The 54,987-nt window shown below is 66.9% G+C and carries 54 protein-coding genes and 1 tRNA gene (2 of these 55 cut by a window edge); 28 read left to right on the top strand and 27 right to left on the bottom strand.

The window, feature by feature from the left end; all coding sequences use genetic code 11:
• From AC3QLZ_RS17030 to AC3QLZ_RS17020, 3 genes are all read left to right on the top strand, one after another.
• Positions 1-151: the end of a CoA-binding protein gene (locus AC3QLZ_RS17030; protein WP_014237107.1), read on the top strand. 308 nt of this gene lie to the left of the window's left edge; the window shows 151 of its 459 coding nt (coding positions 309-459); its start codon lies off the left edge, out of view; the stop codon is at positions 149-151.
• Between the two features lie 26 nt (positions 152-177).
• On the top strand, positions 178-1,464 hold the full coding sequence (locus AC3QLZ_RS17025) for an O-acetylhomoserine aminocarboxypropyltransferase/cysteine synthase family protein (protein WP_014237106.1): 1,287 nt from the start codon (positions 178-180) through the stop codon (positions 1,462-1,464).
• Between the two features lie 227 nt (positions 1,465-1,691).
• On the top strand, positions 1,692-1,925 hold the full coding sequence (locus tag AC3QLZ_RS17020) for an FmdB family zinc ribbon protein (RefSeq protein ID WP_014237105.1): 234 nt from the start codon (positions 1,692-1,694) through the stop codon (positions 1,923-1,925).
• A 4-nt stretch (positions 1,926-1,929) separates the two neighbouring features.
• Here AC3QLZ_RS17020 and AC3QLZ_RS17015 read toward each other — a convergent pair whose 3' ends face one another.
• Positions 1,930-2,877 (bottom strand): alpha/beta hydrolase family protein, encoded by a 948-nt coding sequence (locus tag AC3QLZ_RS17015; protein WP_014237104.1) that lies wholly within the window; start codon positions 2,875-2,877, stop codon positions 1,930-1,932.
• A 65-nt stretch (positions 2,878-2,942) separates the two neighbouring features.
• On the bottom strand, positions 2,943-3,299 hold the full coding sequence (locus tag AC3QLZ_RS17010; RefSeq protein WP_014237103.1) for a DUF2917 domain-containing protein: 357 nt from the start codon (positions 3,297-3,299) through the stop codon (positions 2,943-2,945).
• Between the two features lie 146 nt (positions 3,300-3,445).
• Between AC3QLZ_RS17010 and AC3QLZ_RS17005 the strand changes: the two genes are divergently transcribed.
• The gene (locus AC3QLZ_RS17005; protein ID WP_014237102.1) at positions 3,446-4,408 is read left to right on the top strand and encodes a LysR substrate-binding domain-containing protein; all 963 of its coding nucleotides are present in this window, start codon (positions 3,446-3,448) and stop codon (positions 4,406-4,408) included.
• Positions 4,409-4,435: 27 nt separating this feature from the next.
• Here AC3QLZ_RS17005 and AC3QLZ_RS17000 read toward each other — a convergent pair whose 3' ends face one another.
• Positions 4,436-5,302, bottom strand: coding sequence for an AraC family transcriptional regulator (locus AC3QLZ_RS17000; protein ID WP_014237101.1), 867 nt, complete (start codon positions 5,300-5,302; stop codon positions 4,436-4,438).
• A gap of 112 nt (positions 5,303-5,414) precedes the next feature.
• Between AC3QLZ_RS17000 and AC3QLZ_RS16995 the strand changes: the two genes are divergently transcribed.
• On the top strand, positions 5,415-6,311 hold the full coding sequence (locus tag AC3QLZ_RS16995) for a LysR substrate-binding domain-containing protein (RefSeq protein ID WP_238526298.1): 897 nt from the start codon (positions 5,415-5,417) through the stop codon (positions 6,309-6,311).
• 84 nt (positions 6,312-6,395) lie between these two features.
• On the opposite strand, the gene AC3QLZ_RS16990 is transcribed toward AC3QLZ_RS16995, so the two are convergent.
• Positions 6,396-9,026, bottom strand: coding sequence for a bifunctional diguanylate cyclase/phosphodiesterase (locus tag AC3QLZ_RS16990; RefSeq protein ID WP_014237099.1), 2,631 nt, complete (start codon positions 9,024-9,026; stop codon positions 6,396-6,398).
• 143 nt (positions 9,027-9,169) lie between these two features.
• On the opposite strand from AC3QLZ_RS16990, the gene AC3QLZ_RS16985 reads away from it, so the two are divergent.
• From AC3QLZ_RS16985 to AC3QLZ_RS16970, 4 genes are all read left to right on the top strand, one after another.
• Positions 9,170-9,598: an acyl-CoA thioesterase gene (locus AC3QLZ_RS16985; protein ID WP_014237098.1), complete on the top strand. Its 429-nt coding sequence runs from the start codon at positions 9,170-9,172 to the stop codon at positions 9,596-9,598.
• Between the two features lie 423 nt (positions 9,599-10,021).
• Positions 10,022-10,948, top strand: coding sequence for a branched-chain amino acid transaminase (locus tag AC3QLZ_RS16980; RefSeq protein WP_014237097.1), 927 nt, complete (start codon positions 10,022-10,024; stop codon positions 10,946-10,948).
• Between the two features lie 79 nt (positions 10,949-11,027).
• Positions 11,028-11,948 carry an alpha/beta fold hydrolase gene (locus AC3QLZ_RS16975; protein WP_014237096.1) on the top strand — a complete coding sequence of 307 codons (921 nt, stop codon included), beginning with the start codon at positions 11,028-11,030 and terminating at the stop codon, positions 11,946-11,948.
• Between the two features lie 170 nt (positions 11,949-12,118).
• Complete coding sequence (locus tag AC3QLZ_RS16970) at positions 12,119-12,427, top strand: GIY-YIG nuclease family protein (RefSeq protein ID WP_287874088.1); 309 nt, start codon at positions 12,119-12,121, stop codon at positions 12,425-12,427.
• A 100-nt stretch (positions 12,428-12,527) separates the two neighbouring features.
• Here AC3QLZ_RS16970 and AC3QLZ_RS16965 read toward each other — a convergent pair whose 3' ends face one another.
• Genes AC3QLZ_RS16965 through AC3QLZ_RS16950 form a run of 4 tightly spaced genes read right to left on the bottom strand, consistent with a single transcriptional unit; the run spans position 12,528 to position 19,357 of the window.
• A complete protein-coding gene (locus tag AC3QLZ_RS16965; RefSeq protein WP_014237094.1) occupies positions 12,528-14,093 on the bottom strand; it encodes an efflux transporter outer membrane subunit in 1,566 nt (521 codons plus the stop codon).
• Between the two features lie 17 nt (positions 14,094-14,110).
• Positions 14,111-17,308 carry an efflux RND transporter permease subunit gene (locus tag AC3QLZ_RS16960; RefSeq protein ID WP_014237093.1) on the bottom strand — a complete coding sequence of 1,066 codons (3,198 nt, stop codon included), beginning with the start codon at positions 17,306-17,308 and terminating at the stop codon, positions 14,111-14,113.
• Positions 17,309-17,317: 9 nt separating this feature from the next.
• Positions 17,318-18,505: an efflux RND transporter periplasmic adaptor subunit gene (locus AC3QLZ_RS16955; protein ID WP_014237092.1), complete on the bottom strand. Its 1,188-nt coding sequence runs from the start codon at positions 18,503-18,505 to the stop codon at positions 17,318-17,320.
• Positions 18,506-18,532: 27 nt separating this feature from the next.
• Positions 18,533-19,357 (bottom strand): alpha/beta hydrolase fold domain-containing protein, encoded by an 825-nt coding sequence (locus AC3QLZ_RS16950; RefSeq protein WP_014237091.1) that lies wholly within the window; start codon positions 19,355-19,357, stop codon positions 18,533-18,535.
• A gap of 127 nt (positions 19,358-19,484) precedes the next feature.
• On the opposite strand from AC3QLZ_RS16950, the gene AC3QLZ_RS16945 reads away from it, so the two are divergent.
• Entirely contained in the window at positions 19,485-20,492 is a 1,008-nt protein-coding gene (locus AC3QLZ_RS16945) for a LysR family transcriptional regulator (RefSeq protein ID WP_014237090.1), read from the top strand.
• A gap of 72 nt (positions 20,493-20,564) precedes the next feature.
• Here the strand turns inward: AC3QLZ_RS16945 and AC3QLZ_RS16940 are convergent.
• Together AC3QLZ_RS16940 and AC3QLZ_RS16935 are read right to left on the bottom strand one after the other, a co-directional pair.
• Positions 20,565-20,655, bottom strand: a tRNA-Ser gene (locus AC3QLZ_RS16940).
• Positions 20,656-20,715: 60 nt separating this feature from the next.
• The gene (locus AC3QLZ_RS16935) at positions 20,716-21,009 is read right to left on the bottom strand and encodes a hypothetical protein (protein ID WP_043798035.1); all 294 of its coding nucleotides are present in this window, start codon (positions 21,007-21,009) and stop codon (positions 20,716-20,718) included.
• A 92-nt stretch (positions 21,010-21,101) separates the two neighbouring features.
• On the opposite strand from AC3QLZ_RS16935, the gene AC3QLZ_RS16930 reads away from it, so the two are divergent.
• Positions 21,102-21,698: a tetratricopeptide repeat protein gene (locus AC3QLZ_RS16930; RefSeq protein ID WP_157870612.1), complete on the top strand. Its 597-nt coding sequence runs from the start codon at positions 21,102-21,104 to the stop codon at positions 21,696-21,698.
• Between the two features lie 21 nt (positions 21,699-21,719).
• On the opposite strand, the gene AC3QLZ_RS16925 is transcribed toward AC3QLZ_RS16930, so the two are convergent.
• The 5 genes from AC3QLZ_RS16925 to acs form a co-directional block, all read right to left on the bottom strand.
• Complete coding sequence (locus tag AC3QLZ_RS16925; protein ID WP_014237077.1) at positions 21,720-21,986, bottom strand: DUF4212 domain-containing protein; 267 nt, start codon at positions 21,984-21,986, stop codon at positions 21,720-21,722.
• 43 nt (positions 21,987-22,029) lie between these two features.
• Positions 22,030-24,072, bottom strand: a complete 2,043-nt coding sequence (locus AC3QLZ_RS16920; RefSeq protein WP_014237076.1) for a sodium:solute symporter family protein — start codon at positions 24,070-24,072, stop codon at positions 22,030-22,032.
• A gap of 13 nt (positions 24,073-24,085) precedes the next feature.
• Positions 24,086-24,799, bottom strand: coding sequence for a 3'-5' exonuclease (locus AC3QLZ_RS16915; protein ID WP_014237075.1), 714 nt, complete (start codon positions 24,797-24,799; stop codon positions 24,086-24,088).
• Positions 24,796-26,706: a DUF294 nucleotidyltransferase-like domain-containing protein gene (locus AC3QLZ_RS16910; protein WP_014237074.1), complete on the bottom strand. Its 1,911-nt coding sequence runs from the start codon at positions 26,704-26,706 to the stop codon at positions 24,796-24,798. The genes AC3QLZ_RS16915 and AC3QLZ_RS16910 overlap by 4 nt, the downstream gene beginning before the upstream one ends.
• 211 nt (positions 26,707-26,917) lie before the next feature.
• Positions 26,918-28,894, bottom strand: a complete 1,977-nt coding sequence (gene acs, locus AC3QLZ_RS16905) for an acetate--CoA ligase (protein ID WP_014237073.1) — start codon at positions 28,892-28,894, stop codon at positions 26,918-26,920.
• Positions 28,895-29,196: 302 nt separating this feature from the next.
• Between acs and AC3QLZ_RS16900 the strand changes: the two genes are divergently transcribed.
• From AC3QLZ_RS16900 to AC3QLZ_RS16865, 8 genes are all read left to right on the top strand, one after another.
• The gene (locus AC3QLZ_RS16900; protein WP_014237072.1) at positions 29,197-29,721 is read left to right on the top strand and encodes a TIGR00645 family protein; all 525 of its coding nucleotides are present in this window, start codon (positions 29,197-29,199) and stop codon (positions 29,719-29,721) included.
• Between the two features lie 11 nt (positions 29,722-29,732).
• Positions 29,733-31,265 (top strand): fumarate hydratase, encoded by a 1,533-nt coding sequence (locus AC3QLZ_RS16895; RefSeq protein WP_014237071.1) that lies wholly within the window; start codon positions 29,733-29,735, stop codon positions 31,263-31,265.
• Between the two features lie 27 nt (positions 31,266-31,292).
• The gene (locus AC3QLZ_RS16890) at positions 31,293-32,060 is read left to right on the top strand and encodes a hypothetical protein (protein ID WP_014237070.1); all 768 of its coding nucleotides are present in this window, start codon (positions 31,293-31,295) and stop codon (positions 32,058-32,060) included.
• 26 nt (positions 32,061-32,086) lie between these two features.
• Positions 32,087-32,431: a RidA family protein gene (locus tag AC3QLZ_RS16885; protein ID WP_014237069.1), complete on the top strand. Its 345-nt coding sequence runs from the start codon at positions 32,087-32,089 to the stop codon at positions 32,429-32,431.
• Between the two features lie 11 nt (positions 32,432-32,442).
• On the top strand, positions 32,443-33,228 hold the full coding sequence (murI, locus tag AC3QLZ_RS16880) for a glutamate racemase (protein WP_014237068.1): 786 nt from the start codon (positions 32,443-32,445) through the stop codon (positions 33,226-33,228).
• Between the two features lie 77 nt (positions 33,229-33,305).
• Positions 33,306-33,779, top strand: coding sequence for a peroxiredoxin (locus AC3QLZ_RS16875; protein WP_014237067.1), 474 nt, complete (start codon positions 33,306-33,308; stop codon positions 33,777-33,779).
• 22 nt (positions 33,780-33,801) lie between these two features.
• Complete coding sequence (locus AC3QLZ_RS16870) at positions 33,802-35,244, top strand: PhoH family protein (protein ID WP_014237066.1); 1,443 nt, start codon at positions 33,802-33,804, stop codon at positions 35,242-35,244.
• A 67-nt stretch (positions 35,245-35,311) separates the two neighbouring features.
• Entirely contained in the window at positions 35,312-36,523 is a 1,212-nt protein-coding gene (locus tag AC3QLZ_RS16865) for a transglutaminase-like domain-containing protein (protein ID WP_014237065.1), read from the top strand.
• Between the two features lie 186 nt (positions 36,524-36,709).
• Here AC3QLZ_RS16865 and AC3QLZ_RS16860 read toward each other — a convergent pair whose 3' ends face one another.
• From AC3QLZ_RS16860 to cysB, 7 genes are all read right to left on the bottom strand, one after another.
• Positions 36,710-37,201, bottom strand: a complete 492-nt coding sequence (locus AC3QLZ_RS16860; protein WP_014237064.1) for a flavodoxin family protein — start codon at positions 37,199-37,201, stop codon at positions 36,710-36,712.
• Between the two features lie 19 nt (positions 37,202-37,220).
• Positions 37,221-38,654 (bottom strand): replicative DNA helicase, encoded by a 1,434-nt coding sequence (gene dnaB / locus AC3QLZ_RS16855; protein ID WP_043799125.1) that lies wholly within the window; start codon positions 38,652-38,654, stop codon positions 37,221-37,223.
• Between the two features lie 142 nt (positions 38,655-38,796).
• On the bottom strand, positions 38,797-39,246 hold the full coding sequence (gene rplI, locus AC3QLZ_RS16850; protein WP_014237062.1) for a 50S ribosomal protein L9: 450 nt from the start codon (positions 39,244-39,246) through the stop codon (positions 38,797-38,799).
• Positions 39,247-39,261: 15 nt separating this feature from the next.
• The gene (gene rpsR / locus AC3QLZ_RS16845; protein WP_014237061.1) at positions 39,262-39,540 is read right to left on the bottom strand and encodes a 30S ribosomal protein S18; all 279 of its coding nucleotides are present in this window, start codon (positions 39,538-39,540) and stop codon (positions 39,262-39,264) included.
• Entirely contained in the window at positions 39,506-39,862 is a 357-nt protein-coding gene (priB, locus tag AC3QLZ_RS16840; RefSeq protein ID WP_232058863.1) for a primosomal replication protein N, read from the bottom strand. Before priB ends, rpsR begins: the two co-directional genes overlap by 35 nt.
• A 7-nt stretch (positions 39,863-39,869) precedes the next feature.
• Entirely contained in the window at positions 39,870-40,253 is a 384-nt protein-coding gene (gene rpsF, locus AC3QLZ_RS16835; RefSeq protein WP_014237059.1) for a 30S ribosomal protein S6, read from the bottom strand.
• A gap of 135 nt (positions 40,254-40,388) precedes the next feature.
• The gene (gene cysB / locus AC3QLZ_RS16830; RefSeq protein ID WP_014237058.1) at positions 40,389-41,363 is read right to left on the bottom strand and encodes an HTH-type transcriptional regulator CysB; all 975 of its coding nucleotides are present in this window, start codon (positions 41,361-41,363) and stop codon (positions 40,389-40,391) included.
• A 105-nt stretch (positions 41,364-41,468) separates the two neighbouring features.
• Here cysB and AC3QLZ_RS16825 point away from each other — a divergent pair, with 105 nt between their 5' ends.
• From AC3QLZ_RS16825 to cysN, 6 genes are all read left to right on the top strand, one after another.
• Positions 41,469-42,242 (top strand): sulfite exporter TauE/SafE family protein, encoded by a 774-nt coding sequence (locus AC3QLZ_RS16825; protein WP_014237057.1) that lies wholly within the window; start codon positions 41,469-41,471, stop codon positions 42,240-42,242.
• A 24-nt stretch (positions 42,243-42,266) separates the two neighbouring features.
• Positions 42,267-43,943, top strand: a complete 1,677-nt coding sequence (locus tag AC3QLZ_RS16820) for a nitrite/sulfite reductase (RefSeq protein WP_014237056.1) — start codon at positions 42,267-42,269, stop codon at positions 43,941-43,943.
• Between the two features lie 28 nt (positions 43,944-43,971).
• Positions 43,972-44,490, top strand: a complete 519-nt coding sequence (locus AC3QLZ_RS16815; protein ID WP_014237055.1) for a DUF934 domain-containing protein — start codon at positions 43,972-43,974, stop codon at positions 44,488-44,490.
• Positions 44,487-45,209, top strand: coding sequence for a phosphoadenylyl-sulfate reductase (locus AC3QLZ_RS16810; RefSeq protein WP_014237054.1), 723 nt, complete (start codon positions 44,487-44,489; stop codon positions 45,207-45,209). The genes AC3QLZ_RS16815 and AC3QLZ_RS16810 overlap by 4 nt, the downstream gene beginning before the upstream one ends.
• Positions 45,210-45,369: 160 nt before the next feature.
• Complete coding sequence (gene cysD, locus AC3QLZ_RS16805; RefSeq protein ID WP_014237053.1) at positions 45,370-46,305, top strand: sulfate adenylyltransferase subunit CysD; 936 nt, start codon at positions 45,370-45,372, stop codon at positions 46,303-46,305.
• The gene (gene cysN, locus AC3QLZ_RS16800; RefSeq protein ID WP_014237052.1) at positions 46,305-47,579 is read left to right on the top strand and encodes a sulfate adenylyltransferase subunit CysN; all 1,275 of its coding nucleotides are present in this window, start codon (positions 46,305-46,307) and stop codon (positions 47,577-47,579) included. Before cysD ends, cysN begins: the two co-directional genes overlap by 1 nt.
• A 170-nt stretch (positions 47,580-47,749) precedes the next feature.
• On the opposite strand, the gene rlmD is transcribed toward cysN, so the two are convergent.
• Positions 47,750-49,045 (bottom strand): 23S rRNA (uracil(1939)-C(5))-methyltransferase RlmD, encoded by a 1,296-nt coding sequence (gene rlmD / locus AC3QLZ_RS16795; protein ID WP_014237051.1) that lies wholly within the window; start codon positions 49,043-49,045, stop codon positions 47,750-47,752.
• A 123-nt stretch (positions 49,046-49,168) separates the two neighbouring features.
• Here rlmD and AC3QLZ_RS16790 point away from each other — a divergent pair, with 123 nt between their 5' ends.
• Entirely contained in the window at positions 49,169-49,642 is a 474-nt protein-coding gene (locus AC3QLZ_RS16790) for a DUF7931 domain-containing protein (RefSeq protein ID WP_014237050.1), read from the top strand.
• Positions 49,643-49,790: 148 nt separating this feature from the next.
• Positions 49,791-50,039, top strand: coding sequence for a hypothetical protein (locus AC3QLZ_RS16785; protein ID WP_083833950.1), 249 nt, complete (start codon positions 49,791-49,793; stop codon positions 50,037-50,039).
• 94 nt (positions 50,040-50,133) lie between these two features.
• Here AC3QLZ_RS16785 and AC3QLZ_RS16780 read toward each other — a convergent pair whose 3' ends face one another.
• The 4 genes from AC3QLZ_RS16780 to AC3QLZ_RS16765 form a co-directional block, all read right to left on the bottom strand.
• The gene (locus AC3QLZ_RS16780; RefSeq protein ID WP_014237049.1) at positions 50,134-50,901 is read right to left on the bottom strand and encodes an MBL fold metallo-hydrolase; all 768 of its coding nucleotides are present in this window, start codon (positions 50,899-50,901) and stop codon (positions 50,134-50,136) included.
• A gap of 12 nt (positions 50,902-50,913) precedes the next feature.
• Positions 50,914-52,047 (bottom strand): NlpB/DapX family lipoprotein, encoded by a 1,134-nt coding sequence (gene bamC / locus AC3QLZ_RS16775; protein WP_014237048.1) that lies wholly within the window; start codon positions 52,045-52,047, stop codon positions 50,914-50,916.
• 13 nt (positions 52,048-52,060) lie between these two features.
• Entirely contained in the window at positions 52,061-52,939 is an 879-nt protein-coding gene (gene dapA, locus AC3QLZ_RS16770; RefSeq protein ID WP_014237047.1) for a 4-hydroxy-tetrahydrodipicolinate synthase, read from the bottom strand.
• 109 nt (positions 52,940-53,048) lie between these two features.
• On the bottom strand, positions 53,049-53,975 hold the full coding sequence (locus AC3QLZ_RS16765; protein WP_014237046.1) for a histone deacetylase family protein: 927 nt from the start codon (positions 53,973-53,975) through the stop codon (positions 53,049-53,051).
• A 152-nt stretch (positions 53,976-54,127) separates the two neighbouring features.
• On the opposite strand from AC3QLZ_RS16765, the gene AC3QLZ_RS16760 reads away from it, so the two are divergent.
• A protein-coding gene (locus AC3QLZ_RS16760; RefSeq protein ID WP_014237045.1) for an AAA family ATPase crosses the window boundary here: on the top strand, positions 54,128-54,987 show its 5' portion. Its footprint extends 82 nt past the window's final position; 860 of the gene's 942 nt are visible here — the first part of the coding sequence; the start codon lies at positions 54,128-54,130; the stop codon falls past the right edge of the window.

The raw sequence follows: 54,987 nt of genomic DNA, 5'->3' as shown, positions 1-54,987 counted from the left end.
AATCAATGAGGAAGCCCGCCACATCGCCGAAGCCGCCGGCCTCACGGTGGTCGAGGACCGCTGCGTCAAGATCGAATACGCCCGCCTCTTCGGCGGCCTCAATTTCATGGGCGTGAATACGGGCATCGTCTCCTCCCGTAGACCCACCTGATCCGTCCGATTTCCCGAAAGCACACCATGGCCGACCACCAGTTCGGGTTCGACACCCTTTCCCTCCACGCCGGGCAGGTGCCCGACGCCGCCACCGGCAGCCGGGCCACGCCCATCTACCAGACCGCCGCCTACGTCTTCGATTCGCCTGAGCACGCCGCCAGCCTGTTCAACCTGCAGACCTTCGGCAACGTCTATTCCCGCCTCTCCAACCCCACCGTGGCCGTGCTGGAAGAGCGCATCGCCGCCCTGGAAGGGGGCAAGGCCGCGGTCGCAGTAGCCTCCGGCATGGCCGCCCAGATGGTGGCCCTGCTCAACCTGTGCGAGGCCGGGGACGAGATCGTCGCCGCCCGCACCCTCTACGGCGGCACCCACACCCAGCTGGACGTGAACTTCCGCAAGCTGGGCATCAACACCATTTTTGTGGACAGCGACGATCCGGAGAATTTCGCCAAGGCCATCACCCCCAGGACCAAGGTGATCTACGCCGAGACCATGGGCAACCCGGGCCTCAACGTGCTGGACATCGAGGCCGTGGCCAGGATCGCCAACGCCGCCGGCCTGCCCCTCTTCGTGGACAACACCTTCGCCAGCCCCTACCTGTGCCGGCCCTTCGAATGGGGCGCCGCCATCGTGGTGCACTCGGCCACCAAGTTCATCGGCGGCCACGGCACCACCCTGGGGGGCATCATCGTCGAATCGGGCAAGTTCCCCTGGGACAACGGCAAGTTCGCCACCATGACCGAGCCCAGCCCGGGCTACCACGGCGTCAAGTTCTACGAGACTTTCGGCAACTTCGGTTTCACCGCCAAGTGCCGCATGGAAGGCCTGCGCACCTTCGGCCCGGCCCTCTCACCCTTCAATGCCTTCCTGCTGCTGCAAGGGGTGGAAACCCTCTCCCTGCGCATGGATCGCCATTGCAGCAACGCCCTGGCCATCGCCCGGCATCTGGAAGCCCACCCCCAGGTGGAATGGGTCAATTACCCGGGCCTGCCCTCCAGCAAGTACCATGATCTGGCGCAAAAATACCTGCCCAAGGGCGCCGGCGCCGTGCTCACTTTCGGCATCAAGGGCGGGGCGGCCGCCGGGCAGGAGTTCATCGACAGCGTGGAATTCCTTTCCCACCTGGCCAATATCGGCGACGCCAAGACCCTGGTGATCCACCCGGCCTCCACCACCCACCGCCAGATGACCCCGGAACAGCAGACCGCCGCCGGCGTGCCGCCGGACCTGATCCGTCTCTCCGTGGGCCTGGAGACCCTGGACGACATCCTCTGGGACATCGACCAGGCGTTGGCCAAGGCGACAACCTGAAAAACTGCATGGCCACAGAGGACACAGAGGGCACAGAGTTGTGAACCCCGGGGGTGCAACGTCCCCGGGAAGAAGTTGCTTGTATCGCTGACCGAAGGCCATTGACTGGGGGGACGTTCTCCCTCTGTGATCTCTGTGCCCTCTGTGGCCAATGCTTTTCCCCGGCACCCTTCTTGCATTTCTCGGGCATTCCCCTTCGATTGTCGTCATTGCGACAGGAGTGCCCCATGCCCCTCTACGACTACCAGTGCCAGGCCTGCCAGCACACCTTTGAACTGCTGGTGCGGGCCAGCACCGTGCCGGCCTGCCCGAAATGCGGCAGCGGGCAGCTGGAAAAACTGGTCTCCCTGCCCGCCCCCCAGGGCAAGACCGCCGGCCTGGTGGCCGCCGGCCGGGCCCAGGCGGCCAAGGAGGGGCACTTCAGCAACTACTCGGCCAAGGAGCGCCCCAAGATCGGCTGATTCCCTAAGCACCGGCACCAGTTTCGGGCGCCAGGGTCTCCCGGGGTGGGCGGGTCAGGCTGCCGTCCTCAAGCCAGGCCAGGGAGTCCTGCCACAGGGTGGGGCGGAAACGTTCGTGGAACCAGGCGAAGTGGCCGATGGCTTCCACCCCCGCCGCGGCCGGCGACAGGTGCACATGATGGCGCCGGGCGCCCCGGTAGTAGCCCAGCAGGCGGCGGATGGCCGCCGGGGTGCCGAAAGGGTCGTCCGTAATGCTCACCGCCAGCATCTCCCCGCGGAAGCCGTCGAAATGGGCCAGGGGATCGGCCCCGCCCCGCACATGGCGTCGATAGGACTTCTCCAGGGAGGCCGGGCGGAAGGCCCATTCGTAGGCGGCTGCGGCGGGCAGGTCCTCGTGCCAGCCCAGGCGCCGGGCCGGGAAGTAGCCGAGCACGGCGGTCAGCAGCGGCATCAGCACATGCCAGCGCAGCCACATGAGGGGCTTGCCCGGGCCGTAGTCGGGCCAGTAGGCGTACTGGCTGCCCACGGTGAAGGCCCGCTGCACCGCTGCTCCGGAGGGGGCCAGGCCCAGCAGCAGGCCGCCGATGCTGTGGGCCACCAGATGCAGGGGCAAATCGGGATAGGTCTGCCGCGCCCAGGCCAGGGCCGCCTCGCAGTCGTAGCGGCCCCAGTCCAGCTTGGAGACGTGACGCCAGCGGCGCAGGCTGCCCTGGCGGGAATCGCCGATACCCCGGTAATCGTAGGTCAGCACCGCATAGCCGTTTTCCGCCAGGAAGCGGGCGTAGCGGTGGTAGTAGGCCGCCTTCACTGCGGTGGCCGGGTTGATCACCACCACCGCCCGGGGCACGCCCTCAGGCTGCCAATGGTGGGCGGCCAGGAGATAGCCGTCGGCAGCGGTGAGGCTCAAGGGGCTGGCGCTGACGGTCGGGGGCGGCGGCGTGAAACGATCCATAAGAACACTCGACGGTAGGTCTGGTTGGAGAATGGGACAGACGGTGGGTCTTTTGATTCCCGGCCTCAGGCCAGGCCGCGGCCGCCCAGGCCGGACAGCTCGTGGGGCAGCAGGCTGGCGAGAAAGCCCCGCACCGGCTGCAGGGAAACCGTGGCCGGATCGTGCCCCCCACCGCCGAGGACAAAGCGGGCATCCTGGCAGGCCGAAACCACCAGACAGCCGTTGCCGGCCACCACGTGGGCTTCGCCGGGCCGGAGCACGGTATCGCCGCCCCCTGCCTCCGTCAGCCACAGCTCGCCACTGCGGCACTCCAGGGTCTGGCCCCGGGCATCGGCCAGCACCAGCATTTCCCGCCGTTCCAGTTCCAGATGCAGCCACTGCGTTGTCTGGCCCGCTGCCTGGCCTTGCCGGATCGCTTCCATTTTCCTATCCTCCATTCATGCGCTTTTGATATGACCATATCAGTACAGCCACGCCATGAATTAAGTATGGGAAGCCAATGCACAACACACAAACGGGAAATCTGCATTCAATTAATGCAATAAGCGCATAACTATTCAACCCCGCCATGAGCCTGCCCCTGCACCGCCTGCCGTCCCTGGACCCCCTCAAGGGTTTCGTCGCCGCCGCCCGCCACCTCTCCTTCACCAAGGCGGGGGAGGAACTGCACCTGAGCCAGTCGGCCATCAGCCGCCAGGTCCAGACCCTGGAGGAACAACTGGGCGTGGCCCTGTTCCAGCGCAGCACCCGGGCCCTGCACCTGACGCCGGAAGGCGAACGCCTGTTCCGCACCGCCAGCGAAGTGCTGGCCCGCCTGGGCAGCACGGTGGAGGACATCACCGCATCCCGACGCCAACCCCGGGTCACCGTCTCCGCCTCCATCGGCGTCGCCGCCCTGTGGCTGGTGCCCCGGCTTTCAGGCTTCCAGGCCCGCCATCCTGATATCGGCATCCGGGTCTCCGCCGACAACCGGGCGGTGGATCTGGAGGCGGAGGAAGTGGACGTGGCCCTGCGCTACGGCACCCCGGAAGCGGCCCCCGTCGGCAGTCTCAAGCTCTTCGACGAAACCCTGGCCCCCGTCGTGGCGCCACCCCTGGCTGCGAGCCTGCCGGACGGCCCCCGGCTTTCCGCCGCCAACCTGCCCCACCTCACCCTGCTCTCCTTCGAGGACGGCCGGGACTATCCCTGGCTGCGCTGGGAAGGCTGGCTCAGCCAACTGGCCCCGCCCCCGCCCGCCGCCAAGGCCCTGTTGCAGTTCAACCACTACGACCAGTGCATCTACGCCGCCCTGGCCGGCCAGGGCGCAGCCCTGGGCCGTCTGCCCCTGATCCGGGACCACCTGGAAGCCGGCCGCCTGATCCCCCTGGCCCCGCCCCAACCCACCCCGGGCCGACGCGCCTACTACCTGCTGCGCAGCCCCTCGTCCAAGCGCCCGGAGGTGGATGCCTTTGCCGAGTGGCTGATTGAACTCGGCAAAGGCGACGGTACTGCCAATGCGCAAACGGGCAGTCAGTCGCCTTCCGGCAACTGACCGCCCGTTCCTGTCCGACCGGACGACTTACTTCAGCGGCAAATAGATATCCGTCACCAACTCATTCTCCGGCGTATCCGGCAGCAGGTTGAGGTAGTGGAAGAACAGGGGGAAGTCCCGCAGTTCCTCGCCGCTGCCCGGCAGCCAGTTGCGGTAGAGGGGATAGATGCTCTCGCCGATGCGCATGTGGGAGCCCAGGTGGCGCACCCGGGCGCAGCGGCCGCAGGGGATTTCCTTGGTGACGACGCCCTGGGCATTGGGCGGCACCTGGGCCTGGACTTCGCCGGCGATGTCGAAGCGGAAACGGGACGGCTCGGTGGTGTCCGGGTTGTCGTAGGCGATGCCGAAGGTGCGGCTGCTGTCCTTGGGCGAGAGGCCGGTGGACTTGCGCCAGTCGATGAAGCGGGCAACCGAGTCGTTGACCTTCTCGGCGGGGCCCAGGTGTTCCAGGGCGGCAATCAGGGTGCTTTCAATTTCTACAATTTCAACCTGCACGGTGGCATTCCTTTCGGGTAGCCGGAACCGGTAGCGCTCGCTCCAGCCTTGCCAGTCGGGCTGCCGCCGGAACTGGCTGGGCGACTGGCCGAAGATGTGGCGGAAGGCGCGGGAAAAGGATTCCGGGTTTTCAAAGCCGGCCTCCAGGGCGATGTCGATGATCCGGATCCGGGGCTGGAAGGCGAGCTTGAAGGAAGCCCGTCGCAGCCGCAGCAGCAGGAGATAGCGGGTCGCACTGGTGCCGAGAAAATCGGCGAATTGCCGATCGAAGTGGAAACGGGAGAAATGGGCGACCCGGCTCAGGCGCTCCGCCGTCAACGGCTCGTCCAGGTGGGCCTCGATATAGGCCAGCACCTTGTCGAAGCGCGCCGCGTAGCGGCTGATTCGGTCGTCGTTCATCAGTTTCTCCTGTTCGCAGCACGCACTATGGGCGAAGGGGCGCAACAAATCCTGACCGTAATTGCTCAATGTATCCCGGCAAGCTGGCTTCACCGCCGGCTGCCGGGTCACAATGCAGGCTGGATTCCGACCCGCCGCCGCCATGCACGACCTGCCGCCCCTGCACACCCTGCCCGCCTTCGAGGCTGCCGCCCGCCTGGGCAGTTTCCTCGCCGCCGCCGAAGCCCTGCACCTGACGCCCTCGGCGGTAAGCCACCGCATCCGCCTGCTGGAAGAACACCTGGGCCAGAGTCTGTTCGAGCGGCGGCACCGGGCCATCGCCCTCACCGCCGCCGGCCGCCGCTACCTGGCCGTGGTGCGGGACACCCTGCTGCGCCTGGACGAGGCCAGCGCCGAACTGCGGGCACCGGAGAAAACCCGCCTGCGCATTTCCGCCGCCCCGGCCCTGGGCAGCAAGTGGCTGGTGAGCCGGGTGGCGGCCTGGCAGCAGCAGCACCCGGAAACGGAATTCAGCCTGGGCACCGCCACCAGCCTGGCTCCCCTGCTGGCCGGCGAGGCCGACATCGGCCTGCGCTACGGCGAGGAGGAATGGCCCGGGCTGCTGGCCTGGAAGCTGTTCGAGGAGCGGGTCTTCCCCGTCTGCAGCCCGGCCCTGGCGGCCCAGCTGCAGACTCCATCGGATCTGGACAGGGTGCGCCTGCTGCGTCACCCCCTGCTCTCCTGGCAGCGCTGGTTTGCCGCCGCCGGGGTCAAGCATGCCGAGCCCAAGGAGGGCCCGCTCTACGAGGACGCCCTGCTGATGCTGGAAGCGGCGGTGGCAGGCCACGGCGTGGCCCTCATGGCGGAGACCCTGGCTGCCCCCTACCTGGCCGAGGGCCGCCTCAGCCGCCCCTTCGCGGCAGACTGCCCGGACCGCAGCTTCTACGTGGTGGCGCCGCCGGCAGTGCAGGAGAAGCGGGGCGCCATGGACTTCATCCGCTGGCTGGTGCGCTCCGCCAAGGCCACCTAGGGCATCTCGCCGGAGGGCAGCGGGCGGCCGTCCGCCGTGCCCCAACAGTAAGGTCGACTCGCCGACGGCGAACTCCCGCCCGGCTCAGTAGGCCATGCGCCCCGGCAGCAGCCCCGGCCAGCTGGCCAGGAAGCGCTCGAACTCATCCACCGGCAGGGGCCGGGCGAAGTAGTAGCCCTGGGCCTCGTCGCAGGCGAAGCGGCGGAGGCTCTGCAGCACCTCCACCGTTTCCACCCCTTCGGCCACGGTGCGCAGGTTGAGGCGGTGGGCCATTTCGATGATGGCGCGAACGATGGCAGCATCCTCCGCATCGCCGTCCAGGTTGCGCACGAAGGACTGGTCGATCTTCAGCTTGTTCACCGCCAGGCGCTTCAGGTAGGCCAGACTGGAATAGCCGGTGCCGAAGTCGTCGATGGACAGGCGCACCCCCTGGTCCCGCAGGGTGCGCAGGGTGGACAGCACGGATTCGGTCTGGTTGAGCAGGGTGCTCTCGGTCAGCTCCAGCTCCAGCAGATGGGGCGGCAGGCCGCTCTCGGCCAGGGCCTCGGCCACGGTGCGCTCCAGGTCGCCGCGCTTGAACTGGATGGCGGAAATGTTCACGGCGATGGTCACCTCCCGTCCCAGCTCCCGCTGCCAGCGGGCCGCCAGGCGACAGGATTCCCGCAGCACCCACTGGCCCAGGGGCACGATGAAGCCGCTGCTCTCGGCCACCGGGATGAAATGGGCCGGGGCAATCAGCCGGCTGCCGTCCTGCCAGCGCACCAGGGCCTCGGCCCCCACCACCTGGGGTTGCAGGTGCAGCACGAACTCGTCACCGTCCAGGCCGCGCTGGAAGTTGTTGCGCAGGCGCAGGGTCTCCTGGGCGTGCAGGTTCATGGCCTCGTCGAAGAGGCGGTAGGTGTTCCGGCCCGCGTCCTTGGCGTGGTACATGGCCGTGTCGGCCTTCTGCATCAGGGTGGTGAAGTCCCGTCCGTCGTGGGGGAAGACGGCAACACCGATGGAAACGGAAGTGGACAGCTGGTAGTGCTCCAGGGCCAGGGGTTGTTCCAGACAGGCCAGCAGCTTGCCGATCACCGGGTAGATCACTTCCACCTGCTGCAGCCCGGGCATGATCACCAGGAACTCGTCGCCGCCGAAGCGGCTCACCGTGTCGCTCTCCCGCAGGTGGCTGCGCAGGCGGTCGGCCACGGCCCGCAGCACCTTGTCCCCCACCTCGTGGCCGAGGGAGTCGTTGATGGTCTTGAAGCCGTCCAGGTCGAGGAAGAGCAGGGCCACCTGTTCGCCGCGGCGGCTGGCGGCGGCAAGGGCCTGGTTGAAGCGGTCCTCGGCCAGGAGCCGGTTGGGCAGGCCGGTGAGGGCGTCGTGGTGGGCCAGGTATTCGATCTGGTCGGCGTGGCGTTTGCGCTCGGCGATGTCGGCAAAGAGCAGCACCGCGCCCTGGGCCACGCCCGCCTCCTGGGCCAGGGGATAGAGGTCGTACTGCACCGGGAAACGGCTGCCGTCGGCCCGGGCGAACAGCGCGTCGTCGCTGTGCACCGAGCGGTCCTCCTCCAGGCAGGTGCGCAGGGCGGCACCCGCATCGTCGGCGTGCACCTGCTGCAGGAAATCGCCCCGGGGCAGTTCCTCCCCGAAGCCCAGCAGGCGCCGGGCTGCCGGGTTGGCGAAGGTCAGCCGGCCTTGCCGGTCCAGGCCGCAGATGCCCTCGCCGGCGGAATCGAGCAGTTGCTGGAAACGCCGCTCACTGCTGGCCAGGGCCTGGCTGGCCGCGGCCCGGCGCCGCTCCGCCCGGTCCAGGCGCCACAGCAGCAGCCCCAGGCCGGCGAGGAAAATCAGCTCGACGCCACTGGTAATGCCCAGGGTCAGGTACCAGGGCGCCAGGAAATCCTTGGCGGCGATGCCCACCGCCACGTAGAAGGGAAAGTCGCCGATGCGCTTGAAGGCGTATACCCGCTCCATCTGGTCGAGGGCGGCCCGGTAGCTGATGACGCCCTCCCGCTCGCCGGCCTCCACCCGCAGGTGCATGGGATTGTTGCTCAGGGTCTGGTTTACCGTGCCCGGCCGCTCGGGCCGGCGCAGCACCAGGCGGCCGTCGTCGGAGCGGCGGAAGGTGATCACCCCCCGGGGCCCCAGGTCGATGGCGTCGAAGAGTTGCTGGAAATAGCGCATGTCCAGGGGCGCCATCGCCACCCCGGCGAAGCTGCCGTCGGCCCGGCGGATGGGCATGGCGACCACCAGCTGGGTACGGCCGGAAATGCGCCCCACCGCCACTTCGGAGAAAAACAGGCGGGTCTGGGGCTCCCGGCGCAGGGCCTGGAAGTAGCTGCGGTCCGCCACATTCACCCGGGGCCGGGTGACATCCGAGGCATAGAGCACATTGCCTTCCGCATCGATGATGCGCAGGCCGACGATCTCCGGAAAATGGCTGGCCCGCATGGCCAACTGCCGCTGCATGGCTTCGCCGTAGCGGGAAAAGGCCTTGGGATGCAGGGCCTGGCGCGGCAGGTCGGCCACCAGTTCCCCCAGGTTGGACTCGATGCGGCGCAGGGTGGCCTCGAGACGGGCCTCCAGCACGCCGGAGACATTGCGCGCATCCTGGGCGGCCTGGCGGTGTTCGCTGTAATAGGCCGAGCCGAGCAGGAAGGCGGCTGGCACCACCGTGCCGAGGACGGCCAGGATGAAGAAGACGAGGTAAAGCTTGGGCCGTTTGGCTGACATGCGTACGCCATGCAGATGATCACGTACGGGATGTTAGCAAACAAATGGCGCGGGCTTGGCAGCCATCCGGACCTGCGGCGATTTGTCCCGCCGCCGCCTTGGGTTAGCATCCGGCAGTCAGCCACTCACTCCCGACCCCGACCATGGCCCGCATCCAGATCGAACTGCCCGAACGCTTTGCCTTTGCCACCGAGATTCCCCTCTACATCGGCCACATCAATTACGGCGGCCACCTGGACAACGCCCTGCTGCTGACCCTGGTGTCGGAAGCCCGGGTGCGCTTCTTCAAGTCCCTCGGCTACACCGAGCTGGACGTGGAAGGCGTGGGCATCGTGGTGGTGGACGCGGCCCTGCAGTACAAGGCCGAAGCCTTCCACGGCGAGACCATGGTGGTGGAAATGGCGCCGGCGGATTTCAACAAGTACGGCTGCGACCTGCTGTGGCGCATGAGCGACAAGGAAAGCGGCCGGGAAGTGGCCCGGGGCAAGACCGGCATCGTCTTCTTCGACTACGGCCCGCGCAAGGTGACCCGGGTGCCCCAAGGCTTCCTGGAGCGGGTCGGCGCCGCCTGAGGCCCAGGGTGTAGCCACGGGCGCCGCCCTCTCCGCCTCTCCTTTCGCGCCCGGCATTGCCATGACCAGCGCTGCGGCCAGGCCAGCGCCGGCGCCACGGTCGGCCGTGGTGCCGCGCCATGCCGGCCCTCACCCGGCCCACGGAAGTCGCCGCCCCCGGCACTCAATCCAGGTGAAATAAATTCATCCCAACCCGCCTCGTTTCGTTTGAGCCGGGTCCGGCCCTCCCCCATCCTTGTCCTACCGCTGTATCCGCTGTGCCACCGTCGCCCCACCGGGCGGCGGCGGGCAAGCGCCCCGCCGTTCCATCCACGTCCGGACACTCGCGCCGCCCCCACCCCCGGGCGGGCTTTGCCGCCCCTGCCGCCGGCAGGGGCGGCATTTACCCACGCTCTGCCCACACGACGTATTGGAGGAACTCCCATGTCCATGGAAAACCGCGACGGTTTCATCTGGCTCGACGGCCACTGGCTGCCCTGGCGCGACGCCAAAGTGCACGTCCTCAGTCACACCCTGCACTACGGCTACGGCTGCTTCGAAGGCATCCGGGCCTACGCCACGCCCCGGGGGCCGGCCATCTTCCGCCTGGAAGAACACCTGCGCCGCCTCGCCGATTCGGCCCACATCCTGGCCATCGACCTGCCCTGGTCGCGGGCAGAGCTGGCCCAGGTCTGCCGCGAGGCGGTGAGCCGCAACGGCCTCGACAGCGCCTACATCCGCCCCCTGGTCTTTCTCGGACCGGAGAAGGTGGGGGTGGACCCGGCCGGGGCCCAAACCCACGTCATGGTGGCGGCCTGGCCCTGGGGTGCCTACCTGGGCGGCGACGCCCTGGAGCAGGGCATCCGGGTGCGCATCTCCTCCTACGCCCGGCACCACCCCAATGTGCAGATGTGCCGGGCCAAGGCCATCTCCACCTACAGCAACTCCATCCTGGCGGTGCGGGAAGCCCGCCGCGACGGCTACGACGAGGCCCTGCTGCTGGACACGGAAGGCTACGTGGCCGAAGGCTCGGGGGAAAACCTGTTCCTGGTGCGGGACGGTGAACTGCTGGAGCCGGAAACCACCTCGGCCCTGGACGGCATCACCCGCCGCAGCATCCACGTCCTGGCCCGGGAAGCGGGCCTCACCCTGCGGGCCAAGCGCATCACCCGGGACGAGGTCTATTGCGCCGACGAGGTCTTCCTCACCGGCACTGCCGCCGAGGTGACACCGGTGGTGGAGGTGGACCGCCGCAGCATCGGCACAGGCCAGCCCGGCCCGGTAACGCGCCTGCTGCAGCAGCGCTACTTCGCCTGTGTCCGGGGCGAAGACGAGGCCCACGCCGATTGGCTGACGCCGGCCGCCGCCTGACCCGGCGCGGCGTGCTCGCCGGCAAGCACGCCAGAAGCCGCACCTGGAGCGGACTGCGGCGGGGCATATCTGCTAAGGTATGCCCCGTCCCGATCCCCAGCCCCTGCCCGCCATGCCCCGTCTCGCCGTCAATGGAATCGAACTGGAAGTGCTGCTCGAAGGCCCGGCCGAGGCGCCGCCCCTGCTGCTCATCATGGGCCTGGGCGTGCCCCTCACCCGCTGGCCCCGGGCCCTGTGCGAGGCCCTGCTGCAACGGGGCTTCCGCCTGATCCGCTTCGACAACCGGGATGCGGGGCTGTCCACCCACCTGGACCATACCCCGGTGCCCAATCTGGGCGCGGCGCTCCGGGGCATGCCCCTGGAACCCGCGTATACGCTGGATGACATGGCAGCCGACTGCGTCGGCCTGCTCGACGCCCTGGCCATTCCCCGGGCCCACATCGCCGGCGCCTCCATGGGCGGCGCCATCGCCCAGATCGTCGCCGCCCGTTATCCGCAGCGGGTGCTGTCCCTCACCAGCATCATGTCCAGCAGCGGCCACCCTTCCCTGCCGCCGCCCACGCCCGCCGCAGCCGCTGCCCTGTTCGCCCCCCTGCCCCGGGAACGGCAGCGGGACACCATCGTCGCCGACGCCCTGCAGCGCTACCAGGCCATCGCCAGCCCGGCCTACCCGGAAGACCCGCAACAGCTGCAGGCCATGTTCGCCGCCGAATACGAGCGCAGCTTCGACCCCAGGGGCGTGGCCCGGCAGATGGCCGCCATCCTCGCCCACGGCGACCGGCGCCCCCTGCTGGCCGGCATCCGGGCGCCCACGGTGGTGCTGCACGGCGCCGCCGACCCCCTCATTCCGCCGGCCTGCGGCGAAGACGTGGCGGCCCACATTCCCGGCGCCGAACTGCGCCTGGTGCCGGGCATGGGCCACGACTTCCCCGCCGCCCTGGCCCCCGTCATCGCCGACGCCATCGCCGCCGCCGCGGCCCGGGCGACGCTTCAGCCGTGAACGCCGCTCGAAAAATCGTGGTGGAAATGGTCAAGGCAGCGGCGGCAGCAGCAGTGAAAAAGCCGCGTAAAAAGGCGGCGCAGGCAGCGGGCAAGGAAAGGGCGAAACGGCCGCCGACGGCATTGCCGGCAGCGTTGCCGGATACGTTGACTGATTCTTTGCCTGATTCCTTGCCTGATGCGTTGCCGGAAGAACCCGCAGAGGCACCGGCTGCCGGCCGGCCCTGGTTCCTCTATCTCATCGAATGCGCCGACGGCAGCATCTACACCGGCATCACCACCGACGTGGCGGCCCGTTACGCCGCCCACGCCGGGGGCAAGGGCGCCCGCTACACCCGGGCCCATCCGCCGGCCCGGCTGCTGGGCTGGGAAGCCCACCCGGACCGCTCCACGGCCTCCAAGGCCGAATACCGCATCAAGCGCCTGACGGCGGCGGCCAAACGGGCCTACGCCGCCGCCCTGCCCGCCACGCGGGACTGAGCGGGCATTACCACGGCCCCTCTGCCAGGAGCCGCACCCCATCTGACTCCCAGACATTGGCATCCGGAGACCCGCCACCGGCGGGCCTCCCGGCCATGCCTCAACGCGCCGGCGCCATCCCTTCCACACGGGCCAGGGGCGCCTCCGCCGGCGCCGGGAGTGCCGGGGCCAGCGCGGCCTCGCCCCCTTTCCCGGCATCCTGTACGCCGTCTTTCCCGCCCTCGCCCCAACTGCCGCCGATGGCCCGGATCAGGGCCACCGTGGCCCGGGCCCGGTCCCCGTCCAGCTGCACCGCCGCCCGCCGCTGCTGCAGCACGCTGCGGTCCGCATCGAGAACACCGAGGTAGCTCAGGGCCCCCTCCCGGTATTGCAGCTGGGACAGCCGGGCGGCCCGGGCGGCGGACTGCACCGCCTGGTCCTGGGAGGCGGACTGCCGGTCCAGCAGGCGCAGGTGGGCCAGGTTGTCCTCCACCTCCTTGAAGGCCTGCAGCACGCTCTGGCGATACTTGGCCGCCTCCTCGTCGAACACCGCGGTGGCCTGGTCCACCCCGGCCTGGCGGGCGCCGCCGTCGAAAATGGGCAGGGACAGCATGGTGCCCACCAGGGGGCCGAGGACGAAGGCGCGGCTGGACCACTTGAAGAGGTCCCCCAGCTCCGACGATTCGTAGCCCAGGGCGCCGGTCAGGCTGAGGCGTGGGAAGAAAGCGGCCCGGGCGCTGCCGATGCGGGCGTTGGCCGCCACCATGGCCTGCTCGGCGGCGGCGATGTCGGGCCGCCGCTCCAGCAGGGCCGACGGCAGGCCGGCGGGCACCCGCACCGTTATCCGCCCCAGGGGCGCCGGCGGCAGGCTGAAGGCAGCCGGGGCCTGGCCCAGCAGCACCGCCAGGGCATGTTCGGCCACGGCCCGCTGGCGTTCCACGCCAACCGCTTCGGCCTCGGCCCCGGCCAGCTCGGTGCGGGCCCGGGCCAGTTCCAGCTCGCCCACGTCGCCGGCATCGAAGCGGCGCTGGAACAGTTGCAGGGTCTGCTGGCGCAGGGCCACGGTATCGGCGTAGAGGGCCGCCAGGGCGTCCAGCTCCCGCAGGGAGAAATAGGCCTGGGCCACGTCAGCCTGGATGGCCAGCTGCAGGGAATGGAACAGGGCCTGGCGCTGGGCCGCATCGGCGCCGGCCGCCGCCACCCCGCTGCTGACCCGGCCGAACAGGTCGGCCTCGTAGGAAACGCTGGCCTGGGCCCGCCACAGAGTGGCAGGGCTGGTCTCGGCCTCCGCCGGCAGGCCCTGGGAAGCCGGCGAGGGACGCTGGCGGGTGGGGCCGAAGCCGACCCCGACCTGGGGAAAGAGGGCCGAGCGGGCGTTCTGCTGCAGGGCCCGGGCCTGGGCCAGGCGGGCCAGGCCGGCCTTGAGGTCCTGGTTGGCGACGGCAGCCTGGGCTTCCAGGGTGTCCAGCACCGGATCGGCGAAGACCTTCCACCACTCGCCCCGGGGCCGGGCCTCCGCCGGCTCGGCGGTTTTCCACTGGCCCTCTGCCGGGGCTTCCTTGAAGGCGGAGGGCGTTTCCACCGCCGGGCGCTGATAGGGAGGCGTCACGGCGCAGCCGGCCAGGGCCAGCAGCAGGAGCGGCAACGCCGGCTTGAAGCTGGGGATTCGGATTGTGTTTGGGATCATGGTTCTCTCCTGCCGTCTCAACGGGGCTGTTCCAGGGACGGCACGGCGGTGATGGGGGCCTCGTGGTGGGCCGCGGAATGGAGCTTGTGGCGCTTGTCCAGGGTGCGCAGCAGGACGTAGAAGGCCGGCGTCAGGAAGAGGCCGAAGAAGGTGACGCCGAGCATGCCGAAGAACACGGCGATGCCCATGGCGTGGCGCATTTCGGAACCGGCACCGCTGGACAGCACCAGGGGCACCACGCCCATGACGAAGGCGATGGAGGTCATGAGGATGGGCCGCAGCCGCAGCCGGCTGGCGTCGATGGCCGCCCGCAGGGGCGTGCTGCCCTGCAGCTCCAGCTCCCGGGCGAACTCGACAATGAGGATGGCGTTCTTGCAGGCCAGCCCCACCAGCACCATCAGGCCGATCTGGGTGAAGATGTTGTTGTCGCCACCGGTGAGCCAGACGCCGGTGAGAGCCGCCAGGATGCTCATGGGCACGATCAGGATCACCGCCAGGGGCAGGGTCAGGCTTTCGTACTGGGCCGCCAGCACCAGGAACACCAGCAGGAGGCTGATGGGGAAGACCCAGATGCCGGCGTTGCCCGCCAGGATCTTCTGGTAGGTGAGGTCGGTCCATTCGAACTTGACGCCCCGGGGCAGGGTCTCGGCGGCCACCCGCTCCACCGCCGCCTCGGCCTGGGCCGAGGAGAAGCCGGGAGCCGGGCCGCCGTTGATGTCGGCCGCGGTGAAGCCGTTGTAGCGCACCACCATTTCCGGACCGAAGCCGGTGCTCACTTTAACCAGGGAGGAAAGGGGCACCATCTCGCCCTGGTTGTTGCGCGTCTTCAGCTGCAGGATGTCCTCCGGCCGGGAGCGGAACGGCGCGTCGGCCTGGGCCCGCACCTGATACACACGGCCGAAGCGGTTGAAGTCGTTCACGTAGAGGGAGCCCAGGTAGATCTGCATGGTGTCGAAGACGTCGGTGACGGAGACGCCCTGCTGCTTGGCCTTGGTGCGGTCCAGGTCCACGTCCAGCTGGGGCACGTTGATCTGGTAGCTGGAGAACATGGGGCCCAGCTCCGGCGCCTTGGACGCGGCCGCCATGAAGGCCTTGGCCGCCCGGTCCAGCTCGGCGTAGCCGAGGGCGCCCCGGTCTTCGATCTGCAGCTTGAAGCCGCCCAGGGTGCCCAGGCCCATCACCGGCGGCGGCGGGAAGACGGCGATGAAGGCTTCCTGGATGGCGGCGTACTTCTGGTTGAGGGCGCCGGCGATGGCTTCCGCCGACAGCTCCTTGCCGCGCCGCTCGTCGAAGGGCTTCAGGGTGGCGAAGACGATGCCGGCGCTGGAGCTGTTGGTGAAGCCGTTGATGGAAAGGCCGGGAAAGGCGATGGCGCTCTGCACCCCGGGCTGGGCCAGGGCGATCTCCCCCATCTGGCGGATCACCGCCTCGGTGCGGTCGAGGGAGGCGCCGTTGGGCAGCTGGGCGAAGCCGATCAGGTACTGCTTGTCCTGGGCCGGCACGAAGCCTCCGGGCACCAGATAGGAGAGGCCCACGGTGAGGCCCAGCAGCACCGCATAGACGCCCATGGCCGAGGCCTTGCGCGCCAGCACGCCGGTGACGCCGCGGCCGTAGTTGTCCGAAGCGCGGCGGAAGAAGCGGTTGAAGCCGGCGAAGAAGCCCCCCAGGTAGCGGTTCATCTGCCGCGTCAGCCAGTCCGGTTCGCTGCCGTGGCCCTTGAGCAGCATGGCCGCCAGGGCCGGCGACAGGGTCAGGGAGTTGAAGGCCGAGATCACCGTGGAGATGGCGATGGTCATGGCGAACTGCTTGTAGAACTGGCCGGTGAGGCCGGTCATGAAGGCCAGGGGCACGAACACCGCCACCAGGGTCAGGGCGATGGCGATGATGGGGCCGCTGACCTCGCGCATGGCCCGGTAGGTGGCCTCCCGCGGCGTCAGCCCGGCCTCGATGTTGCGCTCCACGTTCTCCACCACGACGATGGCGTCGTCCACCACGATGCCGATGGCCAGCACCATGCCGAACAGGGACAGGGCGTTGATGGAATAGCCGAAGCCCAGCATCAGGGAGAAGGTGCCGACGATGGACACCGGCACCGCCAGCAAGGGGATGATGGAGGCGCGCCAGGTCTGCAGGAAGACGATGACCACCAGCACCACCAGGGCGATGGCTTCCAGCAGGGTATGCACCACGGCCTTGATGCTGGCGCGGACGAACTGGGTGGGGTCGTATTCGATGCGGTATTCCACCGAGGCGGGGAAATCCTTGGCCAGTTCGGCCATGGCCTCGCGTACCTGGGAGGAGACTTCCAGGGCGTTGGCGCCGGGGGACTGCATGATGCCCATGCCGATGGCCGGCTTGTTGTCGAGCAGGGAGCGCAGGCCGTATTCGGCCGCGTCCAGCTCAACCCGGGCCACGTCGCCGAGGCGGGTGACGCCGCCCTCGCCGCTGCTCTTGAGCACGATGTCGCGGAATTCCTCCTCCGTCTGCAGGCGGCCCTGGGCGTTCACGGAAAACTGCAGGGGCACGTTCCCCGCATTGGGCGAGGCGCCGATGACGCCGGCCGCAACCTGCACGTTCTGCTCGCGGATGGCGCGCACCACGTCGCCGGCGGTGAGGCCGCGCTGGGCCACCTTCTGGGGATCGAGCCAGACCCGCATGGCGTAGTTGCCGGCGCCCCAGATGGAAACCTCGCCGACGCCGTTGAGCCGGGCCAGCCGGTCCTTGACGTTGAGCACGGCGTAGTTGCGCAGGTAGGTGGCGTCGTAGCGGTCGTCCGGGGAGAGCAGGTGCACCACCAGGGTCAGGGTCGGCGAACTCTTCACCGTGGTCACGCCCAGGCGCTGCACGTCCTCCGGCAGCCGCGGCAGGGCCTGGGAGACCCGGTTCTGCACCAGCTGCTGGGCCTTGTCCGGATCGATGCCGAGCTTGAAATACACCGTCACCGCCAGGTTGCCGTCGCTATTGGCCTGGGACTGCATGTACAGCATGTTCTCGACGCCGTTGATGGATTCCTCCAGGGGCGCCGCCACCGTCTCGGCGATCACCTTGGGGTTGGCGCCCGGATACTGGGCCCGCACCACCACCGAGGGCGGCACCACTTCCGGGTATTCGGAAATGGGCAGCTGGAAGACGGACAGCACCCCGGCCAGGAGGATGAGGATGGACAGCACCCCGGCGAAGATGGGGCGGTCGATGAAAAACTTGGAAATATTCATGGCGCCGCCTCAACCCTTGTCCGCCGGGCTCGCCGCCCGGGCCACGCCGGCCGTCTCGCGACCGCCCATGGAGACCATCTGGGGCGCCACTTCGTCGCCCGGACGGACCCGCTGCAAGCCATTCACGACGATGCGCTCGCCGGCCTTGAGGCCGCTCTCCACCACCCGCAGGCCTTCCTGCACCGCTCCCAGGCGCACCTCCCGATAGGCGGTGCGGTTCTTGCCGTCCACCACCAGCACGAAGCGCTTGTCCTGGTCGGTGCCGACGGCCTTCTCGTCCACCAGCACCGCTTCCCGCGGCGCCTCGCTGCCCAGGCGCACCCGGGCGTAGAGGCCGGGCACCAGCCGCCCGTCCGGATTGTCGAAGACGGCCCGCAGGCGGATGGTGCCGGAGGTGCTGTCGAGGCGGTTGTCCACGGAACTCAGGCGCCCTTCCCGGCCATGGCCGCTCTCGTCGGCCAGGCCCATGCGGATGGGCAGGCCCTTGCCCTGGCTGCCGCTGACGTATTTCAGATAGCTCTGCTCGTCCACGTCGAAGGCGGCGTAGATGCTGTCGGCGGAGACCAGGGTGGTGAGGGGCGCCGCATTGCCCGGCGCCACCAGGTTGCCCACCGTCACCTCGGCCCGGGACATGCGGCCGCTGATGGGGGCGGTGATGCGGGTGTATTCCAGGTTCAGCTCGGCCACCTTGAGGGCCGCCTGGGCCGCCTTGAGGGTCGCCGCGGCTTCCCGGGCGGCGTTCTGCTTTTCCTCGAAATCGCGGCGGGAGACGGCGTTCTCGGCCAGGAGGCGTTCGCCCCGGGCCAGGTCGGCGCCGGTGTAGGCGGCCCGCGCCTCGGCACCGGCCAGCTGGGCCTGGGCCCGGGCCACCTCGGCGGCGAAGGGCCGGGGGTCGATGCTGAAGAGCAGGTCGCCCTTTTTCACCAGGCTGCCGTCCTTGAAGTGCACCGCCGTCAGCACGCCGGACACCTGGGGCCGCAGTTCCACCCTTTCCACCGCCTCCAGGCGGCCCGAATAGGACTGCCAGTCGGTGACGGGGCGGCTGGCCACCTCCGCCACCTCGACGCTGGCGGCGGCCGGGGCCGCCATGGCCGGGGCGCCACCGGCATGGGCATAGAAGACGGCGGCAGTGCCGCCGAGGCCCGCCAGCCCGGCCAGGGCGGCGGCGATGATGAGACGCTTCTTGAGTTGGGGCATGACAGTTCCTCTCGAAAAGGGATGGTTTTATTGGTTGGGGGCGACCGCCATCCCGGCACCAAGGCGGTGGCCGAGGAAGTGGGCGATCTCGGCCAGGGCCGGCGGATGGCGGGCCAGGGCGGCATGGGTGACGCCGGGGAAACGGGCCACCTGGGTAGGCACGCCGGCCTCGATCAGGGCGGCGGCGTACTGCTCCGCCTCCTGGTGCAGCACGTCGCACTCGGCGGTAAGCACCAGAGCCGGCGGCAGGCCGGCCTGGCGCACCGAGGCCAGGGGCGAGGCATAGGGATGGAGCCGCTGACGCGGCTGGGGCAGGTACTGGCGGTAGCAGGCGGCGCAGTCGGCAGCGCTGAGGTCGGAATTGAGGCGCTGGCCATCCCCCAGGCGGGTCATGCTCGGGTCCAGCATGGGCCCCACCAGTACCTGGGCGGCAATGGCCGGAGCGTTGCGGTCCCGGGCCATGAGGGTGAGGCAGGCAGCCAGATTGCCCCCCGCATCGTCCCCCGCCACCGCCAGGCGCGAGGCATCGCCGCCCAGAGCCGCGGCCTGCTGCGCCAGCCACAGGGCCGCGGCATGGGCATCTTCCGGCGCCGCCGGGAAAGGCCGGGCGGGCGCCAGGGCATAACCGACCGCCAGCACCAGGGCCGGCACCCGGGCGGCGAGGAAGCGGGCCGGCACGTCCGCATCGTCCAGGCAGCCGCCGACAAAGCCGCCGCCGTGGAAATAGAGCACGACGGGCAGAGGCCGGCCGCCTGTCCGGGGGCGGTACAGGCGCGCGGGAATGGCCCCTTGGGGGCCGGGAATGGTGAAGTCTTCGACGAGGGTCGCCGGAGCGCCGGGTATCGCATCCATGGCACGGGGGCAGCCAAGGCTGCCGGAATTGGCAATGGGGCGATTCTCTGTGTTATCTACAACCGGATAAACATGTATATTTCGACAATACTATTCATCATCGGCAAACAATCGAGGAGCCGGCACCATGGACCGCTTTCAAGCCATGCAGGTCTTTACCCGGGTGGTGGACGCCAACAGCTTCACCCGGGCGGCGGAAACCCTGGGCCTGCCCCGGGCCACCGTCACCACCATCATCCAGAACCTGGAGGCCCTGCTGCAGGTGCGCCTGCTCAACCGCACCACCCGCCGCATCAGCCTGACCCCGGACGGGGCCGCCTACTACGAGCATTGCGCCCGCATCCTGGCGGAGGTGGAGGAGACCGAGGCCTCCTTCCGCGACGCCGCCCGGGGCCCCAAGGGGCGCCTGCGCATCGACGTGCCGCCGCCCATCGGCCGCCTCATCCTCATTCCCCACCTGTGCGACTTCAGCAGCCGCTATCCGGACGTGGAACTGGTGATCGGCATGGGGGACCGGGCCGTGGACCTGGTGCGGGAAGCGGTGGATTGCGTCATCCGGGTCGGCGAATTGCAGGATTCGAGCCTGGTGGCGCGGCGCATCGGCACCTTCCAGTCCATCACCTGCGGCGCCCCCGACTACCTGGAACGCTACGGCACGCCCCACAGCATCGACGACCTGCAGCAGCACCAGGCGGTACATTACTTCTCCACCCGCACCGGCCGCACCATCGACTGGGACTTCATCGTGGACGGGGTCTTCACCCCGGTGAAAATGGCCGGCAAGGTCTCGGTCAATGACGCCGAAGCCTACCTGGACTGCGCCCTGCAGGGCTTCGGCCTGATCCAGCTACCCCTGCTGATGGCCCTGCCCCACCTGGAATCCGGCGCCCTCAAGGAAGTGCTGCCCCACCTCACCCCCAGCCCCATGCCCATCTCGGTGGCCTACCTGCAGAACCGCCACCTGTCGCCCAAGGTCCGCGCCTTCGTGGACTGGGTCGCCGACCTCTTCGGCACCTGCCCCCTCCTCGGCGGCCAACGGGAAAGCAGCCCCCAATGCAGCTTCCCCACCCACCCCGACACCCTGACCCTGCGCGACATGCTGGAACAGCAGAACCGCGCCGAATGCACGCTCTGAGGACGGGACAAAAAGGGGAAGGTGAAAAAGAAAAAGGCCCTCGATCAACGAGGGCCTTTTTGCAGTAATCCGTGGCGGAGAGGGGGGGATTCGAACCCCCGTCAGGGTATTACCCTGAACACGCTTTCCAGGCGTGCGACTTAAACCACTCATCCACCTCTCCGCGGAAGCCGCGCATTATAGCGAAGCTTTTGAATAACGCAAAACATTTTCGCCGGATCGCTCAATTTGCTTCCAGGGCGATGAGCTGGCGCAAATAGGCGAGGATGATCCATAGCCAGAAGAGAACGAAAAAAGTCAGCAGGGGCAGGTGCCGGTCCAGGATCACCCGGGGTGCCAGACGGCGCATCAGCAGCAGGGCGGGACGGGTGACGATGCGGAACATCTGGTAGATGGGATTGCCCTCCCGGCGACTGCCGGCGAGGAGCGCCAGCACGCCCTGGCCGAGCAGACACAGCCCGGCCACTTCGATCAGGGCGCGCAGAACGCTGACAAGCAGGAGAGCGGCGGATACCATGGGTCCTCACACTGAAGGGGCCACGGCGCCATGCCGTGGGCTGACGGAATTTTATGCCAGGCGCGCCCGCAGCGCTGCACCGGGTACGGGAGATGAAAACGATGCTGCTTGGCCCCTGGTCCTATCGCCTGCACGGCTGGCTGCTGCACTTCCTCGGCCGGGATGGGGCGGCCTACGCCGCCTACCAGGAGGCTTTCCGCCATACCCCCGGGGCTGCCACGGCGGCCTGCCTGGGGTATCTTGCCGCCCGTCTGGAACGCCTTGAGGACGCCGAGGCCTGGTACGCCAGCGCCGCCTCCCTGGCGCCGGAGCGTGGTGAGCACCACTTCAACCTGGGTTACGTGCGGGACCGGCTGGGCCGGCCCCGGCAGGCCATCGCCGCCTTCCATGCAGCCCTGCACCTAAATCCTCAACTGGACCGGGCCTGGTACGGCAAGGGGCTGGCCCATGCCACCCTGGGCGAACACGAAGCAGCGGCGACGGCCCTGGAAAAGGCGGTGGAGCTGCAGCCCATGAACGGCATCGCCTACTACCACCTGGGCATGGCCTACCACCATGCCGGCCGGCACCAGGAGAGCGAACGCATCGCCCGGCGCCTGGCAGCCTTCGAGCCCCGACTGGCGCGGCAGCTGATGCGGGATGGGGAGCATCCGCAGCTGCTCTCCCTGGTGGCCCACCTGGAGGCCTGAAACGCCCCGCCCGGGCGGACGCTAGTCGCGCCCCCCTTCATGGACGCCGTACTGGTGGTCCAGCCGGTTCATGTAGCGGGCGTAGAACCAGATGATCAGCACGTAGACCACCAGGGAGCCCTGGGCCCCCATGTAGAAGCCCAGGGGAAAGCCCAGCACGGTGAACTCGTTGAGTTCCCGGGCGAAGTAGCTGACCACGTAGGTGACCAGGAACCAGATGGCCAGCAGCAGCGCCGTCATGCGCAGGTTCTTGCGCCAGTATTCCCGATGCCGATCTGTAAGTTGCATGGCTGTACCCTGTGGCGGCGGCGCCCCGGAATGCCCCGGGGCCTTAGCGCAGTTGCGGATAGTGCACCTGCTCGACGAAGTCCTGCACCTCCCGGGAGGGCGGCTTGGTCAGCAGACTGACGACGACGATGGTGAGGAAGCCCGCCGGCACGCCCCAGACGCCGGCCGAGGTGGACTGGATGCCGAACCAGGGCTCCATGCCGATGCCGCGCAGGCCGAGCCAGGGCACGGAATCGAACTGCACCCGCACCATGTAATAGACGGTGATGAGCAGGCCCACCACCATGCCGGAGACGGCGCCGGCCCGGTTGGCCCGCTTCCAGAAGATGCCGATGACCAGGGCCGGGAAAAAAGCGGCGGCGGCGATGGAAAAGGCCCAGGCCACCATGTAGAGGATGGTGGCGGGCCGCTGGGCCGCCACCGTGGCCGCCAGCACCGCCGTCACCAGCAGCAGGGACTTGGAAATGACCAGGCGCCACTGGGTCGAGGCCCGGGGCTGGATGATCTTGTAATAGACGTCGTGGGAGAGGGAACCGGCGATGGTCAGCAGCAGGCCGTCGGCCGTGGACAGGGCCGCCGCCAGGCCGCCGGCCGCCACCAGGCCGGAGATGACGTAGGGCAGGCCGGCGATTTCCGGCGTCGCCAGGACGATCACGTCCGGGTTGAGGGACAGTTCCGCCAGTTGCAGCAGGCCGTCGTGGTTGATGTCCTCGATGGCCACCAGCCCCACCTTGCCCCAGGCCGCCACCCAGGACGGCAGGTGGGCGATGGGGGTGTTGATCAGGGTCGAATAGACCTCGTACTTGGCGAACACGGCGTAGGCCGGGGCGGTGAAGTACAGCAGCAGGATGAAGAAGAGGGACCAGGTCACCGACTCCCGCGCCTCCTTCACCGTGGGCGTGGTGTAGTAGCGCATCAGGACGTGGGGCAAGGCGGCGGTGCCCACCATGAGGCAGAACATGAGGGTGAGGAAGTTGAGCCGGGCGGCCGAGGATTCGGCCTCACTGCGCCCGGGGAAGGCCTCGGCGTGGCGGATGGGCATGGCGCCCCGGTCGGCGGCGGCGTGCATGGCCGCGTCCCAGCGCTCCCGCGCCTCCTCCGCGTTGGCCGGCAGGTCCCGCCGCAGCCGCTCCAGGGCCACCACCTCGCGCATGGGGGCGTTCTCTTCCTTGAGGGCGTTGATGCGCATGGTCAGGCGCTGCCGCTCTTCCGCCAGGGAAACGGGCAGGCGCATGATCTTTTCGTAGTAGGCGTCGGCCCGCTCCCGGTACAGGCCCCGCACCTCCTGCTCGGCCGGGGTCTCGAACAGCTTTTCCTCCAGCTTGCCCACTTCCTGCAGCACTTCCCCGTACACCAGCTGGGGCACCGGCACGCTGGTGATCTGGAAGGACAGCAGGGCCACCGGCGTCACGTAGGCGATGATGAGGATCACGTACTGGGCCACCTGGGTCCAGGTCACGGCCCGCATGCCACCGAGGAAGGAGCACACCAGGATGCCGGCGAGGCCGACGAAGACGCCGATCTCGAACTGCAGGCTGACGAAGCGGCTGGTGATCAGCCCGACGCCATAGATCTGGGCCACCACGTAGACGAAGGAGGCGATGATGGCCGCCGCCACGCCCACCAGGCGGGGCGCATTGCCGCCGTAGCGCACGGCGAGGAAGTCGGGGATGGTGTATTGCCCGAACTTGCGCAGGTAGGGCGCCAGGAACAGGGCCACCAGCACGTAGCCGCCGGTCCAGCCCATGATGTAGGCCAGGCCCTGGTAGCCCGTCAGGTAGAGGGTGCCGGCCATGCCGATGAAGGAGGCGGCGGACATCCAGTCGGCCCCGGTGGCCATGCCGTTGAACAGGGCCGGTACCCGCCGCCCCGCCACGTAATACTCGGAGACATCGGCGGTACGGCTCATGACGCCGATGGTGGCGTAGATGAGGATGGTGAACAGGAGGAAGGCGTAGCCGATCCAGCGGGGCGGCAGCCCCAGGTGCTCGAGGAAGGCGAGGACCGCGACGAAGGCCAGGAAGCCGACCGTATAAAGCAGGTAGTAGCGCTTCAGCTGCTGACGGAACCCCTTGGCGGTCGGCATGGCGCCTGCCTCCTCAGTTGCTGCGCCGCAGCCAGCGGCGGACCCGCTCGATTTCCATCATCCGCTCCGGGCATTCGGCGCCCCGCTCCGCCGCCCGGGCCATGGCCACCTGCAGCAGCTTGGCGGTGGCGTAGCAGTCGGAGACGGCGTTGTGGCGCTGGATGTTCTCGATGCCGAAGAGGTTGAGCCAGGCATCCAGGGCCACATTGGTGTCGATGCGGTCCTGGAACAGCTCGGGCATGATCCAGGCCAGGTCCAGCCATTGCTGCTCGAACTCGATGCCCAGGTACTTCTCCATGGCCCGGGCGATCATGGAGTGATCGAACATGGCGTGGTAGGCCACCAGGGGGCATTTGCCGATGTATTCGAGGAACAGCAGCAGGGCATCCGCCGGCTCCATGCCCTCCCGCTGGGCCGAACCGCCGATGCCGTGCAGCAGGATGTTGGCGGTGTCGCTCACCACCTCCTGCTTGAGGATCACCTCGAAGGCGTCCTGAGTGTCGATGAGGCCATTGACCACGGCCACGGCACCGATGGAAATGAGCCGGTCCTTGACCATGTTGAGGCCGGAGGACTCCACGTCCACCACCACGTAGCGGGTCTGGAAATGGGAGTGGTTGAGGTCCGGGTCCGGCAGCTGCTGCCAGCGTTCCAGGCGCTCCCGCTGCTCGGGCGAGAGCACCACCTCCGGCTTCTTGCTGCGGAAGAAACGGGCCAGCCAGCTCATACCTGGTAGTCCATCTTGATGCGGCTCTGCAGCTTGCGTACCTGGCGGAAGGATTCCTTGAGGATGCGCCGGTCCAGCTCATTGAGCTTGTCCGGATGGATGCGGTTGTCACCGGCCTGGCCCGCCTCCGTCTCCAGGTGCTGATGCCGCAGGCGCAGCAGCTGGATGAAGTTGAAGGAGTCGATGATGGCGGCCATTTCCTCGCCGCTGATGCCCAGACGCTTGGCGCTGTGGCGCAGGCGCTGCACCGTGTTGCTGTTGTGGATGCCGGCGGCCAGGGCGTAGATGCGGGCGATATCCACGAACAGGCGGGCGCCGTACTTCTTCAGGTCGATGGTGCCCGGATGCTCCGGGTCCAGATCGGTGACGAAGTCCCGGATCTTGCCCAGGGGCGGCTCCACGTGCAGGGCGTTGTGGGCCATCATCTTGAGGAAGCCCGGGTTGCTGGTGGTCAGGCTCAGCATCCACTTGCGCAGCCGCTCCCCCAGGCTGGGGTTGCCGTAGAGGGTGCGGAAATCGAAGAAAATGGTGGCGTTGAGCAGGGCCGCCGGATGGGGATGGCGCACCCAGTTGGTGAACTTTTCCTCCCACTCCTCCAGGGTCAGGCACAGGTCCGGGTTGCCGGCCATGATGTTGCCGGAGCAGAGGGGGAAGCCGCACTTGTCCAGGTCGTCGTTCACGTCCCGGGCGAAGTCCAGCAGCCGCATCTTCAGCTGCTCCTTGTCCATGAAGTCCGGGCACAGGTAGATGATGCCGTTGTCCTGATCGGTACTGAAGGTCTGCTCCTCCCGGCCTTCCGAGCCGAAGGAGAGCCAGGCCCAGTCCACGCCGTAGAGGTCGTGCTTGTCCAGGTTCAGTTCCAGCACCCGGCGGGTGATGGTGTCGTTGAGGGCGGAGATGAACTGGGTCACCTGCTCCGCGCCGACGCCCTGGGCCAGCATGTTGAGGGCCAGCTGGCGTACGTCCTGGCTGGTCTGCAGCAGGGTTTCCAGGTCCGGCGCCGTCTCCACCGACTGGCGGATCTGGCGCAGGCCGACCCGCTGCAGGGTGAACAGGTCCCGCTCGGAAATGACGCCCTTGAGCCGCCCTTCCCCATCCACCACCAGCACGTGGCGGATGCCGTGCATGGCCATGGCCAGGGCCGCATCGTAGGCATAGACCGTGTCCTGCAGGGTATGGGGGTCCTTCGACATGACCTTGCTGATGGGCTCCTCCAGGGCCACGCCGGCCAGCACCACCCGGTGCAGCACGTCGCTCTGGGTGAAGATGCCCACCGGCTTGCCTTCCGCATCGGTGACGATCATGGAGCCCAGGCGCTGCTGGCCCATGGCCTCCAGCACCTGGCGCAGGGGCGTTTCCGGCTGCACCGAGACGGGTTCCCGCTTGGCCAGCAGGGACAGGGGCGTGTTGAGGGACTGCTGCTCCGCCGCCCGCTGGGCGAACTGGACCTGCAGCTGCTGCCGGGACTGGTTGAGCAGGCTGGCGATGTACTGGGTGCAGAACAGGTTGAACACCGAGCTCATGCGCATCAGCTCAAAGAAATCGTCGGCCGCCAGCTGGTAGCAGAAGACATCCTCGATGGCGGTATAGCCGTTGGTGGAGGCCCGCTGGGCGGTGACGGCGCCGATGGGGAAGCATTCCCCCGGGCCCAGGGTCATGGCGTTGTATTCGGTGACATTGACCTCGCCGGCCTGGCGCGCCACCACCTTGCCCCGCTGGATGATGTAGAAGGTGCGGGCCGCCCCCATGTCCGGAGTCAGGATGGCCGCATCCTTGTGGTAATAGGCGAGCTTGAGGCGCTCGGCGAGGAAACGCAGGGCATCCCCCTCCATGCGGTCGAAGGGCGAATGGCGCCGCAGGAACTCCATGGTGGCGGACACCAGCATCTGGGTTGCGTTTGTGGACATTTTTTATTCTCTCCCTGCGCAACGTAGCAAATGAAGAGGCCGGCGCGAACAATATCGCGCCGGCCCGAAAGCGGTCTTTATAGTCTGCCGCTTGGTACAGAGTGTCGATGGCCGGTGGATCATGCCGGCTTCACGACTGGGTGGTCTCCTCCACGCCCCTCTGTATTTCAGTTGTTTTACCGCCGGGTCGCCCCGGCGGCTGGTTGCAGGCTCAGGCGCCGGCTTGTTTCAGTTGCTCCAGGATGGCCGGGTTCTCCAGGGTGGAAACGTCCTGGGTGACTTCCTCGCCCTTGGCCAGGGAACGCAGCAGACGACGCATGATCTTGCCGGAGCGGGTCTTGGGCAGGTTCTCACCGAAGCGGATGTCCTTGGGCTTGGCGATGGGGCCGATTTCCTTGCCCACCCAGTCCTGCAGCTCCTTGATGACGCGCTTGGCATCCTCGCCGGAGGGACGGGAGCCCTTCAGCACCACGAAGGCGCAGATGGCTTCGCCGGTCAGGTCGTCGGGACGGCCCACCACGGCAGCCTCGGCCACCAGGGGGTTGGCCACCAGGGCGGATTCGATTTCCATGGTGCCCATGCGGTGACCGGAGACGTTCAGGACGTCGTCGATACGGCCGGTGATGGTGAAGTTGCCGGTCTTGGCGTTACGCACGGCACCGTCGCCGGCCAGGTACAGGCGGCCGCCCAGGTCTTCAGGGTAGTAGGACTTCTTGAAACGCTCCGGATCGCCCCAGATGGTGCGGATCATGGAGGGCCAGGGCTTTTTCACCACCAGGAAGCCGCCCTTGCCCCACTCCAGCTCGTGGCCGGTCTCATCGACGATGGCGGCCTGGATGCCGGGGAACGGCAGGGTGCAGGAACCGGGCACCAGGGGGGTGACGCCGGGCAGCGGGGTGATCATGTGGCCGCCGGTTTCGGTCTGCCAGAAGGTATCAACGATGGGGCAGCGGCCGCCGCCGATCTCGTTGTAGTACCACATCCAGGCTTCGGGGTTGATGGGCTCGCCGACGGAACCCAGCAGGCGCAGGGAAGTCAGGTCGTACTTCTTCGGCAGGTCGGCGCCGGCCTTGATCAGGGAGCGGATGGCGGTGGGCGCGGTGTAGAAGATGGAGACCTTGTGGTCCTGGATCATCTTCCAGAAGCGGCCGGCGTCCGGGAAGGTGGGCACGCCTTCGAAGACGATCTCGGTGGCGCCGCAGGCCAGGGGGCCGTAGGTGATGTAGGTGTGGCCGGTGACCCAACCGATGTCGGCGGTGCACCAGAAGACATCGTCAGGCTTGATGTCGAAGGTCCACTTCATGGTCAGGGCGGCGTGCAGCAGGTAGCCGCCGGAAGAGTGCTGGACGCCCTTGGGCTTGCCGGTGGAACCGGAGGTGTAGAGCAGGAACAGGGGATGCTCGGCCTCGACCCACTCGGGTTCGCAGATGTCGGACTGGCCGGCTTCGGCATCGGTCCACCACACGTCGCGGCCGGCCACCATGTTGCAGGCGCCGCCGGTGCGCTTGGCCACGATCACGGTCTTCACGGGGGAGTTGGCGCCGACCAGGGTCAGGGCTTCATCGACGGCGGGCTTCAGGGGGATGTTCTTGCCGCCACGGGTCTGCTCGTCGGCGGTGATGACGGCCACGGCGCCGGCATCCAGGATGCGCTCTTCCAGGGACTTGGCGGAGAAGCCGCCGAAGACCACGGAGTGGATGGCGCCGATACGGGCGCAGGCCTGCATGGCGACGATGCCCTCGATGGACATGGGCAGGTAGATGATGACGCGGTCGCCCTTCTTGATGCCCTTGGCCTTCAGCGCATTGGCGAACTTGGCGACGCGGGACAGCAGTTCCTTGTAGGTGACCTTGGAGACGGCACCGCCGTCGGCTTCGAAGATGATGGCGACCTTGTCGCCCAGGCCGGCTTCGACGTTCTTGTCCAGGCAGTTGTAGGAAACGTTCAGCTTGCCGTCGGCGAACCACTTGTAGAAGGGAGCGTTGGATTCATCCAGCACGCTGGTGAAAGGCTGCTTCCAGACCACGTGTTCCTTGGCCAGACGGCCCCAGTAACCGGTGTAGTCGGTTTCCGCTTCCTTGCACAGGGCCTCGTAAGCGGCCATGCCGGAAATCGTCGCCCGCTTCACCACTTCTTCGGAAGGGGGGAAAACACGGTTTTCAACGAGAACGGATTCGATCTGGGACATACTCATCTCCTCTGCATTGTCTGCAATAGCAAAAATTGCTGCGTCGAGAGCTAAACGCCCTCCCTTTCGGGGGCGTGAGTCGCATTTTGTTTCTGGATTTTGCGACCCGCTGGTTTTCCGTGACCTGGAGCAAATCAACTGCCCGCAAAGCCCCGTGAATGGCCGCGATTAAACCCCCCCTTTCTTACAGTGCCCTTACACCTCCTCGCTGCGCCGCAGCATAAAAGAGCACCAAAATCAGCCACCTAGGCATGCTAAAATCCGCGCTCCCAACGGTTCCAACAACCTTGCAACGCACAAAGATGAATTCCAAATTCCAAAACAATATGGAGCGCCTGATCTTCTCCAGCCGCTGGCTGCAGGCCCCCCTCTACCTCGGACTCATCGTCGCCCAGGGCATCTACGTGGTTCAGTTCATGATGGAACTGTCCCACCTGGTGGCCGACATCGCCCACCTGGACGAAGCCAAGACCATGCTCATCGTCCTCGGCCTGATCGACGTGGTGATGATCGCCAACCTGCTCATCATGGTCATCATCGGCGGCTACGAGACTTTCGTCTCCAAGCTGGACATCGAGGGTCACCCGGACCAGCCGGAATGGCTGTCCCACGTCAATGCCGGCGTCCTCAAGGTAAAGCTGGCCACGGCCCTCATCGGCATTTCCTCCATTCACCTGCTGAAGAGCTTCATCAATGCCGCCCAGCTGGACGACCGGGTCCTCGGCTGGCAGGTGGGCATCCACGCTGTATTCGTCGTTTCCGCGTTCATGATGGCCGTTACGGACAAAGTCATGAATCAGACCCTCAACCTCCAATCCAAGCACTGAGGAAACCCAGCATGAGTTCCATTCGCCAGGAAGACCTGATCCAGTCCATCGCGGACGCTTTCCAGTACATCAGCTACTACCACCCCCTGGACTACATCAAGGCCCTGGGCGAAGCCTACGAGCGTGAGGAATCCCCCGCCGCCAAGGACGCCATTGCCCAGATCCTGACCAACTCCCGCATGGCCGCCGAAGGCCACCGCCCCATCTGCCAGGACACCGGTATCGGCATGGTCTTCCTCAAGGTCGGCATGAACGTCCGCTGGGACGACGCCACCATGAGCCTGCAGGAAATGGTCAATGAAGGCGTGCGCCGCGCCTACGCCAACCCGGACAACCCCCTGCGCGCCTCCGTGCTGGCCGACCCGGCCGGCGCCCGCAAGAACACCAAGGACAACACCCCGGCCGTGGTGCACTTCGAGATCGTTCCCGGCGACCACGTGGAAGTGATCTGCGCCGCCAAGGGCGGCGGCTCCGAAGCCAAGTCCAAGTTCGCCATGCTCAACCCCTCCGACGACCTGGTGGACTGGGTCCTCAAGAAGATCCCCGAGATGGGCGCCGGCTGGTGTCCTCCCGGCATCATCGGCATCGGCATCGGCGGCACTCCCGAAAAGGCCATGCTGCTGGCCAAGGAATCCATCATGGCCCCGGTGGACATCCATGATCTGCAGGACAAGGCCAAGAGCGGCGCCAAGCTGACCCGGGCCGAAGAACTGCGCCTGGAGCTGTACGAGAAGGTAAACGCCCTGGGCGTCGGCGCCCAGGGCCTGGGCGGCCTCACCACCGTGCTCGACGTCAAGGTGCTGGACTACCCCTGCCACGCCGCCAACCTGCCCGTGGCCCTGGTGCCCAACTGCGCCGCCACCCGCCACTGCCACTTCCACCTGGATGGTTCCGGCCCCGCCAAGATCGAGCCGCCCAAGCTGGAAGACTGGCCTGCCGTGACCTGGACCCCGGACCTGAAGGCCGCCACCCAGGTCAATCTGGATACCCTGACCAAGGAAGAAGTGGCCTCCTGGAAGCCGGGCCAGAAGCTGCTGCTCAACGGCAAGATGCTGACCGGCCGCGATGCCGCCCACAAGCGCATCGCCGACATGCTGGCCAAGGGCGAGAAGCTGCCGGTGGACTTCACCAACCGGGTCATCTACTACGTGGGCCCCGTGGACCCGGTGCGCGACGAAGTGGTCGGCCCCGCCGGCCCCACCACCGCCACCCGCATGGACAAGTTCACCCGCATGATGCTCGAGAAGACCGGCCTCATCTCCATGATCGGCAAGTCCGAGCGCGGCCCCGTTGCCATCGAGGCCATCAAGGACAACAAGTCCGCCTACCTGATGGCCGTGGGCGGTGCCGCCTACCTGGTGGCCAAGGCCATCAAGAGCGCCAAGGTGGTGGGCTTTGCCGACCTGGGCATGGAAGCCATCTACGAGTTCGAGGTGCAGAACATGCCCGTCACCGTGGCCGTGGATTCCTCCGGCACCAGCGTGCATGAGACCGGCCCCAAGGAATGGCAGGTCAAGATCGGCAAGATCCCGGTCAAAGCCTAAGCTCTCCGCTCAAGACCACCGACCGCCATGTGGCGTCGTCTACGCATCGCCGTACTGCTGCTGGTACTGGCGTCGGTGGCCTTTTCCGCCTGGCATGCCAAGGCCAACGCCACGGCATGGAAAGGCACTCTGCGCGTCGCCGTCTATCCCCTGGCGGCCGACGACAGTGCCGCCACCCGGCGCTATCTCCAGCGCCTCGGTGAGGACAGTTTCCAGCCCATCAGCGATTACCTGAACAGCGAAGCGGCGCGCCACGGCGTCACCACCCTGCGTCCGGTGGACATCACCCTGGGCGGGGAAATCCGCCAGCTGCCGCCGCCCCGCCCCCAGGGCGGCAGCGTGCTCGACAGCATCCTGTGGAGCCTGCAGCTGCGCTACTGGGCCTGGAAACAATCGCCGCCCACCAGCCCCAAGCCCCAGGTGCGCCTCTACCTGCTCTATCACGATCCGGCCCTGAACCCCCGGGTGCCCCATTCCAGCGGCCTGGAGAAGGGCATGCTGGGCGTCGTGCATCTCTTCGCCGACCCGCGCCAGACGGCGCAGAACCACGTCGTCGCCGCCCACGAGCTGCTGCATACCCTGGGCGCCAGCGACAAGTACGACATGGCCACCGGCCTGCCCCTGCACCCCGACGGCTATGCCGCGCCGTTCCAGGAGCCGCGCTATCCCCAGAGCGAAGCCGAACTGATGGCCGGCCGCCTCCCCCTCGGCCCCGACCGGGCCCGCATTCCCGACTCCCTGGACGAAACCCTGGTCGGCCCTGCCAGCGCCCGGGAAATCGGCTGGCGCCGATAGCCCTCCCCTTTTTGCGGAAACATCCCATGCCCATCGAACGCTTCGGCACCACGCCCCGCTACTCCGACGTGGTGATCCACAACGACACCATCTACCTGGTGGAAGTGGCCCAGACCCTGGAGGCCGATGCCGCCACCCAGACCCGGGAAATCCTGGCCAGCATCGAGCAGTTGCTGGCCAGGGCCGGCAGCGACAAGAGCCGCCTGCTGCAGGTCACCATCTATCTGGCCGACATGGCCGACTACGATGCCATGAACGAGGTCTGGGATGCCTGGCTGCCCGCCGGCAGTGCCCCTTCCCGGGCCTGCGTCCAGGCCCGCCTGGCCAAGCCCGGTTATAAAGTGGAACTGGTGGTGGTCGCGGCGCGGTAAAATCCCCCGCCATGATCGGCATCTTCGACAGCGGTATCGGCGGCCTCTCGGTCCTGGCCGCCATCGCCCGCAGCCTGCCCACGGCAGACCTCACCTACCTGGCGGATACCGCCCACGTGCCCTACGGGCCGCGCAGCGACGCCTTCATCCAGGGCCGGGTGCTGGCCATCGGCCACCATCTGGCGGAACAGGACTGCGGCCTCATCGTCGTCGCCTGCAACACCGCCACCGCCGCTGCCGTGCAGATGCTGCGCGCCGCCCTGCCCCACATCCCGGTGGTCGGCGTCGAGCCCGGGGTCAAGCCGGCGGCCAAGGCCAGCCGCAGCCGCCGCATCGCCGTCCTCGCCACCGAATCCACCGCCCGCAGCGAACGCCTGGCCCGCCTCATCCGGGACCATGCCGACGGCGTGGACGTGCTGGTGGAGCCCTGCCCCGGCTGGGCCACCCGGGTCGAGAGCCGGGACCTGCAGACCCCCGAATTCGTCGCCGAAGTCCGCCTCAAGATGCAGCGGCTGCTGGATGCCGGCGCCGATCAGCTGGTCCTGGGCTGTACCCACTATTCCTTCCTCACCCCCCTGCTGGCGCCCCTGGTGGCTGGCCGCGCCCAGCTGGTGGACGTGGCCGAGGCGGTGGCCCGCCAGGCCCAGCGCCTGGCCGGCGCTTCGGCCCAGGGCCAGGGCCGGCTGCTGTTGCAGGCCACGGCCCGGCCGGAACAGCTGCACGCCAGTCTGGCCGGACTGGGCCTGGGCTGGCTGGCCGAACGCTGCCGCGGCGAGGAACTGCTGGCCCGGGTCTGAGCTCCGTCGGCCCCTGGCGGCCTTGACCCGCTCCCGGGTTTGCTCCAACAATGGACAAAAAACCACGGAGCTCCAATATGGCCGATACCCCCCTCTCCCCCGACAGCAGCGTTCCCGACTTCTCCCTGCCGGCCACCGGCACCAGCCCCTTCACCCTCTCCGCCCACGCCGGCAAGACCGTCGTCCTCTACTTCTACCCCAAGGACAGCACCCCCGGCTGTACCACCGAAGCCCAGCAGTTCCGCGACCTGCACCCGCAATTCGTCGCCGCCGGCGCCCTGGTCCTCGGGGTGTCCCGGGATTCCCTCAAGTCCCACGAAAATTTCCGTACCAAGCAGAACCTGCCCTTCGACCTGATCTCCGATCCGGACGAAACCCTGTGTTCCCTGTTCGGTGTCATGAAATTGAAAAACATGTATGGGAAACAGGTAAGGGGCATCGAGCGCAGCACCTTCGTCATCGACGGCAAAGGCAAGCTGCGCAAGGAATGGCGCGGGGTGAAGGTGCCCGGCCACGCCCAGGAAGTACTCGATTTCGTCACATCCCTCTGACCCTCGACCGACAGGACGCCCCATGGCCCGCAAACCCGCCGCGAGCAGCAAAACGGTAGCTTCCTCTTCCTCCACCGCCTCTTCCCGCTGCAAGATTTTCGTCCTCGACACCAACGTGCTGATGCACGATCCCACCAGCCTCTTCCGCTTCGAGGAACACGACGTGTTCCTGCCGATGATGGTGCTGGAGGAACTGGACAACAACAAGAAGGGCATGTCGGAAATCTCCCGCAATGCCCGCCAGGCCAGCCGTACCCTGGACGACATCCTGGCCCACGCCGGCGACGAGATCGAGGGCGGCATTTCCCTGGAAACCCCGTCCAGCAAGCTGGCCACCGGCCACCTGTTCCTGCAGACCGAGGCCATCAGTTCCGAACTGCCCCAGGCCCTGCCCACCTCCAAGTACGACAACCAGATCCTGGCCGTCGTCTTCCACCTGCAGCGCCGCTACCCCAAGCGTTCGGTGATCCTGGTGTCGAAAGACATCAACATGCGCATCAAGGCCCGCACCCTGGGTCTGGCCGCCGAGGACTACTTCAACGACAAGGTCCTGGAAGACACTGACCTGCTGTACACCGGCGTGCGGGAACTGCCGGCGGACTTTTGGGACAAGCACGGCCAGGGCATGGAGTCGGGCAAGCGGGAAGGCCGCACCTACTACCGCATCAAGGGGCCCCTCTGCTCCCACCTGCTGGTCAACGAATTCGTCTATCAGGAAGGCCCCCAGCCGCTCTATGCCCTGGTGCGCAACGTTTCCGGCAAGAGCGCCGAGCTGGAAACCCTGATCGACTTCACCCACCCCAAGAACAACGTCTGGGGCATCACCGCCCGCAACCGGGAACAGAACTTTGCCCTCAACCTGCTGATGGACCCGGAGGTGGATTTCATCACCCTGCTGGGCCAGGCCGGCACCGGCAAGACCCTGCTGACCCTGGCCGCGGGCCTGACCCAGGTGCTGGAGACCAAGCAGTACTCGGAGATCATCATGACCCGGGTGACGGTGCCGGTAGGCGAGGACATCGGCTTCCTGCCCGGCACCGAGGAGGAGAAGATGGCCCCCTGGATGGGCGCCCTGGAGGACAACCTGGACGTGCTCAACAAGACCGACGACGAGGCCGGGGACTGGGGCCGGGCCGCCACCCGGGACCTGATCCGCAGCCGCATCAAGGTCAAGTCCCTCAACTTCATGCGGGGCCGCACCTTCATCAACAAGTACCTGATCATCGACGAGGCCCAGAACCTGACGCCGAAGCAGATGAAGACCCTCATCACCCGGGCCGGCCCGGGCACCAAGGTGGTCTGCCTGGGCAACATCGCCCAGATCGACACGCCCTACCTGACCGAGGGTTCCTCCGGTCTTACCTACGTGGTGGACCGCTTCAAGGGCTGGACCCACTCCGGCCACATCACCCTGCAACGGGGCGAGCGTTCCCGCTTGGCTGACCACGCGGCCGAAGTGCTATAATTTTTCCACGTTTTCATCCCCCTAAAGCCGCACCTGGTGCGGCTTTAGTTTTTCCGGAGGACCGAGCATGAAGCGCCGTGCCTTTCTTGCGCTTGCCGGCGGCCTTGCCGTCGCTCCCGGTAGCGTCCTCGCTGCCAAGAAAACCAATACCAATACAAGTTCCAAGCCCGCCGCCAAGGCGACGGCCAAGAAGCCGGCCGGCAAGGCCGGCGCCAAGGCGGCTCCGGCCAAAAGCAACGCCCGGGGCAATACCGCCAACCTGCGTCCCTCCGCCCCCAACCAGCCGCCCGCCGGCCACGTCACCGGCATGCGCCCGGCCCCCCTGCCCCGTCCGCGCCAGCAGTCCTGGCGCCATTACGACCTGGTGGTCAAGGTCACCGCGCCGGACAGCGGCCAGCCCCTGCGGGCCTGGATTCCCGTACCTTCGGAAAACGACTGGCAGCGGGTGGAAGACCTGGACTGGCAGGGCAACTACGGCAAGGCCGGCCTGCGCCGGGACGGGGACAGCGGCCTGCTGACCTTCTTCGCCGAATGGCCCGCCGGCACCCGGGCTCCGACCCTGGAACTGAAGCTGCGCCTGGGCACCCGCCAGCGCCTGTTCGACATCACCCGCCGCGGCGCCACGCCGGAGACGGAGGAAGTGCTCAACCAGAACCTGCAGAGCCTGGGCCCCTGGCCCCAGGACGTGCTGGCCGAGCTGGCCGAACGCATCACCGGCCGCATCCGGGAACCCATGCCCCAGGCCCTGGCCATCTACGACTGGGTGGTGGATCACGGCATCAGCTGCAGCGGCGCCCCCGAGTCCATCCAGGCCGCCCTCTGCGCCCGCAACGACGGCGGTGCCGGCCTGGCCGGCATCTTCGTCGCCCTGTGCCGGGCCTGCGGCATTCCCGCCCGCCGGGTCAGCGGCCAGCGCCTCGGCCCTTCCCGCCAGTCCCCCAGCCTGGGCGCCAGCGGCGACGTTTCCACCGCCCAGCACTGGCGCGCCGAATTCCACGCCCCCTTCTACGGCTGGGTGCCGGTGGACCCGGCCGATGCGGCCCTGGCCCAGCGCCAGGACGGGGACAGCGGCGCCCTGCGCAAGCGTCTCTTCGGCTTCTGGGAAATGAACTGGGCCGCCTACAGCAGTGCCGACGGGGTGCATCTGCCCCAGGGCCCCGGCGAATCCCTGCCGGTGGTGGACCGGCCCCTGCTGGCCCAGGTGGAGCGGGACGGCAGCGTGCGCCTGCTGGGCCGCCAGGGCGGCATCAGCCTGGAAGCCCGTCCCAGCGAGGGCTAGTCCCGGCAGACGCTTCCCTCCCACCAGGGGAAGCCATGGAAGGCAATAAGGACGCCATTCTCCAGGCACATGCGGCGGAGAATGGCGTCTTTCCTTTATTTACGGGCACATAGACGAAACAACGCCGCCCCCATTGTCCCCCGGGGAGGCAGCGGAGCGGCCCGCCGTCCCGGCGCGGCCTTCCCTTCAGTAGATGCCGAGGGCCAGGCCCGCAGCCAGGGCGGCGCCCACTTCGGCGCAGCGCTCCAGATCGTCCGCCGCCAGAATCTTGGGAGCCAGGATGGCCTCCGGCGTCTGGGCCCGGGTGCACACGATGAGGGGCTCGGCCACCGCCTTGAGGCGCCAGCCGGTGGCGATGCGCGCCACCTGACGGGCCGCCCCCTGGCCGTCGCTGCCGGCGCACACAAGGACGGCGTAGGGACGGCCGTTGAGGCGATCCAGGACGGGGTAGTAGCTGCGGTCGAAGAAATCCTTGAGACGGCCGGCCATGGCCCCCAGGTATTCCGGCGTGACGAAGAGATAGGCATCGGCCGCCAGCAGGTCCGCCGGGCCGACGCTGTCGGCATGGCACAGGCGCACCGTCACCAGCGGCTCGTCGCCGGCGCCCCGGGCGGCGGCCTCGGCCATGGCGGCGGCGCCGCCGGTCTGGGAGTGGAAGACGACGAGCAGGGTCTTCACGCCACGAGGCCCGCCAGGATCAGTACTCGGGACCCCGGCTGCCCTGGAAGGCGCAGTTCTCGAAGCGGGTGTATTCGCCGAGGAAGGTGAGGTGCACCGTGCCGGTGGGGCCGTTACGCTGCTTGCCGATGATGACTTCGGCCTGGCCCGGATACTGGCTCTTTTCCTTGTTGTAGTAGTCGTCCCGGTACATCATCATGATCACGTCCGCATCCTGTTCGATGGCGCCGGATTCGCGCAAGTCGGACATCATGGGGCGCTTGTCGGTCCGCTCTTCCACCTTCCGCGACAGCTGGGACAGGGCGATCACCGGCACCGACAGTTCCTTGGCCAGGGACTTCAGGGCCCGGGAGATTTCCGACACTTCCGTGGCCCGGTTCTCGCCGCCGCCGGCCTTGGCGGAGACCATCAGCTGCAGGTAGTCGATCACGATCAGGCCCAGCTTGCCGCCGTACTGGCGCGCCAGGCGCCGGGCCCGGGCCCGCAGGTCCAAGGGGTTGAGGCCGCCGGTCTCGTCGATGTAGAGGGGCTTCTCGTGCATCTTGCCGAGGGCCATGGAGAGGCGGGACCACTCCTCGTCGTTGAGGCGGCCGGTACGCAGGCGGTGGGAATCGAGGCGCCCGAGGGACGCCACCATCCGCATGGCCAGCTGGGCGCCGCCCATTTCCATGGAGAACACGCCCACCGGCAGGCCCTGCTCCACCGCCACGTATTCGGCGATGTTGAGGGCGAAGGCGGTCTTGCCCATGGAGGGGCGGCCGGCGACGATGATGAGGTCGCCGGGCTGCAGGCCGGAGGTCTTGGAATCCAGGTCGATGAAGCCGGTGGGCACGCCGGTGACGTCGGAGGGATTGTCCCGGTCATGCAGTTCCTCGATCTTCTGCACCACCTCGTTGAGCAGGGGGTTGATGTGCACGAAACCCTGCTGGGAATGGGCGCCCTTTTCCGCGATTTCGAAAACCCGGGTCTCGGCTTCGTCGAGCAGGGTCTTGGCGTCCCGCCCCAGGGGGTTGAGGGCGCTGGAGGCGATCTCGTCGCCGGCCGTCACCAGCTGGCGCAGGATGGCCCGCTCCCGCACGATTTCGGCGTAGCGGCGGATGTTGGAGGCCGACGGCGTATTGGCCGCCAGTTCGCCCAGATAGGCCAGGCCGCCGGTATGTTCGGTCTCGCCGGCCGCATCCAGGGCCTCGGACACCGTCACCACGTCCGCCGGCTTGCCCAGGGAGAGCAGGCGCTGGATCTGGCGGAAAATGCGCCGGTGTTCGTCCCGGTAGAAGTCGCCCTCGGCGACCATGTCGCCCACCTTGTCCCAGGCCTGGTTGTCCAGCAGCAGGCCGCCCAGCAGGGACTGTTCGGCCTCCAGGGAATTGGGCGGCACCCGCAACTGGGCCAGGGCCGGATCGATGGGGGAATCGGAAGGGTCGGAGCGGGAGAAACGACGGGGCTTGTTCATGGCGAGGTCAATGTCGAGGAAGGGCAATTCTACTCTGCCGCCGCCCATTGGGGCCCGTTGCAACGACGGCAGAAAAGAAAAAGGCCTTACAGGATCAACCTGCAAGGCCTTTGCGCAAGACGCCCCGCAGGGCGCTTGTGGCTTAGTGCTCGCCGAGGACGGAGACGGTGATCTGGGCGATCACGTCGGTGTGCAGGGCGATATCGATGGGGTAGTCACCGATGGCCTTCAGGTGGCCGTTGGGCATGCGGATGGCAGCCTTCTCGACCTTCTGACCCTGGGCTTCCAGGGCTTCGGCGATGTCGAAGTTGGACACGGAACCGAACAGACGGCCGTCCATACCGGCCTTGCGGCTGATCTGGACCATCAGGCCGTTCAGTTGACCGGCTTGGGCTTCGGCGGCGGCCAGCTTGTCGGCCTGGGCCTTTTCCAGCTCGGCGCGCTTGACTTCGAACTCAGCCAGGGCGGCGGGGGTGGCACGCTTGGCCTTGCGCTGGGGGATCAGGTAGTTACGGGCGTAGCCGTCCTTGACCTTGACCACGTCGCCCAGGTTACCCAGGTTAACAACCTTTTCCAGAAGAATGATTTGCATGTTTCTCTCTCCCGATTAAACGTGGTTGTCGGTGTAGGGCAGCAGGGCCAGGTAGCGGGCGCGCTTGACGGCGACGCCCAGCTGGCGCTGGTAGTGGGCCTTGGTGCCGGTCAGGCGGGCCGGCATGATCTTGGCGTTTTCAGCGATGAAGTCCTTCAGCAGGTCCACGTCCTTGTAGTCGATCTCGACGATCTTCTCGGCAGTGAAGCGGCAGAACTTGCGGCGCTTGAACATGCCGCCACCGCGGCGCTTTTTCTTGTCATCGTCCTTCTTCTTGAAAAACGGTCGAGCCATTTTCATTTCCTTCCAAAAATTCGATTCGTTCTACGTGCAACATGGGCTGCCGGCTGTTCTTGCTCTTCAGGGCGAGAAACCCTTCGAGTCTTACCGCCTTGCCGGGCCCGGCATCCTGCAGCCATTTGGCTGTGGTTCCCAGGGCAACGACGTTGACTTCACATTCGACCTTGCGGGGGTGGCCGGCTTCGATCATTTCTGATTCGTGGCGCAGGCGCCCTTCGCTCACCGGCACGCCGGCGGGGGTGTAACGCAAGGGTTTGTGTTCGATCAGCGTCCCGGTGATGACAACGCGGTTTTCAGTCAGCTTCGCAGCAGCCAACGATTAATTAGGCAGCCGGGGCCGCTTCGGCGGCAGCGGCTTCAGCCTTGCCTTCGAGCAGGGACTTGGACTTCTCTTCCTTCATCATGGGGGAAGGAGTGGTCACGGCAGCCTTGGTCTTGACGGTGAGGTGACGCAGCACGGCGTCGTTGAACTTGAAGGAGTGCTCCAGTTCGTTCAGGGTCTCGCCGTCGCACTCGATGTTCATCAGCACGTAGTGGGCCTTGTGAACCTTCTGGATCGGGTAGGCCAGCTGACGACGGCCCCAGTCTTCCAGACGGTGGATCACGCCGCTGCGGGTGGTCACGATCGAACGGTAACGTTCGACCATGGCCGGAACCTGCTCGCTCTGGTCCGGATGGACGATAAATACGATTTCGTAATGGCGCATGTATTCTCCTTTTGGCTAACAGCCCTCCGCCATGCGTTCGCAGGTAGGGCAAGGTTGGAAAGCCGGCGAGTATAACGCGGTTTTCCAAGGAAAATCAAGGAAAACCGCGAACCCGGGAGAATCGGCGGCGACAGCTCAGAGCTGGTACTCGTCCTCGCCCCGGCCGGCGCCGCCGGAAAGGGCGCCTTCCATGGACTTTTCCACCGCCTTGCGCGTCAGGTGCGGCGCAAACAACTCAATGAAATCGTATTCATAGCGGCGCAGATAGGTTCCCCGGCGCAGGGCCAGGCGGGTGGTGTTGGATTCGAACAGATGGCCCGCATCCAGGGCCACCAGGCCGTTCTGCCGGCCGTCCCGCTCCGGGTCGAAGGCGATGCGGGCGATGATGCCCAGGCCCAGACCCAGGGTGACGTAGGTCTTGATCACGTCCGCGTCGATGGCGGAGAGAACCACATTGGGCGTCAGGCCGTGGCGCTCGAAAGCGCTGCTGATGCGACCGCCGCCGGTGAAGGCCGGATCGTAGGTGATGAGGGGAAAGCGGGCCAGCACCGAGAGGGACAGGGGCCCCTGCTCCAGGATGGGGTGGCCGGCCGGGGCGATGACGCAGTGGGACCACTGGTAGCAGGGCATGGTCACCAGGTTGGGCACATGGTCCAGGGCCTCGGTGGCAATGGCGATGTCAGCCTCGCCGTTGGCCGCCCACTCGGCGATCTGGGTCGGGCTGCCCTGGTGCAGGTTGAGGCGCACCCGGGGATAGCGCTCGGTGAAGCGCTTCACCACTTGCGGCAGAGCGTAGCGGGCCTGGGTGTGGGTGGTGGCGATGACCAGGCTGCCGGAATCGCCGCCGGCGTATTCCTCGCCCACCCGCTTGAGGTTTTCCGCCTCCCGCAGGATGCGGTTGGATATTTCCAGCACCGCCTTGCCCGGCTCGGTGATGCCGGTGAGGCGCTTGCCGCTGCGCTCGAAGACGATGATGCCCAGTTCGTCCTCCAGCATCTTGATCTGTTTGGAGACTCCGGGCTGGGAGGTGTAGAGTGCTTCCGCCGCCTCGGAAACATTCAGTCCGCGGCGGGAAACCTCGACCAGATAACGCAGTTGCTGCAGCTTCATGACATAGCCTGCTAATAACTTTAGGTTATATCAATGTAGCACGATATTCTTTTGAGGCCAATAAACGGCTGTTACGATGCGCCCCACTTCACGACAAGGCGCACCATGGACTGGCTGTATACCCTCTCTGGATTCGTAGTCGGCGCCATCGTCGGTTTGACGGGCGTCGGCGGCGGTTCCCTCATGACTCCCCTGCTGGTGCTCCTGTTCGGCATCCACCCGGCCACCGCCGTCGGCACCGACCTGCTTTACGCCGCCGTGACCAAGGCCGGCGGCACCGTAGTGCATTCGCGCAAGGGTCATGTGGAATGGCGCATCGTCGGCCTGCTGGCTGCCGGCAGCATGCCCGCCACCGCCGTCACCCTCTACATCCTGGCCCACCTGCCCAAGCAGGGGCCGGAAACCACTGGCCTGATCTCCCTCTGCCTGGGCATCGCCCTGCTGCTCACCGCCTGTGCCATCATTTTCCGCAAGAAGCTGCAGTCCTACGCCTTGAGCCACGAAACTTCCTTCGTGCAACGGCATCAGACGCCTATCACCATCGCGGTGGGCGCCACCCTGGGGGTGCTAGTGTCCATTTCCTCCGTCGGCGCCGGCGCCCTGGGCGTGGCCGCCCTGTTCTTCCTCTACCCCAAGCTGCCCGCCGTGCGTATCGTCGGCAGCGACGTGGCCCACGCCGTGCCCCTAACCCTGGTGGCAGGCACCGGCCACTGGCTCATGGGCAGCGTGGACTGGCAGCTGCTGACGGCCCTGCTGATCGGCTCCCTGCCCGGCATCTGGGTCGGCAGCCACATTTCGGCCAAAGTACCGGATAAAATCCTGCGCCCCATCCTGGCCACCATGCTGGTGCTGATCGGCGCCAAACTCATTGCCCACTAAGACTCTTTCGCCCGAGGCCCTACGATGTACCGTTACGACAATTATGACCACGCCCTCGTCCAGGAACGGGTAGCCCAATTCCGGGACCAGGTGCGCCGCTGGAAGGCCGGTGAACTCTCGGACGAGGAGTTCCGCCCCCTGCGCCTGCAGAACGGCCTCTACATCCAGCGCCATGCGCCCATGTTCCGCGTCGCCGTGCCCTACGGCATGCTGTCGAGCGCCCAGCTGCGCCGCCTGGCAAAAATCGCCCGGGACTACGACAAGGGCTACGGCCACTTCACCACCCGCCACAACCTGCAGTTCAACTGGATTCCCCTGGAGCGGGTGCCCGACGCCCTGGCGGAACTGGCGGAAGTGGAAATGCATGCCATCCAGACTTCCGGCAACTGCATCCGCAACGTCACCACGGACCAGTTCGCCGGCGTCGCCGCCGATGAAATCCTGGATCCCCGGCCCCTGTGCGAACTGCTGCGCCAGTGGAGCACCTTCCACCCGGAATTCGCCTTCCTGCCGCGCAAGTTCAAGATCGCCGTGAATGGCGCCCTGGAAGACCGGGCCCTGACCTGGTTCCACGACATCGGCCTGCACATCCGCAAGAACGAGGCGGGTGAAGTGGGCTTCCGCGTCATCGTCGGCGGCGGCCTGGGGCGCACCCCCATCCGCGGCCAGGTGGTGCGCGAGTTCCTGCCCTGGCAGGACATCCTCACCTACAACGAAGCCATCCTGCGGGTCTACAACCGCTACGGCCGCCGCGACAACGCCTACAAGGCCCGCATCAAGATCCTGGTGCAGGCCCTGGGGGTGGAAAAATTCGCCGAGCAGGTGGAAGCCGAATGGGCCCACCTCAAGGGCGGCCCGGCCACCATCACCCAGGCCGAATACGACCGGGTGGCGGCCTTCTTCAATCCTCCTGCCTACGCGCAGCTGCCGGCCATCGACGACGGTTTCGTCCAGGCCCAGGCCGAGCAGCCCGCCTTCGCCCGCTGGGTGGAGCGCAATGTGCGGCCCCACCGGGTGCCGGGCTACGCCGCCGTCACCCTTTCCCTGAAGAAGCCGGGCACCGCCCCGGGCGACGTCAGCGATGTGCAGATGGACCGGGTGGCCGATCTGGCCGACCGCTACAGCTTCGGCGAGGTGCGTGTCACCCACGAGCAGAACCTGGTGCTGGCCGACGTGCGCCAGGACGAGCTGCAGGCCCTGTGGCAGGACGCCAAGGCCGCCGCCCTGGCCACGCCCAACATCGGCCTCATCACGGACATGATCTGCTGCCCCGGCGGCGATTTCTGCGACCTGGCCAACGCCAAGTCCATCCCCATCGCCAACGCCATCCAGGCCAAGTTCGAAGACCTGGACTACCTCTACGACATCGGCGACATCGAGCTCAACATCTCCGGCTGCATGAACTCCTGCGGCCACCACCACGTGGGCCACATCGGCGTGCTGGGCGTGGATAAGGGCAACGAGGAGTGGTACCAGATCACCCTGGGCGGCCGTCAGGGCAACAACGCCCACCTGGGCAAGGTCATCGGCCCCTCCTTCCCCGCCGACGAAGTGGCCGGCGTGGTGGAAAAGCTGATCCGGGTCTACCTGGACAACCGCCACGAGGATGAGCTGTTCATCGACACCCTGGACCGCCTGGGCGTGGAGCCCTTCAAGGACAAGGTGTACGGCGACCGCCTCAAGGGCAAGAAAGCCGCCTGACCCATCGACACGGAATAAAGGAACGACCATGACCCGCATCATCAAGAACCGCGCCGTCGTTGAAGACAGCTGGAGCGTGCTGCGCCTGGCCGAAGGCGAGACGGCCGACACCATTGACCTGCCCCAGGGCCCGGTACTGGTGCCCCTCTCCGTCTGGCATGCCCGGAAATCCGCGCTGCTGGCCGCTTCCAGCCCCGCCGCCCCGGTGGGCGTGTGGCTGGCCGCCGGCGAAGGTCCCGAAAGCCTGGCCGACGACCTGGCCCAGCTGTCCGTGATCGCCGTGGATTTCCCCAAATTCACCGACGGCCGCGGCTACTCCGCCGCCCGCCTGCTGCGGGAACGCTACGGCTACCAGGGCGAGATCCGCGCCATCGGCGACGTGCTGCCGGACCAGCTGTTCCTCATGGCCCGCTGCGGCATCGACGCCTTCGCCCTGCGCGCCGACAAGGACGCGGACAAGGCCCTGGCCCTCTTCGACACCTTCAAGACCCCCTACCAGGCCGCGGTGGACCAGCCCCAGCCCCTCTTCCGCCGGAGGGCCGCATGAGCGTCATTCCCGCCCAGTTCCGCGTCTCCGACGAGCTGCGAGCCGCCACCGCAGCCAAGGCGGAAGCCGCCAAGACCCTGCTGGCCCAGATCGCCCGGGACTTCTCCCCGGCCACCTTCGCCAACAGCCTGGGGGCCGAGGACATGGTGCTGACCGACCTCATCGTCAAGGCGGGCCTGCCCATCGAAATCTTCTCCCTGGATACGGGCCGCCTGCCCCTGGAAACCTACGACCTGATGGCCGCCGTGCAACAGCACTACGGCCTCAAGCTCAAGGTTTTCTACCCCCGCCACGACCTCACCGAGGAATACGTGCGGGCCAACGGCATCAACGCCTTTTACGAATCCATCGAACTGCGCAAGGGCTGTTGCTACGTGCGCAAGGTGGAGCCCCTGCAGCGGGCCCTGGCCGGCAAGCAGGCCTGGATCACCGGCATGCGCGCCCAGCAGGCCGCCACCCGGGACGGCCTGGCGGTGCGCCTGTTCGACGAAGCCAACGGCCTGGAGAAGTTCAACCCCCTGGCCGACTGGAGCGAGAAGGAAGTGTGGGCCTATCTGCTGGATAATGGCGTGCCCTACAACAAGCTGCACGACCAGTTCTACCCCAGCATCGGCTGCGCCCCCTGTACCCGCTCCGTCACCCCCGGCGAAGACATCCGCTCCGGCCGCTGGTGGTGGGAAAATCCTGAAACGAAGGAGTGTGGCTTGCACAAGAAGTAAGTTGAAGGATTTCGTCGTAGGCTAACTTTGCAAAAGTTAAGGTGCGCTAGCACCGGCCGAAGACACAATCCCGAGACCAAGGAATGCGGGCTGCACAAGAAGTAGGCCTCGCCTGCAAGCTCCGCCGATCTTAGAAAACGTTGCGACCCGGTACTGAAAAATGACCACTCTGACCAAGCAAACCCTCTCCCACCTCGACTGGCTCGAGGCGGAGGCCATTCACATCATGCGTGAAGTGGCCGGCCAGTGCGCCAACCCGGTGCTGCTCTTCTCCGGCGGCAAGGACTCCATCTGCATGCTGCGCATCGCCGAAAAGGCCTTCCGCCCAGGCCGCTTCCCCTTCCCCCTGATGCACATCGACACCGGCCACAACTACCAGGAAGTGGTGGAATTCCGCGACAAGCGGGCCGCCGAGCTGGGCGAGCGCCTCATCGTGCGTTCCGTGGAAGACTCCATGAAGCGCGGCACCGTGGTGCTCAAGCACGAGGGCGAATCCCGCAATAAGCACCAGTCCGTGACCCTGCTCGAAGCCATTGAGGAATTCGGTTTCGACTGCTGCATCGGCGGCGCCCGCCGGGACGAAGAAAAGGCCCGGGCCAAGGAGCGCATCATGAGCTTCCGCGACGAGTTCGGCCAATGGGACCCGAAGAACCAGCGCCCCGAGCTGTGGAACCTCTACAACGCCCGGGCCCACAAGGGCGAGAACATCCGCGCCTTCCCCATCTCCAACTGGACGGAAATGGACGTCTGGCAGTACATCGAGCGGGAAGGCCTGGAGCTGCCCTCCATCTACTTCGCCCACACCCGCCCGGTGGTGATGCGCCAGGGCGCCATCGTCCCGGTCAATGTGCCCCTGGTTTCCGGCGAGCTGACCAACCTGCCCAAGGCCGGCGAGGAAATCATCGACCTGCAGGTACGCTTCCGCACCGTGGGCGATATCTCCTGCACCGCCCCGGTCGAATCCGACGCCGACACGGTGGAGAAGATCGTTCTCGAAACCGCCACCACCACCATCACCGAACGGGGCGCCACCCGTCTGGACGACCAGACCAGCGAGGCCTCCATGGAACAGCGTAAGAAGGAAGGGTATTTCTGATGTCCGCCCCCGAAAAAATTGAAGATCACGGCCTGCTGCGCTTCCTCACCTGCGGCAGCGTGGACGACGGCAAGAGCACCCTGATCGGGCGCCTGCTGTTCGACACCAAGACCATCCTGGCCGACACCCTCTCCGCCATCGAGCGCACTTCCCAGAAGCGCGGCATGGAAGCGGTGGACCTCTCCCTGCTCACCGACGGCCTGCAGGCCGAGCGGGAACAGGGCATCACCATCGACGTGGCCTACCGCTACTTCAGCACCGGCACCCGCAAGTACATCATCGCCGACGCCCCAGGCCACGAGCAGTACACCCGCAACATGGTGACCGCCGCCTCCACCGCCAACCTGGCCATCATCCTGGTGGATGCGCGCAAGGGCGTGCTGACCCAGACCCGGCGCCACTCCTACCTGGCCCACCTGGTGAACATTCCACACCTGCTGGTGGCGGTGAACAAGATGGATCTGGTCAATTACGACCAGGCCGTGTTCGAGAAGATCAAGGCCGACTACCTGGCCTTCGCCGCCCAGCTGGGCATCGAGGACGTGCGCTTCATCCCCCTCTCCGCCCTCAACGGCGACATGGTGGTGGACCGGGGAGAATCCCTTTCCTGGTACAAGGGCCCGACCCTGCTGGAAATCCTGGAGGCCGCTCCCGGCGCCCACAGCGAGCAGGCCGAAGCCTTCCGCTTCCCGGTGCAGTTCGTCTGCCGCCCCCAGGATTCTGCCAATCCGGAACTGCACGACTACCGGGGCTTTATGGGCCGGGTCGAATCCGGCGAGCTGGCTGTCGGTGAAGCGGTCACCGTGCTGCCTTCCGGCCGGGAAACCAGGGTCAAGGACATCCAGATCGGCGGCCAGAGCATTCCCGCGGCCGTTTCCGAGCAATCCGTGACCCTGCTGCTGGAAGACGAGATTGACATTTCCCGGGGCGACATGATCGTGCGCAGCGCGGCCCAGCCCCAGGTGGTGAAGCAGATCGACACCACCGTCTGCTGGCTGGCGGAAACGCCCCTGGACCGGGCCCGCACCTACCTGATCCGCCACACCACCCGGGAAGTGAAGGCCAAGGTGGCCAGCATCGATTACCGGGTGGACGTGAACACCCTGGAACAGCAGGCCACGGACAAGCTGCAGATGAACGACATCGCCCGCGTCAGCTTCAAGCTGGCCCAGCCCCTGTTCATCGACCCCTACAGCCAGAACCGGGCCACCGGCGCCTTCATCGTCATCGATGAAAGCACCAACAACACCATCGGCGCGGGGATGATCGGCTGAGGTGGGTTAAGGGCTTTTTAGCCACAGAGGACACCGAGGGCACCGAGATTGAGGCGCCCATGGGGCTGAAGTGGCAGGCACCCTGAAAGGCAAGAGGGACGCCATTCTCCAGAGCATCAAGCTGGAGAATGGCGTCCCTTCTACTTTCCGGGGCACCTGATTTTTGGCGGCTATGCCTTCTCGAACAGGGCGATGGATTCCACGTGGGAAGTGTGGGGGAACATGTTCACGATGCCGGCACCGCTGAAGCGGTAGCCCTTCTGATGCACCAGGATGGCCGCGTCCCGGGCCAGGGTGGAGGGGTTGCAGGAGACATAGACGATGCGGCCGGGACTATCCTCCCCCAGGGCCTTGACCACTTCCACCGCCCCTTCCCGGGGCGGGTCGATCAGCATCTTGTCGAAATGGCCCAGGGCACCGAGGGACTTGGGCGTGCATTCAAAGAGATTGGCGACGCCGAAGGAAACGTTGGCAGCCAGGCCGTTGGCCGCCGCATTCTCCTCGGCCCGCCGGGTCAGTTCCTTGAGGCCTTCCACCCCCACCACCCGGGCGCCGCTGCGGGCGATGGGCAGGGTGAAGTTGCCCAGGCCGCAGAACAGGTCGGCGATGCGCTCCCCGGGCTGCGGGTCCAGCAGACGCATGGCGCGGCGGATGAGCATCTGGTTGATGCCCGGATTGACCTGGGTGAATTCGGTGGGGGAAAAACGCATTTCCAGCCCGAACTCCGGCAGCAGGTAGGAGAGGTCAGGACCATCCACGGGATGGAAGCGGTAGGCCGAAGCCGGTCCCTTGGGCTGCAGGAAAAAAACGATGCCGTGCTCGTCGGCAAAGGCCCGCAGCAGCTTCTCGTCGGCCCCGCTGAGGGGCTCCAGGATGCGCAGCACCATGACCGTGCACTTCTCGCCCACGGCGATTTCCACCTGGGGCAGCCGGTCCCGGATCGAGAGGCGCACGAAGAGCTGGCGCAGGGGCACCAGCAGGTCGGAAACGTGGGCCGGCAGGATGGGACAGGTATGCAGGTCGGCCACATAGCTGCTGCGCTTCTCGTGGAAGCCCACCAGCATCCCCTTGGATTCCACCATGCGCACGGTCAGCCGGGCCCGGTGGCGATAGCCCCAGGTAGGGCCGTAGATGGGGTTGTAGACCTGCTCCGGCTTGAGCCGGGCCAGGTGCCACAGGTTGTTTTCCAGCAGGCGCTGCTTGGCCGCCACCTGGGCGGTGGGCTCCAGGTGCTGCATGCTGCAGCCGCCGCAGGTGCCGAAATGGGGACAGCGGGGAGGAACCCGGGCGCAGGAGGGGCGCAGCACGGCGCTGACCTCACCCACGGCGTAATTGGGTTTCTCCCGGAACAGGGCGTACTCCACCGTTTCCCCGGGGAGGGCACCTTCCACGAACACGGTCTTGCCCTCCAGGCGCGTCACGCCCCGGGCGTCGTGGTCCAAGGATTCGATCTTGCCGACAGGCATGGGCCCATCCCCCGAAAAAAGGCGCCATTCTACCAGCGCGCCGGCAAAGGCAAAGCCAGCCGGCGGCAGCGGTTGCGCCGCCCCATGGCGGTTGCTATGGTAGGCACTCCACGGGAGCCCACCATGCCTGAACGCCTTCTCACCAGCCGCACCGAACTGGATGCGGCCCTGCTCCAGCTGCTGCCCCTGGCGCAGCAGTCCATCCGCATCTTCGACGGCGACCTGTCCAGTTTTCCGCTGGAAAGCCCGGAGCGGATCGCCCTGCTGCAGGAGTTCCTGCGCCGCCCCAATACCCGCCTGACCCTGGTGCTGCAGCACCCCGGCCCCAGCCAGACCGGCTGCCCCCGGCTGGTACAGCTGGCGCGCCAGCACGGCCACGCCTTCACCTGGCTGCAGGCCCCGGAAAGCCTGGCCAACCTGCAGGACGCCATGGTCCTGATCGATTCTGAGCACGCCCTGCTGCGTTTCCACCGGGAACAGCCCCGGGGCAAATGCATCGAGGCCGATGCCCGGGCCTGCCACCCCTACGCCAAGCGTTTCGAGTCCATCCTGGCCGAAGGGTGCAGCGCGGTCGCCCATACCCCCCTGGGTCTGTGACAATCTGTTACATGCCAGGCGTATAGAAAAGGGCCTTGCAGGCTATACCCGGCTGAATTTACTGCTATAATGCCGCCCTGATTAGCCCCCCCTGGCTGATCAGCCTCAGGATTGTTTGGATCACACACTAATTGATAGGGAATAAACAATGAAGCACTCTCTCCTCGTTGCTGCTCTGGTTGCCCTGGCCGTTTCCGCTTGCGGCAAGAAAGAAGAACCCGTCGTCGCCGCTCCGGCTCCCGCTGCTGAAGCCCCCGCTGCTCCGGCCGCTCCCGCTGCTGCCCCCGCTGAAGCTGCTGCTCCCGCTGCTGACGCTGCCAAGCCCGCTGAAGGCGCTGCTGCTCCCGCCGCTGCTGCCCCCGCTGAAGCTGCTGCCGCTCCCGCCGAGAAGAAGTAATCTCGCTGTTGCGCAGTAGAAAAAAGCCGACCTCCGGGTCGGCTTTTTTATTGCCTGTTTTTTCCCGGGCGAGAAGCAACTCCCCCAGGCCCCATCAGCAGAAGCTGCGCCACCCCACCCCGTTTTCCTGATCCGCCACCCCGATCCACTCCGCTGCACAACCCAGGGCCCCGCTCAAGGCGGCCACGGCCAGTTCGGGCCGGTTGCACTTCTCGCTCAGATGGGCGGCCACCACATGCTGCAGGGTGGAAGTATCCAAACGGGTCAGCAATTCCGCCGCCACGTCGTTGGCCAGGTGGCCATGGCTGCCGCCGATACGGCGCTTGAGAAAGGGGGGATAAGCAGATGCAGCCAGCAGATCCGGATCGTGGTTGCATTCGAGGAACAGGCCATCGCAGGCCTGCAATACCTCCAGCACGTGGGAGGTCAGGCTGCCGCAATCGGTGAGCACGCCCAGGCGCCGGTTGCCGTCGCCAAAGACATACTGGACGGGCTCCCGGGCATCGTGGGGTACGGTGAAAGGCAGGATTTCCAGATCGCCGACAGCCAGGGACTGCTGGCTGTCGATACGCCGTAGCTGCCCGTAGGCGGACTCGGACTCCGGCAGCATGGTCGCGGTACCCGGAGTCAGCCACACCGGCAGGTTGAACCTGGCAGCCAGGCGCACCACACCGGCCAGATGGTCGGAATGCTCATGGGTGACCAGCACGCCGGCCAGGGTTTCCGGCTCCACCCCCAGGCGCTGCAGCCGGTAAGTGGCTTCCCGCAGGGAGAAGCCGCAGTCCAGCAGCACGCGCGTGCCACCGGACTCGACCAACAGACCGTTGCCCCGGCTGCCGCTTCCCAGGGAGGCGAAGCGCATGGCGGCGGTCGCTTACTTCAACTGTTCGTACAGCAGGCCCAGAATCTTCTTGGCGGTATCGGAACGGTCCACACCGCCTTCGCGGGAAAGCACCTGGACGGTACAACTGCTGCCCTGATCCTTCACCAGGATGCGGTACTGGATCTTGGAATCGGACTTGTCGTCACCCTTCCAGAAGGCCAGCTTGGACATGAAGCTCTTGTCGGCCTTCTTGTCGTCCACTTCCGGGTCCACATAACGGACGAAGAACAGACCCTTGGAGCGATCCCGGTCTTCCACGGTGAAGCCGACCCGATCCAGGGACAGGCCGACGCGGCGCCAGGCCCGGTCGAAGCGTTCCTGCAGTTCCAGGGCGCCCTGGCCGTCATCGGCCCGGGTCAGTTTGGCCCGCTCGACCTGACGGTCCTTAGCCGCAGCCACCATGGCCTCGGCCTTCTTCTCTTCCGTGCCGAAACGGACCATCAGGCGGCGCAGCATCTCCGCCTCCAGTTCCGGATCCGCTTCCCTAGGCTGCCAGCGGGTCTGGTCCTTGCCTTCGGAGATATACACCTCATACATGCCGCGATGGCTGATGAAAATATCCACGGTGCCCGGCTCGGCCCCCGGCTCGATACGGGTGCGGAACTTGTCGCGCTCGGCGGTGGAATAGAGGGAGTCGAACATCTTGCCCAGGGTGCTGCGGATGATGTCCTCGCCGATCTTGGCGCGGTTTTCAGCCCAGTCGGTTTCCATCACGCCGGCCTCGGGCACTTCCACATTGACCAGGAAGCCGGTTTCCTGCCAGAAGTCCTTGATCATGGGCCAGACCTGGTCGGGGGTGCCGGCCACCACCAGCCAGCGCTGGGTACCGGAACGCTCGATGCGGGTCTTGTCCACCTGAGGCAGCACTTCGCTGCTCTTGGCGGAGCCCCGGGCCTGGGGATCCCGCTCGGCCGCATAGGCGGAGAAGGTGGCGCTGCCGCGGCCGCCCGTATCCGGCACCGCATAGCGGTCATCCCGGGTGGGGGAGGTCAGGTCCGGAGGAATCTCCAGGGTCGGGGCCTTGATGGCCGACTTGTAATCAATCTTCTTCGATTCCGGCAGGATGCCGCTGCACCCTGCCAGCAGGAGGGACGCCACCAGGGGCGTGCAAACGATACGCTTCATGGGATTCCGTAACTTAGGCAAGCACGCCGGCCTGGCGCATGGCAGAGCGCACCCGCTCGTGGCATTCGGGCGAGAGGGTGGTCAGGGGCAGGCGGATGCCGCCGGGGATGAGGCCCAGTTGCTGCACGGCCCACTTCACCGGGATGGGATTGGCTTCGCAGAACAGATGGCGGTGCAGTCCCAGCAGCTTGAAGTGGATTTCCCGGGCCTTGGCCACGTCGCCGGCCAGGGCGGCGGCGCACATTTCGTGCATCAGGCGCGGCGCCACGTTGGCGGTGACGGAAATGTCGCCCTTGCCGCCCAGCAGGATCAGGGCCACGGCGGAAGCGTCGTCGCCGCTATAGACGGCGAAGTCGGCCGGGGCGCGGGCGATCAGGTCGGCGCCGCGCTCCAGGTTGCCGGTGGCGTCCTTGATGCCCACCACGTTGTCGATCTGGGCCAGGCGCAGGGCGGTGTCGTTGGACATGTCCGCCACGGTACGGCCGGGCACGTTGTAGAGAATCACCGGGATGTCCACCGCTTCGGCGATGGAACGGAAATGCTGGTACAGGCCTTCCTGGGTCGGCTTGTTGTAGTAGGGCACCACGGAGAGGGCCGCATCGGCGCCGACGCTCTTGGCGAAGCGGGTCAGCTCGATGGCCTCGGAAGTGGAATTGGCGCCGGTACCGGCGATCACCGGAATCCGGCCGGCTGCATGCTTGACCGTGGTACGGATCAGCTCGGCATGCTCGTCCACATTGACGGTGGGGGACTCGCCGCTGGTGCCGACGATGACGATGCCGTCCGTCCCTTCCTGTACGTGGAAATCGATGAGCTTCTTCAGGCTGTCGTAATCGAGACGGCCATCGTCGGACATGGGGGTGACGATGGCAACAATGGAACCGGTAATCATGGAGGTCACGAATTCGGGAAAAATGATCGCAGGATTCTACCCCGAAGATCAGGGCAGAAGTGTAAAGGAATGTGACCCGGGCCTGAGGCGCCCGGGTCCCGGGCAAGGCTCAGAGATCGGCCAGGGCCCGCAGGTGGGCGCAAACGCTGCGCGCCAGTGAGGAGAGGACGTAACCGCCTTCCAGCATGGAGACGATGCGCCCCTGGCAGTGGCGCTGGGCCACCGTTTTCAGTTGCTGGGTGACCCAGGCGAAGTCGGACTCCACCAGCTTCATGCTGCCCATGTCGTCTTCGTAGTGGGCGTCGAAGCCGGCGGAAATGAACAGCAGCTCGGGCCGGAACTCGTGCAGGCGGGGCAGCCAGATGTCGGAAACGACCATGCGGAAGTCCTCGCCGCCGGTGCCGGCCGGCAGGGGCACGTTGCACATGTTGTCGGCAGTCCCGTCGGCCCCGCTGTAGGGGAAGAAGGGGTGCTGGAACATGCTGACCATGAGCACCCGCGGATCGTCCTTGAAGATGTCTTCGGTGCCGTTGCCGTGGTGCACGTCGAAATCGACGATGGCCACCCGCTTCAGGCCATGGACTTCCAGGGCATGGCGGGCCGCCACGGCGATGTTGTTGACGAAGCAGAAGCCCATGCAGTTTTCCCGCTCGGCGTGGTGGCCGGGGGGACGGATGGCACAGAAGGCATCTGTCGCCTCGCCCTTCAGCACCAGGTCCACGGCCATGACGCCGGCGCCGGCGGAACGTTGGGCCGCCGTCCAGGTGTGGGGATTCATGGCCGTATCCGGGTCCAGGTGGGCGATGCCGTTTTCCGGGGCCGTGCGCTTGAGCCGTTCCAGGTAGGCCGGCGAGTGGGCGCGCAGCATCTGCTCCAGGGTGGCCAGGGGCGCGTCATAGTAGGAAAAATAGGGATCCAGCCCCTGGGCGATCATCTGGTCGCTGATGGCCGTGAGACGGGCGGGACATTCCGGGTGATAGGACCCCATGTCATGCAACTGGCAGTCCCGATGGGTAATGAAGGCGGTGGTGGTCACGTAGGTCGTCCGAGCGTTGAGCGGCCCTGGGTGCGCTGTCTCCTGTGCGGAGACGTCTCCTCCCGGTCCGGATTTTGGTTATGGATATAATCGTTCGTGCTGCTACCGTTCTCATCTGTGATTATTATCCCAACATCGGGAAGCCACAAGCCATGCCCCTTCCAGCCTCCCAGACCTCTCCGGGCGACGGCATCACCGCCGTCCTCGATGCCGCCAACCGCGTCATCCTCGGCAAGGACACCCAGGTCCGGCTGGCCCTGGCCTGCCTGCTGGCCCGGGGCCACCTGCTCATCGAGGACCTGCCCGGCGTCGGCAAGACAACCCTGGCCCACACCCTGGCCCGGCTACTGGGCCTGGACTTCCAGCGCATCCAGTTCACCAGCGACATGCTGCCGGCGGACATCCTGGGCGTCTCCATCTTCGACCGGGAACACGCCGACTTCCGCTTCCTCCCCGGGCCCATCTTCACCCAGGTGGTGCTGGCGGACGAAATCAACCGGGCCACGCCGAAGACCCAGAGCGCCCTGCTCGAAGCCATGGAAGAACACCAAGTGACCGCCGAAGGCATCACCCGGCCCCTGCCGGAACCCTTTTTCGTCATCGCCACCCAGAACCCGGCCCACCAGGTCGGCACCTTTCCCCTGCCCGAGTCCCAGCTGGACCGTTTCCTCCTGCGCCTGGAACTGGGCTACCCGGACAGCCGGGCCGAACGGGCCCTGCTCGAATCCGGCGGCCGCCGCAGCCAGGTGGCTGCGCTGGCGCCCTGCCTGACGCCCCCTGCCCTGGCCGGATTGCAGGACGAGGTGGCGCGGGTCCATGCGGCGCCGCCCCTGCTCGACTATGTGCAGGCCCTGGTGGAAGCCAGCCGGCGCGCCCCCGCCTTCCGCCACGGCCTCAGCCCCCGGGCCGCCCTGGCCCTGCTGGCGGTGTCCCGGGCCTGGGCCTACCTGGCCGGACGCCGCCAGGTGCTGCCGGAAGACGTCCAGGCCGTCTGGCCCGCCCTCGCCTGCCA

The organism is Azospira sp. MPR-LB4, assembly GCF_058809525.1.
This window is presented reverse-complemented; position numbering and strand designations above follow the sequence as displayed.

Bases quoted from the DNA above. Each gene is read 5' to 3' on its own strand.
- cysB (WP_014237058.1), bottom strand. From the start codon at position 41,363: ATGAAGCTGCAGCAACTGCGTTATCTGGTCGAGGTTTCCCGCCGCGGA.
- bamC (WP_014237048.1), bottom strand. From the start codon at position 52,047: ATGAAGCGTATCGTTTGCACGCCCCTGGTGGCGTCCCTCCTGCTGGCA.
- AC3QLZ_RS17020 (WP_014237105.1), top strand. From the start codon at position 1,692: ATGCCCCTCTACGACTACCAGTGCCAGGCCTGCCAGCACACCTTTGAA.
- AC3QLZ_RS16785 (WP_083833950.1), top strand. From the start codon at position 49,791: ATGAAGCACTCTCTCCTCGTTGCTGCTCTGGTTGCCCTGGCCGTTTCC.
- cysD (WP_014237053.1), top strand. From the start codon at position 45,370: ATGACCACTCTGACCAAGCAAACCCTCTCCCACCTCGACTGGCTCGAG.
- murI (WP_014237068.1), top strand. From the start codon at position 32,443: ATGATCGGCATCTTCGACAGCGGTATCGGCGGCCTCTCGGTCCTGGCC.
- AC3QLZ_RS16895 (WP_014237071.1), top strand. From the start codon at position 29,733: ATGAGTTCCATTCGCCAGGAAGACCTGATCCAGTCCATCGCGGACGCT.
- AC3QLZ_RS16915 (WP_014237075.1), bottom strand. From the start codon at position 24,799: ATGAGCTGGCTGGCCCGTTTCTTCCGCAGCAAGAAGCCGGAGGTGGTG.
- AC3QLZ_RS16780 (WP_014237049.1), bottom strand. From the start codon at position 50,901: ATGCGCTTCGCCTCCCTGGGAAGCGGCAGCCGGGGCAACGGTCTGTTG.
- AC3QLZ_RS16875 (WP_014237067.1), top strand. From the start codon at position 33,306: ATGGCCGATACCCCCCTCTCCCCCGACAGCAGCGTTCCCGACTTCTCC.
- AC3QLZ_RS16920 (WP_014237076.1), bottom strand. From the start codon at position 24,072: ATGCCGACCGCCAAGGGGTTCCGTCAGCAGCTGAAGCGCTACTACCTG.
- AC3QLZ_RS16930 (WP_157870612.1), top strand. From the start codon at position 21,102: ATGAAAACGATGCTGCTTGGCCCCTGGTCCTATCGCCTGCACGGCTGG.
- AC3QLZ_RS16985 (WP_014237098.1), top strand. From the start codon at position 9,170: ATGGCCCGCATCCAGATCGAACTGCCCGAACGCTTTGCCTTTGCCACC.
- AC3QLZ_RS16975 (WP_014237096.1), top strand. From the start codon at position 11,028: ATGCCCCGTCCCGATCCCCAGCCCCTGCCCGCCATGCCCCGTCTCGCC.
- AC3QLZ_RS17005 (WP_014237102.1), top strand. From the start codon at position 3,446: ATGAGCCTGCCCCTGCACCGCCTGCCGTCCCTGGACCCCCTCAAGGGT.
- AC3QLZ_RS16925 (WP_014237077.1), bottom strand. From the start codon at position 21,986: ATGCAACTTACAGATCGGCATCGGGAATACTGGCGCAAGAACCTGCGC.
- rpsF (WP_014237059.1), bottom strand. From the start codon at position 40,253: ATGCGCCATTACGAAATCGTATTTATCGTCCATCCGGACCAGAGCGAG.
- AC3QLZ_RS16955 (WP_014237092.1), bottom strand. From the start codon at position 18,505: ATGCCCCAACTCAAGAAGCGTCTCATCATCGCCGCCGCCCTGGCCGGG.
- AC3QLZ_RS16990 (WP_014237099.1), bottom strand. From the start codon at position 9,026: ATGTCAGCCAAACGGCCCAAGCTTTACCTCGTCTTCTTCATCCTGGCC.
- AC3QLZ_RS16815 (WP_014237055.1), top strand. From the start codon at position 43,972: ATGACCCGCATCATCAAGAACCGCGCCGTCGTTGAAGACAGCTGGAGC.
- AC3QLZ_RS16960 (WP_014237093.1), bottom strand. From the start codon at position 17,308: ATGAATATTTCCAAGTTTTTCATCGACCGCCCCATCTTCGCCGGGGTG.
- AC3QLZ_RS16910 (WP_014237074.1), bottom strand. From the start codon at position 26,706: ATGTCCACAAACGCAACCCAGATGCTGGTGTCCGCCACCATGGAGTTC.
- AC3QLZ_RS16900 (WP_014237072.1), top strand. From the start codon at position 29,197: ATGAATTCCAAATTCCAAAACAATATGGAGCGCCTGATCTTCTCCAGC.
- AC3QLZ_RS16885 (WP_014237069.1), top strand. From the start codon at position 32,087: ATGCCCATCGAACGCTTCGGCACCACGCCCCGCTACTCCGACGTGGTG.
- AC3QLZ_RS16820 (WP_014237056.1), top strand. From the start codon at position 42,267: ATGTACCGTTACGACAATTATGACCACGCCCTCGTCCAGGAACGGGTA.
- AC3QLZ_RS17025 (WP_014237106.1), top strand. From the start codon at position 178: ATGGCCGACCACCAGTTCGGGTTCGACACCCTTTCCCTCCACGCCGGG.
- cysN (WP_014237052.1), top strand. From the start codon at position 46,305: ATGTCCGCCCCCGAAAAAATTGAAGATCACGGCCTGCTGCGCTTCCTC.
- AC3QLZ_RS17015 (WP_014237104.1), bottom strand. From the start codon at position 2,877: ATGGATCGTTTCACGCCGCCGCCCCCGACCGTCAGCGCCAGCCCCTTG.
- dapA (WP_014237047.1), bottom strand. From the start codon at position 52,939: ATGATTACCGGTTCCATTGTTGCCATCGTCACCCCCATGTCCGACGAT.
- AC3QLZ_RS16825 (WP_014237057.1), top strand. From the start codon at position 41,469: ATGGACTGGCTGTATACCCTCTCTGGATTCGTAGTCGGCGCCATCGTC.
- AC3QLZ_RS16980 (WP_014237097.1), top strand. From the start codon at position 10,022: ATGTCCATGGAAAACCGCGACGGTTTCATCTGGCTCGACGGCCACTGG.
- AC3QLZ_RS16965 (WP_014237094.1), bottom strand. From the start codon at position 14,093: ATGATCCCAAACACAATCCGAATCCCCAGCTTCAAGCCGGCGTTGCCG.
- acs (WP_014237073.1), bottom strand. From the start codon at position 28,894: ATGTCCCAGATCGAATCCGTTCTCGTTGAAAACCGTGTTTTCCCCCCT.
- AC3QLZ_RS16890 (WP_014237070.1), top strand. From the start codon at position 31,293: ATGTGGCGTCGTCTACGCATCGCCGTACTGCTGCTGGTACTGGCGTCG.
- rlmD (WP_014237051.1), bottom strand. From the start codon at position 49,045: ATGCCTGTCGGCAAGATCGAATCCTTGGACCACGACGCCCGGGGCGTG.
- AC3QLZ_RS16870 (WP_014237066.1), top strand. From the start codon at position 33,802: ATGGCCCGCAAACCCGCCGCGAGCAGCAAAACGGTAGCTTCCTCTTCC.
- AC3QLZ_RS16945 (WP_014237090.1), top strand. From the start codon at position 19,485: ATGGACCGCTTTCAAGCCATGCAGGTCTTTACCCGGGTGGTGGACGCC.
- AC3QLZ_RS16790 (WP_014237050.1), top strand. From the start codon at position 49,169: ATGCCTGAACGCCTTCTCACCAGCCGCACCGAACTGGATGCGGCCCTG.
- AC3QLZ_RS17010 (WP_014237103.1), bottom strand. From the start codon at position 3,299: ATGGAAGCGATCCGGCAAGGCCAGGCAGCGGGCCAGACAACGCAGTGG.
- rpsR (WP_014237061.1), bottom strand. From the start codon at position 39,540: ATGGCTCGACCGTTTTTCAAGAAGAAGGACGATGACAAGAAAAAGCGC.
- dnaB (WP_043799125.1), bottom strand. From the start codon at position 38,654: ATGAACAAGCCCCGTCGTTTCTCCCGCTCCGACCCTTCCGATTCCCCC.
- AC3QLZ_RS16950 (WP_014237091.1), bottom strand. From the start codon at position 19,357: ATGGATGCGATACCCGGCGCTCCGGCGACCCTCGTCGAAGACTTCACC.
- AC3QLZ_RS16810 (WP_014237054.1), top strand. From the start codon at position 44,487: ATGAGCGTCATTCCCGCCCAGTTCCGCGTCTCCGACGAGCTGCGAGCC.
- AC3QLZ_RS17000 (WP_014237101.1), bottom strand. From the start codon at position 5,302: ATGAACGACGACCGAATCAGCCGCTACGCGGCGCGCTTCGACAAGGTG.
- AC3QLZ_RS16935 (WP_043798035.1), bottom strand. From the start codon at position 21,009: ATGGTATCCGCCGCTCTCCTGCTTGTCAGCGTTCTGCGCGCCCTGATC.
- AC3QLZ_RS16865 (WP_014237065.1), top strand. From the start codon at position 35,312: ATGAAGCGCCGTGCCTTTCTTGCGCTTGCCGGCGGCCTTGCCGTCGCT.
- rplI (WP_014237062.1), bottom strand. From the start codon at position 39,246: ATGCAAATCATTCTTCTGGAAAAGGTTGTTAACCTGGGTAACCTGGGC.
- AC3QLZ_RS16995 (WP_238526298.1), top strand. From the start codon at position 5,415: ATGCAGGCTGGATTCCGACCCGCCGCCGCCATGCACGACCTGCCGCCC.